This is a genomic window from Pedobacter sp. KBS0701, from assembly GCF_005938645.2.
In the GTDB taxonomy this organism is placed as follows: domain Bacteria; phylum Bacteroidota; class Bacteroidia; order Sphingobacteriales; family Sphingobacteriaceae; genus Pedobacter.
This window is the reverse complement of record NZ_CP042171.1, coordinates 865071-922741: the sequence shown is the minus strand read 5'-3', so window position 1 is coordinate 922741 and position 57671 is coordinate 865071. Positions and strand designations below refer to the sequence as shown.

The following is a 57671-nucleotide window of genomic DNA, read 5'->3' as shown; positions in this document are numbered from 1 at the left end:
GTTTTATCAAGATCTAAAACATAATAAATAGGCTGTTTAGCCAGTTCTTCCGCCCTGCCTGAAGTAAGTGGAGAAAGTCCTTTATTTTGACTCCAGTCGGCACTCTTTACATGAAAGTAAGCCCGCTGAAAATCGTGCAGCCCCTGCTTGCAGTTCAGCATATCATCATTGGCATTGCGTGTTGAAAAGTAGGTAATGCTGTCTTTGCGTGGTTGTGGTAATGTTGTAAGGGGATCTTTTACAGTACCTGCTGGTTGCAGGGCCGGTGCAGGTTGTGATGCAACGTTGAAAGGTAAAGCTGGTACTCCGCCGAACGGACAACTTAAAATAACAATTGACCTGAAAAAGTCTGGCCTGACGAGTGCGCAATAGGCCGCTACTGTGGCACCCACGTCATGGCCTACGATACTGTAAACAGAATCATGTCCCATAGCCATTACCAAACCCATGGCATCGCGGGAAAGCTCATGTGTTCTGAAAGAAGCAAAATTTCCATCATAATTGCCGTCCCATCCTGTTGTGCGGCCATAGCCACGCATATCCGGTGCAATTACATGGTAACCAGCAGCAGCCATTGGCAACATTACTTTTCGCCAGCTATAAGCAAGTTCAGGAAATCCGTGCAGCAGCAGCACAGCAGGGCGTTTTGTCGTCTCAAATCCGGCTTCCAGTACATGCACTGTCAGGCCATTTATTCCGGGCACATAGCGTTCACGTATGCCTGCGGGTAATTCTAAGTCATTTAACTGATCTTTTGTTTTCATAGGATTTGTTGTTTCTTCTGTAAATAACGCTAAAGGGCGGATCAAAACTGCTCCCAAAGCAGTTAGCGTTGTGTTTTTTATGAAATTTCTGCGTTCCATAAAACAAAATTGATCATTATTTAAAGGCTGATCATTAGCTTTATTATGCGTTTTCTTGACTTAATTATGCCTGGACCGATAAGCAAGGGGAGTTTCTTTTGTAAAAGTTTTAAAAAAACGATTGAAAGAAGCCGGGTCAGAAAAATCTAAACGATAAGCAATTTCGGCTACTGAATTTCCCGTATAGCGCAGCAATGATTTAGCCTCCTGTAATATCATTTCTTTTATTACTTCCGAAGCAGTTTTTCCTGTGTTTTCTTTTACTATTCTGTTTAAATGATTGGGACTAACACCTAACATTTGCGCATAGTCATTGACTTGCTTTTTATTAAGATAATATTGGGTAACAAGTTTCTTGAAACGGTTAATTAATTTAGAACTGTCCCGAAGGAAGGATTTAGTGTTACCTATATTCTGTCGTTCATAACTTCTTTTAGCCTCCAGCAGTAACAGATACACATACATTTTGATCGCTTTATCGCGCCCGGACTTTTTATACTGTAATTCTGTATTTATTTTCATCACCAGCACAAGTATATTTTCCATTTCTTCACTTTCAATTTGAAATACAGGTACACCGGAAATATCATAGAAAGGAAACTCATCTGCAATTTTGATTGACGGAATGATATCATTTAAAAATTCAGGAATAAAGAACATATAGTATCCAAATGCATCTTTAGAAACATTACTCGTTGAAAAAGTCTGGTTGGGGAATGTAAATGTCAAGGTCCCGGGCCGATGGGTATATTCGTCAAGGCCTACCTGCATATTCAACGAACCGTTAACAGTAATGCCGATCCTGTAAAAAATAGATTTTAAGGGCCCTTTTGATGAAACCATTCCATCACTGGAATAAATTTCAAACCCTTCAATTCTTTCAGTATCATCAGGTATATTATTTCCGAAATGTGCGCCTGGATTACTATGCCTGTGGAGATGCCTGAAGTTTTCCAGTTTATATTTGGGAATATCTGTTAAACCATTCTTCATTACTGATAAGTGAGTATTTAAGGCATTTGATACCTAAAACCGAACACCTAAATATAAGGTTAAATTCTTCAAAAACGTATTTCCATTTTTTTTGTACAATACTGATGATAAATTTTGGGATTAATTCCAGCCACTAAAATTCCGCTATATGATCTGCACCTTAAACAAAGGCTAAACGTATACTTGCCTGGTAATTTTAGCACAATTTTATTGAACGCTATATAAATGCTCCCCTAACTTTTGTTAAAGGGAGCATTTTAATATTCAGTCGAAGCGCCATTTTCTCATTACCCAATAAGCCAGGCCAACTGTTATTACCAGCCCTATGCAAAGCACCACCCAACGCGGCTTTTTGCTTTTATCAATGTGCTGCGCCTTCGTTTTTAACTGTGTGCTTTCCAGGTTATGCTTTTGGTGCTGAAGCTGATGCCCGGTTTGCACTTGCTGGTGAAGGATCTGCTTTCTATCCGCTTTTCCTCGCACCACAACTTTTTCGGCCATGCCTTCGAAACCCTTTTCAGTACTGTAGAGAAATTTCCCCAATGGGGTAATTTGCACCACGTATTCGCTGTTACCGGTATCAAGCAAAAGGGTGTTACCATTTTCCCAGCTTTGCTGATTGGTATTTTCCTGGTAGTGGCTCTTCGATTGAAGTTCCTGCGTATGCAACGTCTTTTTGCTTTGTAAAGCGCCGCATGCAGAAAATAACATACCACCAGCCATCAACAGGTTCAACTCATTTTTCATCGTCCCCTCCTTTCTTATTGGCCCAATCGGCAAAGTATCTGATGGCTTTTAAAGGCCGCCGTTTCCGGTAAACCCCATCTCCTTCCCTGCTGCCTTCCATATTGGTATTCCCTTCGATGGTAATGAGCCAGTCGCCTTCCTTCCGTTCCACCAACCCGCAATGGGCTATGCGTTTCAGATGGCTAAAGTAGATACCGAATACTACTGCGGGGCTTACCTGTTTGGTACGTTTACTTAATGGAAATAAGGCCGGGCTCCAGGGGGTACGTGGTGCAGGGTACCCGGCCTGGCCAAAAACCCAGCTTACGAAAGCCGCACACCAGGCACTGCCCTCTTTTACGTTTACATAGCGCAGGTATGTTGCTACCCGCGGCCCATCGTTGTGTCCGGAGAGTTCGCGTACACCTACTTCGTTTTTTGCAATGCACAACAGCTTTGCCCTATCGGGCATGGCCGTGTCCGGCGCCGGGTTTATACTATCGCGGCCAGGCAGGCTATACCCGCTAAAAAGAGCAAAGCAAACGATGCCCAAAAAAATCTTAACTGTTGCCATGATGTGAGTTGTTTAAAACGTAAAACCATATCTGTTAAATTAAGCAGGCCCAGGCCGAGCCAAAAGCGGTACAACAGCCACCAGGAGATTTGCAACAGGGCTACATAACACAACAGGCCGAGCAAAAGCAACTGCCAAATGCCTGCATCGAGCAGGGCAGCGGTGGGTTCGAAGGTTCGTAATAAATTAGGAAGCGTAAGCCAGCCCAGAATTAAGATGGTGGCCAGCATCAGTTTTTCGAGTAGTTGCCTTTTTGGCGTTAGCGCCATTAAAGCCAGTTTTAATGTTTTCATATCTTTCTGTAAAATAGCCCAAACCTGCAACACTGCATGGCTTGGGCGGGTGATTAATTAAACTAAGGGATGGTATAGGTACCCAGGTACTGGCTGTTTGCCACGGCAGTGGCATCGCGTTTTACTGCAAAAGCCCATCCGTGAAAAACATCGCCACTAAAGCCGGCGCCAATTGCCGCGGTGTAAGTTGCTGCGGCGCGCTGCGCGTCTTCGTACACCAGGTACATGCTTTTGGTAGCGTTAAAAAGCACTACGGTAAGCGAGTCATCAGTAAAAGAATTGTAGCGGTTTAAAATGCTCTGCCAGTTCAGGATCAGATCTGCCCCTTGCAGGCTTGCATTAAGGCCATGAAAAACCGAGAGTGAACCTTTGCTCATCACCACCTGCGAAAAATCGATTACAAAATCCGGGTAGCTGCCACCGATCGCCTGGTTTAAGAAGATTTTTACCGCTGCATTGTAACCTGTAATCTTGTTCAGCTGTTTGTCTTTAAAGCCAATGTTTAAAATGTCTTTAATAGGGCTCAGGTAGAGCGGGGCTAGGGCAAATTTGCTGCGTTGCGCCAACTGGGGTTGAGTACTGGGTTTAGTGCTTTTTTTCGGTAAACCCCTCAGGTAATCGATACTGCGCCAGTTGCTGCCAATTACACTGCCTACCTTGCCCGAGAATGCGCCATTTGCGCCTTTTGAATACGTTGCCATAATTTTTGTTTTTTTAAGTGAAAAAATGTTTGTTTAAAAGGATTTCTGTTTATACCGGTATCTTTAAATCCATGCTCCAAACGTAGCACCCTGGCAGTATTAGTGCCTCATTTTGAGCTAAAATGAGCTAAATTGAGCCAATTTGTGGGGGTAGTGAGCTAAAATGGGCCGCCACAATTAGCCCATAGTGTACTAACCGGGGGAGCTTGTGGCGGCCAGCTTAAGGGCAGCATCACCATAACGAGTGTAGCTGATCGGCTGAAACAGTCTCTGGCTTTACCTTTTAGGTAACCAAAAGGTAAAGCCAGGGTAACCAAAGGGTAAACCAGGGGTAACCATGGGGTTAACCTGGTAGCAAGAAAGGGTAAACAACAGGTAAAGAAAGGGTAATCAGATACGGCCTTTTCGCTGGCTTTCCAGGTAGGCGGCCAACAGATCTTTCACGTAAAAACGATCGCCACCAGGTAGTTTTATAGGCTTTAACGAGCCATCTTTTACCTTACGTTTGTAGGTGCTTTCGCTAATGTTCAGGTAATCTTTAACCTGCTGGCGGGTAAGCTGCTCATTAGGGTCGCCAAAGAGGTCGATAAAGGTAAAGGTGAGTTGTTCTTTGTTGAGTACGAGGTAAATATTGTACATTACCTGTACCAGTGCGTCAAGGTTATTCATAAGGCGTAAAATTTAAGACACGAAACCATTTTGCGAAAGGGTGATGAAGCTTTCCGCAACCAGATCCGGAAGCGGTTTCTGTGCTGTTATTCAGGTGGTTAAACCCATGGTACTGAAGCGGCTGAAATTGGTTAGAAAATGTGGTTTTTACCTGTAAATTTTAGCGCCAAACAACACCAAAAGCTGTTTAACATTCCCAATAATATTAAAGTTAATGGTAGATATGTAAATTCAAAATTCACTGCGGGGCAAGTTGCCCCAAAGTTATGGGTAGCCCCGGCTGAGGAAGATGAGCCCGAGGTTGAAAATGATACAGGCCACCCGCTGGGGGCGCCTTGGCCGTGCATAAACGAGAAATTTATGCACTTTGGTAAATAACTCAATTGATAGGGATGAAAAAGCAACTGGTGTTAGTTTTTCCATCATTTGTATATTTAATCAGTAAATAAAGACATCATAATATTACGTCTTTTGCCATGTATAACGATAACTTATATCGAATCGTATATTAAAAACTGCGATCCTTTACAGCCAGGCGGGTTTAATGTCAAAAGAAACGGAACATTAAAAATTTGAGCATGGCAAAAAAACAGCTTATTCAGGCAAATAAAACAATTTAGCCAACGCCTGTTAAGTTAACTGAAGGTTGCCCGGGTAGCAAGCCCGGCACATTAAAAAAAAATTCACCCATCAACCCCACCAGCCGGCATAACATTCAATCTTGTTAACACATAGCTGCCTAAATATCCATTTCCCTGTATCTGTTTCAACCAGCCAAATTCCCGTTACTGCTAACCCCTCTCGTTTAATTGCCACAAAGAATATTTTCAGCATAAAAAACAGAAACAAGGTCCATTAAATTTACTTAGCAATTTTATCAAAAACAATTACTTCCCAGGTTTGGTCAGGGTTGCCCGGGGTTGCTAAGCCAGCAACTTGACGACTGCACGAAAGCTTCTTTCTTTGCCCTAAAAATATATTATGGAAAATGAAAGCTATTTTAAAAAAATTGAATGTTACTTAAAACCCTCTTATGGGCTAAAATGTTATCTGAACTATTCTCTCCATGAGCGCACGTTCAATAAGAAACAAGCCGTTAAGGTGTCTGAGTTATTCAGCTCTTCCCTAATCTTCATCAGTAAAGGTACATTAAGGCTATACGCTGTTAAAGAAGAAGAGGAAACGACCATCCTGTTCTGGCAAAAAGACCGGCTTCTTACCTCACTATTAACGCTGGGTGAATATACGGGAAAAGAAATTTACGCAGAATTTCTGGAAGATTCTGCCATTATCGCATATAGAGAAATACATACCGGCAACCTTTACAATATATTCCCTCAATACCGGGAGCTCATCAACAAACTATACCAGGAGCAGATCTCAGATTTGATCCTGCACGCAGAATCCCTGGCACATTTAACTGCCAACGCCCGTTTCAATAACCTGATGAAATTGAAACCAGAACTGTTTAACCTCTGCGAACTCAAAGTAATTGCAAATTATTTAGGCATCCATCCAAAAGTTTTGAGCCGATTAAGGGCAAAAGCGGTAAAAAGGTAACATTTATTGCCTCAATTCCATTATGAATTTGTCAATCGGTAACTTATATGGCCTTCACTTAGCCTAAACTGAACCGAACTTTATACAGGATTTAAAGGATAGTAAATATCTCCGTTATAAATGATCAGGTCATGAAAGTAAGTTTAAATAAAAGCGCATATTATACAGGTTACCTCCTGTTGGTTATTTTATGGGGCACTACCGCTGCAAGTAAACTTGGTAACCTTAACGAATTTAAAACCGAACTGGCCAAACAGGTTTTCCCAGCACCATTTTCTGCATTTCTGCTTATTGCGGTACCAGGCTCAGAAGTTGTTGCAGCGGCCTTACTCGCCTTTAACAAAACCAGGTTATATGGCCTTATTGCATCGCTCCTGTTAATCACTGCTTTTACCGTCTACATCGCTCTCATCCTGGCAGGCTATTTCAGCAAAGTGCCCTGTAGCTGTGGCGGTGTACTAAAAACGCTTGGCTGGAGAACTCACCTCATTTTTAACCTCGTATTTACCGCAATAACGATAACTACCTTAATTATTCACCTAAAGCGGGAGGCATGTGACAAAGAGTAATCACCACAATGGATACCGGTCATATCCGACATGAAAATCAACCGATCGCCAGACCACAGCACCAGATCAATTCTTTAACCCTCCCTATAAAAACAAGGGAGAACATTAAACTAAATACCATGTTAAAAAAAATCAACTTAGGCCTTGTAGCCCTCGTATTGGGGTTCGGTCTTATCTTTACAACCAGTGCGTTTACAGGTAAAAGAACACAGACCTGGAGGTTTAACGGATCATCAACCGCAGATGTAACCGATTATACCAAATACGTGCTTAATGGTACACCTTCCGAAAACTGTCAGACCGTTGAGGCTGCTTTACCCTGCGAAATCATAGTAGACCAGGACATTGATCAGCCCGCCGAACTTCAAAGTTTTATGGCAGGCAAAACCTATTCGGAAATCCAGGATGATTATGCACATAATTATCAACCTCTACCTTAACTAAAAAAGAAGCTGTCTCCAAATATAAGAGACAGCTTTTTTGTGTTTAAATAAATCCCTTAGTCCGATAAATAATGACGAATCTAGTTGACTGGAAGTCTTTTTCTTTGAGTGCGGTGGAGGCCTTTACAACGTTTGGATTTTCTGCACGGCAGGAAATGCGCCAACCCGCCCGGAAATCTATCAACAGCTATCTACCTTTAATAATGAAAGCCTAATGGTTTTCCATTGATATCCTTTCTGTGTAAAACCGGTTATTTTGGAGCCGGTTTGACATCTTTTCCCGATTTGAGGAGTCCATAAGAAATTATTGAATATCCGGCCTTAAACGTACATCAAAATCTAACATTCAATTTGTAGTTTTACGACCACAATACTTAATTATAAGTATTTTAATATTTTGTAGTATTAAGCATTTTAAAATATTCTTAAAATTTGTAAATTTACCTTATTAGTAACGTTTTCAACACAGTTTATGTTTCGGTCAGGATCCGGATCGCAGACAACTGACTTTTATGCCAGTTATCAGAGCAAAAGCTTTAGTTGATATCGTGCTGTGTCAATTGTTCAAAAATTTCAATCTATCAATTCCATTAAACTTATGGGAAACCCATCTCTTGATGCTTATCAGCAGGTATTTGGCCTTGCATGCATCGCTAACCGGGCGGGCGGTTACAACGGCACCGGTAGTGAGTTACAGCTGCAACTGCAGTATGACTTATCTTTTTATTTAAATAATGTTCCCCCCGTTAAAGTGATGGGGCAAACAGCCCCTTCAGTCGCCGATTCATCGGTTACCCCGATACTGGGTGACTGGAACCTGGTATGGGGCCCGGCACTCATCGAAGAGACTGATCAGAAAGAAAAGCCAACCGGAGTTGCCGATAATGCGCTGTTTGTCGCGCAGTGCGACGCTGTAGCTTACCCGGGCGGCCCGACTTTACCAACTTACGTTGTAGCTGTGGCAGCAACTAATCCCGCCTCACTTTATGATTGGGAAACCGAAGATTTTTCGGTGGCAGAAGTAGTGAACTGGACAAATTACAACCCCGTTCTTTTCAAGCCATCGGCTTATAACGGAACCGACCCCTATATCTCTAATGGAACTGCAACCGGTATCAAAATCTTGCTTTCACTCACCAGTCCCCCTACAGCCGCATCACCAGGCACCACACTCGAAGAGTTTATTGCCAGTTTACAACCCGGGCCGCAGAGCGCGATCGTATTCTGCGGACATAGCCTGGCGGGTGCGCTCTCACCAACGCTGGCCCTCTATTTAAAACAACATAACCAACTGGATGCCTTTGGAGTGTCATTAGTTTATCCCACAGCAGGGCCTACACCCGGAGAAAGCGCATTTGCCAATCTATTTAACAATACATTTCCCCCGCTTCCGGAAGGGTGGACAGCACAGAGCGGCGATTACCAGAGCTGGAATACGATGCACTGGAATACACTCGATGTTGTGCCGCATGCCTGGCACCAAACCGACCTGCAGCAAATTGCACAGATCTACGGGCAATCGCCTAATTTACTGACCAGAAGTACGTTGAATACCCTTCAGCGACTGGTGCTTAAAAGAGCTGCAACATCAGGCGCAAACTATACCAGGATACAGAACCAATCGTTGCCAGGCACACTTCAGCATGCAGATCAATCTTCACCTACCATTAACACGCCGCCAAAAACAATGAAAGATTATATTACTCAACTCTTCCTTCAGCATGTTAGTCTGTATTCAGGTATCCCTGCACAGCCGGGCAGCCCGGCCGTACAGGGACTTATTCTGCCACAACCACTGCCTCAGCCGGTGTACCCCCCAGGTAAAGCGTTACTTCCCGGGGTCAAAAAAGTTACAAGTCTGGAGTTAATCATCAGGATTATGGAGCAGATCCTGGCCTGGATTGCATCTTATGCTACTTCGCTAGATGGCACACTACCAAAAGAAAACTCAAAAAACAGTTCCAATAAAAGCAAAATAGATTAAAAAACAGATAACTCTTCCTGGCAATGATAAAAACAGATCATCACCATCCGCATGCGTGCACCTGCGGCTGCAAAAACCCAATAGTCGAAATCTTAAAGCATAAGCTTTTCAGTAAGGAACATATTGAAAAGCTGACCGCTCATCTGTCAAAAAGCAAGCCGCCTGCAGCAACGCCGGAAGCGATTCTCTATTCCGGAGGAACGATCAGGCCCATGGCTAACGGAGATGCCGGCGTTGTGGAGTCAATCGGTATGGCTCAGGGCTTTATAGTAGCATGCGGTTCTTATGCGCAGGTAAAGGCTGCTATGGATGCCAAATACAAAGATGCTTACCAAAGTATCGTGCTGGATAAGGCCCAAACCCTAATCCCTGGAATGTTTGAACCGCATGTTCATACCGTATTTTCGGGCATGATGGCCTCATGGATAGACATAAGCCCCTTTGAAGGACAGGACTTGCGGAAAGTATATACTAAAAAGTGGATAGCAGATACCCTGTCTGCCGCTCACGAAGCCTCCTCCGATGTGGTATTACTGGCCACAGGACTCGACCCGGCGCTTATTCAGCCCCAAAGCGGAAAAAACTTTTCGGAGATTGACAACGTGTTCCTGGATAACGTGAGCAAAGATACACCGATACTTATCATGAGCGCATCAGGCCATACGCTATATGCCAATTCTGCGGCCCTTCGCGCCATCTACAATGCCCAGAAAGGGCAGCCTGCAATGCACGACTATACCAGTGCTGATGATTATATCGCCAAAACGCATGGATGGTTGGAGGAGGAGCCCATGATGATGCCTGCGATAAATACCTATCAGGATGCAATAGCACATAAATCGCTTGATATTGTCTCCAATATGGATGCATTTTTCCATCAGGCCAGTGCAAGAGGGGTAACCTCGATGTACGATGCACTGATTAACCAGATGTATGTGCCTTATCTTGAAGAATACCTGGAGGCCAGACGGCTACCTGTACGCCTGGGCGGGGCCCTATACTGCGAAACACTGAAGGCTGCGCAGGCTTTACCACCTTACCGGCAGCCCGATTATTATCTGGATCTTTACCTGGGCCATGTAAAAATTGTATCCGATGGATCTAATCAGGGACTAACCGGATATCAGTCCGAACCTTATTCGGTAATACTTGAAAAGGATCACGCATGTGGTATATTCAACTTTTCAGATCCGGTGGCTTATCAACAGGTGGTTGATGAGGTAATACTGGAAAAAGGCTGGCCCATTATGATCCATGCAAATGGAAATCTGGCTATAACAGATACCATCGCAGCCTTCCGCAGCGCATTAGAAAAATATAAGGGGCCTGAACTGCGCAACCGGATTGAGCACTGTTCGCTGCTGGAGCAAAGTGGCATCAATGAAATGGAAGCATTGAATATTTCGCCCAGTTTTTTGATTGGCCACGTGGGGTATTGGGGCGATGTATTTGAAAAAGTTATATTCGAAGGACAGCATTTGCCAGCGCACAATGCTCCTAAGGTATTTTCCCTGGACCGCTGTAAATCGGCAGCTGAAAAGCTGCGCATCTCCCTTCATAGCGACCACACCGTTACCCCGCTTGGTCCTTTAAGGATGATGGAACAAGCTATTACACGAGTGATGGAAGCGAGCGAAAATGCATGGCCGTTAAATGTGCTCAATACCGAAGAACAGCTTACCAATGAACAGGCACTGAAAGCAGTAACTTATGATGCTGCCTGGCAGTGTTATGCCGATAGCTGGGCAGGAAGTCTTGAGGCAGGAAAATTTGCCGATTTTGTAATCCTGGAAAAGGACCCTGTAACTATGCCCCGAAAAGATTGCAGCATGAACATGCGGAATATTAAAGTGCTGGAAACCTGGCTGGGCGGGGTAAAGGTTTATGCCGGCAATTGAGCATAAACTCCGCACGTTTTAGCATGCCCCTGCAGGCTTACGATAGACCTGCAAGGTATCGTAAGCCTGAATTTAACGGCGGGTTTTTAAACCGAAATTTTGGGTGAGGCTGTCTCATAAATTGTAATGCTATTGAATTTATTACGTTTAGCTTAGCCTGTGCTGAGCTTGACGAAGGATCGAAACTCCTCGTAAGACATTTAAAACGGGGCTTCGACAAGCTCAGGATTACAATTCTACATTATGAGACAGCCTCGTTTTTACCTCACATTTTGCGGTATCCGGCTAAGGGCAATAATATCTTCAGGAATTTCCAACGCGTATTTAGGATCATTTGGGGCAAGGCTGTAATTTTTGCCGTTCAACACCCTTGAAAGTGAAATGTTTTCGCCCTCCAGGTTCAACCGCTTTAAATCAATCCACCTCAAGCCCCTCATTACCAATTCTTTTCTTCTTTCCGTCAGTATAAGCTTTAAAACCGATGGAACGGATGTTACGGTATAGGGGGTAAAACTGTTCTTCACATATCTGTTAACCAACAGCGTATTCAAATCATCTATTGCGGCAGCCAGGTTGCCGGCCCTGGCCGAGCATTCTGACCTGATTAACAGTTGCTCATCAGTTGTAATCCCTGATGATATGGATGCTGCCCCGCTAAAACTGCCCTTCCAGCCAAAACTTCCATTATTGTTATTCCGGAAATAGATCTGTTTCCTCAGGTCATTTGGCTCGTACATATTGTACAGTTCGGGAACAATCCTGGCCCTGGTATTTCCCATGATCTGTAAAATCTTTGAGGTAGACTCATAAATCACTTCGCTTGAGAAGCGGTCTACAGGATAGGACTTTGAGGGAAACAGGTTGTTAAAATCAATCAATGCCGTTTTTACCTTCAAACACGAATCCGAATAATTAAACGCGCGGTCATATTCGCGCATAGACAAAAACACCCTGGCAAGGTAACCGAAAGCCGCCTGCTGGCAGGGCCTTGTCGGGTGGATTAACTTAGGGGAAAGCAGCCTGGCCGACCTCGTTAAATCATCTATTGCCTTCGCGTAGCTTTTTTGTACACTGCTCCTTTCAGAAGGCTCATTGAAATCTGTGGTTTCCCTCAATACAACCCCGTGGTCTGTACCAGCTGTGGCCACCTGGTAACCCAACGACCATATCTGGAGCGCATTAAAAACCGATTTCCCCCTGAAAAAATAGGCCTGCCCCATAATATCATCATAAACCGAAGCATTTTGAGAAGTTCGCTCAATCGACGCAATTTTCTCCAGAACGGTATTACTCAGGTAGATTAAACTGTAAATTACCGACCAGTCGTTAGCATCTGCCCCTTTTTCAAACAAGTGGTCTTTTTCCCAGGTATATTTCCGCTGTTCGGTCTGGTAAAGCAAACTGTTAAAATCAGCATCTGCCACATAGTAATCATCTGCACTGATTTCACCGGAAATCGGGTCGGCAGCTGCAGTGATGTTCACATTGTTAAGCAGAGCCTGCAGATCAGCTAAATTTTGCGGTACAGACAGCTTTTTATCCGGTTTCTCATCCAGGAATTTTTTACAGCCAACCAGGCAGCATACGGCCAACAGACCGATAATCATTATATTTTTCATGTTATTATTTTTTAGAGCCCCATCCTAAAGCCGGCCGAAAATGTTTTAGCCGGCGCTACCGTTGTTAAGTTATTTCCATAATCAGGATCAATACCCTCTTTATTTGCCTTCCATACAAGGCCCAGGTTTGAGGCAACACAAAATACGGTGCCCGATCTGATCAATCCCTTCGGCACCCTGAAGGTGTAATTCAAATTGATGTACTGAAACCGTACATGGTCGCCTTTTGAGATCAATACTTCAGCACCTTTATAAAAATTATCCCTCGCCACAGCATTTGGGTATACCAATGAAGGAACATTTGTAAAGTTTTCATCACCCGGGTTTTGCCATCTTTTAGAAAAATCGCTGTGGGCGGCCAGGCCGGCAAACATGGTATTGTAGGTTATTGAGTTCCGCCTGAAATAATAACCGGCCTTAAAACTCAGCTGGATATTCAGCTCAAAACGCCGGTAGGAAAAGGTATTCCTGAAAAGCCCAAATGCGGTAGGCAATGCCGAGCCGAAATATACCAGATCTGATAGTTGTGTAGAACTACCTGTTAAGGCGCTATAGTTCTTGGTAACCTGGTTATTTAAAATACCCTGCGGATCTCCGGTTGCCGGATCGAGCCCTGCCCATTTGTACCCGAACACCGAATATACCGGGCTGCCGATAATCCCCGATATGGGCGGGCTGCCCGGGTTACCCACCAGGGTGCTTCCCTGTACATTGGAAATAAAATAAGCGGTAATCTGATCATGGTAGAGACTCACACTCAGATCGGTGCCCCACTTAAAGCTCCTGTCGATATTTTTCGACTGCAATTGAATTTCATATCCGGTACCCTTCATACCGGCCACATTTTTCAGAATTGATGCACCAACGCCTCCAGAATAGTCTAAAAGCGCGTTGCCAAACAATTTTTTACCGTTTTTTCTGTAGTACTCAACCGTTCCCGAAATGCGGCCGTTAAAAAGCGTAAAATCCAACCCGGCATTAAACATGCCCAGGCTTTCCCACTGAAGCTCCGGATTGGCGTAATTACTGAACCTGGCCGAGGGGGTACCCTTTCCCAATATTGAGGTTCAGTCAAACCCCAAAATCGGATGGAAAAACAGCAACAAACTGCAGACCCGCTCCACTTGCAGCACAGTTCCGCACAATACCCAAAAACGACAGACAGGCGGAAGCAGAAAAAGCACCTTTCGGGCGGAGTCATTAAGGTGCAAGGGTGTGGTTCTATACTGCCTGACAAATAAGCCGGCAATCAGAAGACCATTAAATTTAACATTAACAGCTTTTATCAATAGCTGCGTTAGCGGGTGTAGCGGCATCCTCCCAAAGGGAAATACAGCGGAAGACGCGACTCTTCAGGGACACGCCCAAAAAAATACCATCGTCTTATATTTGCCCGGAATAAGGTTAGTTTTTTTGTAAATCCCCTCGCGCCTGTCTGCTCACTTGCAGCTATTGATCATACGAAAGATCTTTTTTAGATGACTCCTTAAGATCATTATACCAAACCAAATTTCCTATTTTTTCTAGTACAGCGTTAACCTGATCCGATACGTACCCGCAGAAAAATCAGGTTCAGATCGGCATGCACCGCCTCAGTTTCCCAAAGTGTAGCACCTTTAAACCTATCGCCCGCTAATGTTTTTCTCAATATCCTTCAACACCCAATCCAATTCTAAATCTCTAACTGACAAATAATCTTCCATCTGGTAAGTAACCGGAACATCCGGCATCAGACCTCTACCATCAATACTAGTAAGGTCACCAAAAAAAGCGGGAAGCGTTCCGTAACGGAGTAACAGTTGACTCGCAGGTAAGGTAAGGCTTTTCAGCGTCAACGCAGTCCATACATTTTTACTGCCGCCGGTCTCTTCACCAACAAACGTTACATTTTTCAAAGTTTTCAAATTCGCAGCGAGTAAGCTGCCAGCTGAAAAAGTACCTCCGTCAATCAATACGTAGACTTTACCCTTAAATGTAAATTGATGAGGCATGATCAACTCGAAGGCTGATCCGGATATTTTATCCACCCAAACCCTTATTTTCTGATTATTATACAGCTGTTTCTGCTTTTTTATTTCTTCAGGGAGCCTGTAGAAATATCTAGGCGAGTCGATCAGGTGACTATAAAACCTCGCCGGCCAAACTAAATTTCCGCCTGGATTACCCCTTAAATCGATGACCAGTGTCTTTAACTTACGCTTTTCTATGTCTGCAAAAATATCCTGATAACCTGCATACTCCGGTCCAATATTAAAATGGCGTAGTTTAATATAGGCGATATTGCTGTCAACAGTTAACCGTCTATACTCCGTACTCGGCAGCATCGCAACGCCAGTACTATCAAAGCCCTTCTTCTGCTGTGCCTCCAACTTAATTTCCCTGGGATTTCCTGATGATTTCAGTGAAATATCAAGACGCTTGTTGTCCGGAAACAAAAAGCGGTAACGCTCTGCAAATAATCCACTATGGTTCATCAGATATCTCTTGAAAGTGGTATTGTAACCATCTGCAGTGATGTAGCCGTTCAAGCTATCAATCAGCCTTGCAGCGGAAACACTATTGATGCTCAAAATCTCAGTACCCTTTAAAATGGCAGGATCGGCAGATATATTTTTGGCGATAAACAACCTGTTCCCCGTAACATAGTACTCGAACTGATAAATAGGATGCTGCAATAACGGTTTTTTCAAGATGGCAATATCCTGAGGCGTCAGTTTCGCATGATCCAACTCAATCTTCAGGTGACCATCACCTATACTGCTGATCACATGCAATAACTTTACATACAAGGCAATCGGCGTAAGTGGCTTAACAATTGTTTTTCTTAAACTATCAAACTTGTAATCAAGCTTTTTCTTACTGATGTACAAATATAAATTTGGATGTTCTCTTTTCAGTGTGGTTTGTACGAGATCAATATCTTTCTTAAAAGCAGATGGCTGATATAATTGCTTAGTCATCTGGTCCAGATGCTGCGCATTTAAAGGGCTTGTAGCACCAAAAAATAATATAAAAAAGGCAAGAGCTAAAAATTTCATATCGCTAATATAAACCAATCAGACATAATCTTAAAACTATATCAAGGGTTTAAAAGATCCTTTCCTACAACCGTTGCAGCCCATCCAGCTGAGTATCATCCTTACCACCTTGTCAAGTCCTGAATCGCCTTGCTACTATTGCCGAAACCGCTAATAGGTGACGGCGTAAATTTCGGCAAATGTGGTTCCTCCCCACTTTTGGTGATAAGTTCAATGGTCGCAAAATCGTCCAAAAAAATACATACGAAAGTTAGACCAGATGAACATTTTTCCAGCTAAAGTGATCTACAATTAGAAGAACTTGAAAATTCTAATAAACGAAAGAAAAGCATATCTATATCTCAATTTTATTTTTCATCACAGTACTCCTATTCTCTTGCTGGCAAAACGAAAATAAAAAAGCCCATTTTATAAAGGATAGTTTAATCAAAGCCACGGAAGGAATCGCGATAGGCAAAGCAAAATTTGGAATATCTGAAAAGAATTTAACCAATTGTATCCAGACTCACTTGTAGATTTAGACGGAAATCTATACGACGTTAACACACACTTTGACAGTTCAAAAGCATTGAATATGGTTTCTTAATAATTTTTTTATCCTAAAAGTCTATCTTTCCTTTTTCAACAAAGATCGTACGAAAATAATCGGTAGGAACGGAGAATACCTCATTAAAATATTAAAATTTTAATACATCCGCGCCAGGTATTTCTGAGGTTTTTCGTTTCAAATTAAAATTTAGCAATCTTTAAATCGGATTTTACTTAGCATTTGCGATTTTAATTGCATCTTTATTAAGACTAGTCACCAGTTCTCAAATCTAAATCAACTTATGAAAAAAAACACGCTCTTTCAAAGCATTATATATCAGCTCTGATATTATTGCTAACAACATCAGTTATCGTATATTCCTGTAAAAAGGACAACAGATCCATGCCGGAAGAAAAACAAGAGACCGAATTACTAAAACAGTGGTTCTTACAGAATAAAATAAGCTATAGCCGCTTTGAGGGGATGGAGCCCTTATGGGAAACCATTTTTGTAAACAATCAGGACAAAGACAAAACAGTTTATGAGCTCCAGCTTTCCAACCCAAAAAATATTTACCAAAAAATAGATGGCAAGGAAAAAAATCAGGCTAAACCTGATAAGAATTTCCGGTTGCTAATATTCAGGGAAAAGGTTACCGGGGAGATCGCCTATGCCTGTTATATGTCCATAATAGGCGATGCCTTGGGACAGGAGGACTTAAGTAGCATCCATTATAAACAGCCGGGTAGCCTGAGTGGTAAAATTATCTTTTTTGAATTGGATGGTACTCTCTCAAACGGTTGGGAGTATAGCAAAGGATCTGCTGTAAAAAGATTACGCAGCATCCATACGGTATCCAATGAGGATACTAAGTTGATGTCACTGCCCGGCTTCAAGAACAGCAGAAACATACAATCGGATATAAACATAAATAATCTAAAAGTGATGGTACCACCCCCATTGGCCTGCCCTATATATTCACCTGTTTACGGTAGTACATGCGTAGGTGTTGACGGCTATATGGAGTGTACTCCTTATATCGCCTATTATGTCTGTGCGGATCCCGATAACCCAGTAGTTGGCGAATATGATGGTTATGGAACAACACATGGTGGTGGTTCTGGAGGAGGATCTTCTCCAACAGCTACAAAATTAGATTTATCGTTATTTGATAGACTTCAGTACCCTGAACTTGGGAAAATTATCGATGGTTTATACAAGAAAGTTAAGGACGACCCAAAGCTTATGGCTTCTCTAAAAAAGTTCACTAACCTTAGCGAAGATAAAATTTTGGAAAACCTTAAATCAGGGCAAGGCCCAAAATTGTATGTCGAAGATAATCCAAATCGCGCAGGTGGATATGATCCTGCGACAAATAAAATGTATATATCTAAACATGTCATAACATCCACGGCCAATAATGTTTTTAGTGTTCAATCTTATTCTACAGCTCTTGAGCTTTATATGGCTGTTTCTATACTTCATGAATTTGTACACTTTGGAGAGCACACAACCCAAATTTTCTTGCCACACGAGGGCAGTTTCAATGACGCAGGCTTTCAATGGGAAAACAATATGTATGGTGGATCTTTGAACTTTAATTATCTTACAGGTGAAATTACATATAAAAAACTTTAAATTATTTGCACTAATCTTACCTCTATTGTTAGGTAGTTGCCGGAGCGGCTTCAAAAAAAAAGATCAGATAGCGACAACATTCCTTAATAGTTACATTAAAGAAAAAAACAAGGCCTTTTTGCCTGTTATATGGAGCGCAACTCCAAATATAGATTTCCAGCGTTGTCTATTAAATTTCACTGACAGTTTAGAGATATTTGGCTTTACAGATCAGGATATTGAAGATGCGAAAAAAATTGAAATAAGCCTTAAAACAAAAGCGCCTATATTACTTCATAACGAGATTCCTCATATTAAACAGCCAAACTCATGGAATCTGTTCATCAAAAAATATCCTAATGGGTTTTATGAAGTGAGCACTCCCGTTATCAACGAAACTTTAGATAGAATAATTATTTCAATCAATTACTATTGCAATGATCGTTGTGGGTGGGGCAAAACAGAAATCTACAAAAAGACAACTAATGGCTGGAAACTAGTCCGAGTAATTTGTACTGTGGTAAGCTAACAATTGGGATTAATTGATGGGGATGTAGGTAATTGGTCAATTTTAAATGGAAAGTTACTATTGTGGATAAGCCGCTATCAATTGACCCCGTCTCACAGAAAAAGCGAGATTTTTAATGGCTTCAGCACTTTGCAGATCAATGTGTTTAGCAATCAGGTTAATAACATTTGTACCTCTTACATGATGTACAATTTTATGTTTCACAAGCATTTACACGCGCTATTGTTGATTTTTCGATCTCCTTTTTGAATTTTGCATTTTCATCCAATAAAGCCTGGACAGAAGCCGACAAAGCTATGCAATATTTTGATCAACAGGTACCGCTACCTTAGCAGCTGGTTTCCGGAATTGAAATGGAACCGTACTGAAATATACCGCCGTTCGGCAGATTTTGAAAATAACAGTCCATACGTTCTTAATGAGCAAGACCTCACCATAGACCCGCTATGGCATGGTTACCTAGGCGGACATGCTGGCATTTTAAAGGCATTTTGTTACTGGCACCTGAGCCTTTACCTGCAGAAACATAATCCTAACGTTCCGGATATTGCGAATAAACTTATTAAACCCGCACGCAGAAACAGCCTGTAGAACCAGCGCAAATTCTGGAACAGGGTTATAGACCATACCGGGCCACTGGATTGTATATACACGAGAAGAAAACTTGCACATGGCAACTTTGCCGTTGAACATTTCAGCCGATATTAACCTTATCACGGGGTGATGAAAAAGCGACACTTGGTGTGGCACAAAATAAACGTACGCAGGTACGGGAGGAGGTGAACGAGAAAGCTAAAGATGCTTTTCATGTGGGCAGGAATTTTAAATAAAAATTGGACAAGGAACCGTAGAATAAATAGCGTAGCGCTTATACCGCGAATTCCTTTTACGCAGCCCTAAATCAGAACAGCTATTTGGTAAACAGGTATTTTTCATTTTTTATGGGCAGGAGAAAAACCAGACCATAAATTTTTGCGTATAATTGCAATGTAGGGGGTGAGAGTCCTACATCCGGCGAAAGCCTGAGAGCGTTAATTTAGATTGGGGTAACCATTAATTTGGTTATCCCTTTTTTTAAGAACCAGAACCAGCCTCTCTCCCACTATCCCAATGTCATTAAGTTAAGGTTTTTAACCACAGATGCATACAACCAATGCCCAGCTTATTTTTGGCAGTAAATAAAGACTTTGATTTGATGATTATCTTTTGAAAAAATCTTGTTTTTATATAACTTATACCAAATTTAGAAAGTGAACACCTACAAGCACGCTATAGACAACCTTTTCCCTGATGATGACGACCAGCGGGTTGCAGCATTGGGGCGATACCAGGTTTTTAACGATGAACCTGAACCGGTATTCGATAGAATTTGCGAACTGGCCTGTAATATGTTTAATGTTCCGATTGCTCACATATCATTCCTGGATGAGGAGAGTGAGTTGGTTAAATCCAGTATGGGGCTGGGTGAACAGGTTATCAGAGTTGACCGATCGATGAGCCTTTGTGCCATCACGGTATTAAATGGCAGTTCGACCGTTATTCCCAATGCCCTGATGGACGAAAGGCTTGCCGGGCACCCGTATGTTTACGGAGAATTTGGGCTTAGGGCTTATGCCGGCGCGCCTATTATAAGTAACGACGGCTATATCGTTGGGACGATGTGCCTGGTTAGCCGTGAGGTACGCGATTTTACAGGGCATGAAGTAAGTTTGCTGGAAGGATTGGCGAGAATTGTTGCCGAGCAGCTGGAACTTAGACTGGAAAACCTGGAACACAATAATCGGCAAAAGTCTATTCAGGATAGGCTCATGGCCAGCGAAGCCCGCCTGCGTTGTATTTTAGATACCATGGCCGACGGGGTATGCATTGTTGATGAAAACGGGACCACCACCTACATCAACCAGATGGCCGGGCAGATTTTCGGCGTAAATCTGTTGCAAATGCAAAACCGATCATATAACGACTCGCTTTGGATAAATCTTCGCCTTGATGGATCAGTGCTCCCCATTGATGAGCATCCCATGTACACTATGCTTAAAACAGCTGCACCGGTTTACGACCGGGAAATTGGCGTCGCCAGACCTGAAAAGGATACTTTTTACATTTCGGTTAACGCCGTACCTTTGTTCAGCGACCAGAATGAACTTTCAGGCGGGGTCTGCACCTTTATTGATGTGACCGCGAGGCGGAAACTCATGAAGGAAAAAGATGATTTCATCAGTATCGCCAGCCATGAACTAAAAACACCTATTACAAGCCTGGGCGCATCGCTGCAGTTAATAAAAAAAATGAAAGACAATCTTTCTTCGCCAATGGTCCCCAAGCTTATCGAGTTGGCAAATGAAAGTATGGAGCGGCTCAATAGTCTGGTCGGAAATCTGCTCGACGCGAACAATATCAATATTGGAGCCCTAAGACTGAACAGCAAGGCTTTCAGTATTTATGAAATGATTGATGCATGCTGCAGGCAATTGCGGATAGCTGGCGAGTACCGGCTGATGATAACTGGTGATTGCAGCCTGCGGATGTATGCCGACCAGGAAAGGATAAGCCAGGTGGTGATTAACCTCATCAACAATGCTGTTAAATATGCGCCAGAGTCTAAGGTTATCGAAATCAATATTTCTACGCAGGATGGAATGGCAAAGATTTCTGTGGCGGACCAGGGAGAGGGCATCGACATTGAAAAGATACCCTATCTTTTTGACCGGTATTACCGCGCAGATTACAAAAGCCTTCACTATTCCGGCCTGGGACTGGGCTTATACATCAGTGCAGACATTATACGAAGACATGGGGGCGAAATCGGTGTGGAATCGGTACCGGGCCAGGGCGCCTGCTTTTGGTTCACTGCTCCTTTATCCGATCAATAAAAAGATTCATTAGCCTTTAAGCAGCATTGCTATTTTTTCAGTGAGCTTGTAGATATCGAAGGGTTTTGCGATAAAATGCTTTTCGCCGGGCCAGTTTGAGACTTCAGCAACATTGGTATGGGCGCTCATGATCAGAACAGGAATGTGTGCGGTTATGGGGTCGTTAGTTAATGCAGCCCTAACTTCGAGGCCATTGCCATCGGGTAACATAATATCCAGCAAGTAAAGATCTGGTACCCCGCCTGCTTTCCCTGCATTAAATCTGCTCACATCGGCGAAGCAGCTTACCTGGTAACCTTCCATTTCGAGCACCATTTGAACAATTTCACTAATTTCTTTATCATCCTCCAGGACGTATATTCTTTTCGCCATACGGTCAATCACTATTTTGCTTTAGCCGGGCGGTTTTAAAAAGGCACCATTTCATGGTTATAAAAATATAATTATAATTCAAACTGACCAAACTTTTGAAATAAAGGAATATGAATACCTGCTATGATCTAATGTTGCTGTTTCAGAAAGCTGGAAGTTCATCGCCATTATCACAGGCAGCAGTAAATCAAACCGTCTTAAGCAGTATTTGGGCAGTCGGCTCACGAAAAAACCTCTCATCAGCAGTATTTATCTCCATACCCATTTTGGCTATTCTCCCGATTATGATACTTTTTTTAGCTGTTTATCTTCCAGATTTTCAGTCAGGTCTTTCGACTATTCCCAGCAGCACGGCACATACATTGGATATTATAATAGGGAGTTTGATTATAGGCATTCAGGTAACAGATACTGGCCCTTTCTATTTCAGCGATAGTGTTGATCAGCTCGCTCTGGATCTCATTTACAGGTTACAGCTACTGGTTTAACGGAAAGATTACTGTATTGACTTTTGGAACACCTCATGCGGTGTATGCTTTGAAAAATTCCCGTTGGTGCAGGCCAGTTATTTCAAACATGCAAACAATCCAAAAATAGGGATCTGATCAGTGAATATCCCGATAAATGGGATAAACCTGGTGAAGCAATAGAAGTATTCAAAGCGAAAGGATTAAAAATCACTGCTCTTTATGCAAAAAAATTAAGATGGAAAAACTGCTTAACCAGCCTCTCTGTAATAAACAACACTGCAATGGATTAAACCATTTTGATCCGTATAGGTCCCTTGATCCTGTCAATGTCAACAGGTTTCCCTTTTTGGGTGATGACAACCCTGCCCTGTTTATGCAGATCAATAGCCACATCGCGCACCGCTTTCATTTGGTTTCGCCATTCTTGCGGAAATAACAGGCGGGCGATTTCGGATGGGCAGGTGCTCTTACCGGGCCCGCGTTCTGTAGCGAGGGATAAAATGGTGTTTTGGATATCAGCCTGCTTTGTTTGATGAGATATGGGTATTTTCATTTTAGCATCTATAAGTGCAATAGGATATATTATGACATTTTGATTCCTTTTTATCCGCGAATGGCACTATCTCAAGTGATGCAATAAACCGCGCTTGCCATTTTAATCCTTTTCGCAATGCTGTCTCAGCTGTTTAGGCCCCTGGGGCCATATATACGCCGTAGTCTGCTTTTTCCACCCGAGGGTCTTGTAGAAACGATCGGCTCCAGGGGCAGCACTAAGGTTAACAAAATGATAATTTTCCAACTGGCTGTTCAGCGCCATAACCAGGTATCTGCCCAGTCCCTGGCCCTGATAGGCTGGGTCTACCACTACATCTGCCAGCATGGCATAATACCTTCCATCACCTATAACCCTGCCGAAAGCGATGATCATTTCCCCCTCATAGATAAAAAGCGTGGAGGTGCTCATTTTGAAAGCTTTTTCTATCTCTCCGGCTAAGCGGTGTTTCCAGTTAATCTCCTGAAAAAGTTGGAGTACACGTTGCCAATTGATGCTGGTTAAATCCGGATTTACCTGATAATTGTATGCAGGATGTTTTTCTGGTAATGTCATTTTTAGGTGCGGAATACTGTGGAAGGATAAAATGAACTCTTATGATTGCGTCTAAATAACGGGCTGTAAAAGTAATGGTAAAATTTATGGATTAAGGGCATTAACTAACGGCATAACGCAACTATGGGATAACGCTTTGGAACGGCCGCTGTGCGGTCATCACGTGATAAAGCAACCATTATCCCGGCAATAAATGTAGCCAGCATCAGGCAGATCAACAGCCACTCAAAAGCATCTAATTTTCTCATCACTATTAATAACCGTCCTTAGCGGGCTAAAGTTTTTAAAAACAGCTTATGCTGATCAGATTGAAGAAATACCAAAGCGGGATCATTCTCTCGAGATGATCAGCTTTCGAAGTTCAAGCCCCGCATTACGCAGGGCCGTTCTAAATGCCTCATCGTTTTCGAAACCAATTTCATTCAAAGTAAGCCGCTCGTAACATACTTCAAAAGTATCGACCTCAAAAGGCCATGGTGTAACAATAAGCTGTTGCCCCCGCTGAAAAAACCGGACAGATTTGCCGCTTGGACCTTTACTAATTTCAAGAAGGCGTTCCTCAGGCGGAATCTGGTCCTGGCAGATGAGCAGTGAAAAAGCATCACAGAATTCGAGTAAAGCATAAGCGCGGTCTACCTCGCCGGTGCTGCTCTGCGCTTCCCTGATCCATTTCTTTTCAAGCTTTTTAAGCTCCGTAAGGTAAGGCCTGGCCGAAGCTTCATCACCATGGGTAAAAGAAATATGCCTTGAAAAAAGCAGCGCAATGAAACGGCTCTTACTGATGGCATTATCCATCATTTCCCTGCAGGCCGATTCATCAAAACCTGTCATTTTGAAATCGAGGGGTCCGCCCCTATCTGATAACAGCGGCCCACGGACAAATTCGTTAAAAACATCGTCGTGCCCGGTGGTAGCGGTGAGGGTTTCTACCCAGCGCTGTGGCTGATCGGAGATTTTCCATCTGGCACAGATCTGCCCGGCCAAAAGGCCATGAGCCCTTTGGGTGATGATTTCCCATCCGCTGTTGCAATAATTAACAATCAAGATCTTTCCTCCCTGTAAACTTAAGGCCTGTCCTTTTCAGATCAGGCTTTTCGATAGCTGTTTCCATCAATCCCTGCTTTAGATTAAACTGCTGCGCGCATTGCTGCCCGCCTAGACATTATTTTCTCGATCAGGCTGTGCAAACGGCTCCGGTAGTCGCTGCCCAACCACTTGATATAGTTTTTGGTTACCGAGCCCAGGCATTTGCCGTATTGTTTTATCCTCCAGTCGATTTCTTTATCGAGTTCCTGTACCAATTCAAATGCATTGCTCACCGTATCAGCATTGTCAGTGCACATCATTGCATGTTGCCTGATGGAATCGCGGAGTACGGTCCTTGCTTTTTCCCCTTTCTCCATTGCTGTTTGATAGGCCGCGAGTACATCGAATGATATCCCCGTGCTGTTGGGGAACCTGTTCCTCATTTCGGCAGGCATCTGGTGGAGATCATCACTGGCCTTTGCCAGGATCTGGTGATAGATTTCGGGGTTTTCAAATACATGCTGCCAGTTTACCGGTGCATCCCATTCTCCAAACCTTTCTACATTATTGCCAAGGTCTATAATATTAAAAGTTTTTTTACCGGGCAAACGCCTGGCTCCCCTGCCGATCATCTGGTGATAAAGCGTAAGTGAGGTGGTGGCACGGTTCAGGATAACCGACTGCACAGACGGTTCATCAAAACCAGTAGTTAATATGGATACTGATGTTAATATCGCTCCCTTTGTTTTTTTAAACCATTTTAATATTTCAACCCGTTCTGCATTTTCTGTCTGGTTATCCAGGTGGCGTATGGGGTAACCGGCCTGCTGAAAAACTTCCAGTACCTTCCTTGAGGTAAATATACCGTTATTGAAAATCAATGTCTTTTTCCCGAGCGCATGTTCCCTGTAAGCATGAATCAGAAGATCGAGCATTACTTTGGAGGAATATAACTCATCGGAGCTGCTCACCGTAAAATCGCCGTGAATGCCCCTGTTGAGCGTGTTGAGTTCTACCTCATAGCCAAAACTTTTTGGCTTTGCCAAAAAGCCCTGTTCGATCAGTGAATTTATCTGCTCTCCAAGCACCAGTTCACTGTAAAAGCTTTTCATAGGCAATGCTGCATCTGCCGAAAAAGGGGTGGCCGTTACCCCGATTATCCTGGCACCCGGAAATTTTTTAAGCAGTTTATGGAATGAATTGTGATGGGCCTCATCTACAATCACAAGGCCTACCTCTCCGGTATCAATCAGACCATCATCGATCCTGTGTTTAAGGGTTTCGACCATGGCTACATAACAATAATAATAATCTTTTTTGGCTATCCTTTTAACTTTGCTGTCTACTACTTTATTAAAAACGCCTGTATTTTTCAGTGCCAGCGAAGTCTGTTTGCATAACTCCTGCCGGTGGGTCAGCACGATTACTTTCTTTCCGTATTGCTTTATAAAACGATCGGCAATTTCAGAAAAGATAACTGTTTTACCACCACCTGTAGGTAACTGGTAGAGCAAGCGCAGCTGATCAGCCCCGGTCTGCATTTTTTCAAACAGGGTTTCGATTGCATACTGCTGATAGGGATATAATTTTTTTGCTGGTCCATGCGCAGCCGTGGGAGATAAAATCTGCATGGTGTTACAACCACTGAAACTGGCTGAAAGTTTTAAGACAGGAAGGGATCATAAAAATCTTTATTTATAAACAGCATTGCCGGATAAGGGATAAACCCTGTAACCTGCAAAGGGAGTGAGACCGAAATGTTCGCGCTTCATTGTAAGAGGGTAAATTAGGCAGGCCATTAAACCACGGCATTAACGTGGTGAAATAACCAGAGCACCAAAATAAATACAACCAAATAAAATCTTAACCCAAGTGTAAGGAAACAGATTCGGTACTTTACCAGAAGAAAAAGATACGGTTGATGGCCCGACCTGCAGCGGCAGACAAATAAATCCAATAACCCCTATTACATTAACCTAACCTAAAACAGATACCAGCAGCGGTACCAATAGAACAGCCGGACTTAAATCAGCTTACCTAATTTTCGACAACTTTACTGAAATATATAAATTCGGAACATTAGTTTTTATATGGCCTAGCCCAAGGTAAAGCGCATCGTGTTACTTAAAAATGTCCGTTGAGGGTTTCTGGTAAGATCAGCCATATTTAATCCAAATGCATCGCACCTGGATTAAACCATTACTTATTTTATTGGCCCCAGTTTACCTGGATATTGTTTTGTTGGGCGTAGGCTTTACCTTTTTCCATTAAGGCATTAAAGTTTTGCTCAAAACGGGCGCCATATTTCTGGTCGATGTTTTTAATAATTTCGTCTTTGGCACTTTGGCTGCCTTTACTATCGCACAATTTAGCGTAAGCAAGATATTCGTTTTTATAAACAGGGATAACGAGCTCATATAATTGCTGGGAGAGCGCTTTAATTTCTTTTTCTTCTTCTCCTGAAGCTGAAAGTTTTTTCACTTTTTCGAGCGATTGTTCGAGGTATAGTATTTTGTTATTGAGGCTAACTGCAGCTTCGTCACCTTTCTTTTTACTGGATGGAATATCGGGATACTCTTTCGTTTCATCGTTAATATGGCGGGCCAGATCTGCGCTCGCAAAATCGTTGATCATATTGGTGTTAAGGATGGCGATGTCGAAGAAACGTTGAGGGGTTTCTGAGCAGGCAGAGAAAAAAAGAGTAATGAGGACTAAAATAGTGAGTCTTGATTTTTGGGATAGTGCTTGTAAATTGTTCATGATCTAAATGGGGTTTCCTTATTAATTTAAGCTTTGCTTGGAGCAAAGATTGAGCCGTTTTTGAGTTTGGAGTGGGTTAGCCGTCTTTAGCCGATTTGATACAATTAACAGATTAAACAATCCAGAGTCCTAATTCGATTAAACAATTCCAGTTAACCATATTAAACAATCCTATTCTTTAAACTAAACACCTCTCCCTGATGAATCCCCGCTAACTGCTGCACTGCCATTTTGCTCCGTTGACCGGTTTGGCAATAACAACCTTGCGTGCATGTCCGACTATCTGTTGGCGCAGAATCCCGAAAAGATAGTCGTTAAATTTGAGCACATGGGATAATTGGTCATTCAGTAGGATGGGTTTTTATTTCCAAAATAGGCGGTTGTATAACCAGCTACCTATTTAAACTTTCAGCGCCAACATTATTTAAATATAATGAATATTTGCTGCAGGCAAATGTGCAAATGAATACAAATTACTAAATAATATGATAACTATTCAATGAAACAGCTTTACGAAACAATTGATCCAGTCAACTGGAACTTTACGGTGCTACATGTTCATGCGAAAGGTGTTAAAAAAATCTTTTCGAGCGAAATTTGCTTAACGGTTCGCGGAACAAAAAGCCGTTGATTGCCGTTGATGAAATCAGCTTTGAACAGGAAATCTCACCATCACCCGAGTTTAATTAATCTTTTTTTTGATAACCCAAAGGTGTTGTACCTGTGAGGCTCTTAAAGGTTCTATGAAAACTAGTGAAAGATATGAAACCGCTCTCATAACAGATTTCCTTCACGCTCAGCCTGCCTTCAGTAAGAAGCTGGCATGCCTGCCCAATCCGGACTTCGTTTAAGAATTGTATGTAAGTTTTTCCGCTGGCTTTTTTAAAAAGCCTGCAAAAAGATTTAGGTCTCAAATTTGCAAAACCGGCGATTTTCCCTATGTCGATTTTTCTTTTATGATTTCTCATCGTATAATCATATATAGATTCTAATCTATTTATACTGGCCTGCGGTAAATGTGGCTGAAAGCCCATTGTGGTAAGCTTTCTAGCTTCTTTACAGGCCGAAATTTCAGAAAGACAATCTATTAGAAGAGAAATCCGCTTAGAACCTGATGAACTTACCAACTGAGAAATTAATAATCCTAAATTTGCTTTTTGCTTTCCCAGAACCTGAAGTCCATGCTTGCAAAATTCGAGCATTCTTCTAATTTCCTGGAATTCTGGTAGCCCCAGTAAAACATCGCCCCAAAAATTCTCATTGAAGTGGACAACATATATTTCAACAGCAGCACCACTATCGCTATCTAAGTATTTTTTTGAAAACTGCCAATAATGTGGCAAATTACTCCCCAGCAAAACGACATCGCCGTCTCTAAATTGTTTTACGCTGTCACCAACAAACTGTGTGCCATTGCCTCGTTTGAAATAAACCAATTCCAGCTCATTATGACAATGCCAATGGCTATTAACATTGGGCTGGGTATCTAATCTGGCACTAAATGAATGGAATAAACCATTTGACAAATTTAAAACCTTTGGCTTCATTAACTACAAACGTTTAAAATTATAACTGTAATAAATGGTGGTTAATGAGCAGGTCAGATAAAGTTAAACTTAAGCCTGTAAAGTACATTATCTTATTCGAGGTCTATTGAATGGATAACTATCCCATATTCTTTAAAAAACGCCATCCCCTTAGGAATGACGCTCATTAAACTAACCTAATTTCTGTCCTGCACAATAAATTGAATAAATATCGATATTACTCCACTTGCCGAGTATCTCAACAGAACGGCTTTGAACCACGGAATCGATTAATAGCCCGGATTCTGGGTCAGGTTTTTATTAAGATCCCTTTCTGATTGAGGAATTGGCCAGAGTTCATTCTTACCGATTACAAAACTGCGCTTTTTAAAGATATAGTACCCATTTGAGTTTACAGGATAATCTTTATAGTTAGCTGGATCATTGGTAAGTTTCATACCGGTAAACTGTTGATTGTTTTCTGAACCTATAATTCCCCATCTTAAACAATCAAAATATCTGATGCCTTCAAAGGCAAATTCTACCCTTCGTTCTCTTCGGATAATGGTTCTAAGTGCAGTTGGATCTGTTGTGGTAACGGGTGGCATCAATACCGCTGCCCTACCTCTCACTTTATTGATCGTTGCATCTAATAGAGACTGATCTACTCCCCCTCCCGACTCTAATTTTGCCTCTAAATAACCCAATAATACTTCTGCGTATCTGATTAAGGGAAAATTGTTTCCGGTATTGTTAGTCGTGGCTACTGCCGGATCATCTTCTAAGAATTTATAGATTACATATCCGCTCCAAACTCCAGGATACTGATTCAATCGATCAGGAAGTGTTGTACCGGGCTTTGCCGAATAAACTTTACCACGGAAACTTGTGCGGTCAGAGATCATGATATTGAAATCCATTCTTGGGTCACGGTTGTTGTAAGGATTATTTTTATCAAACAAAGGCGATTCTGCTATCGTTTTTCCATCCTTACACTCATAGGCTTCGACCAATTCATTAAATGGGGAATACTGATGCCATCCTCCCCAGGTTTCAGGAGTAAGATATTGTAATAGGGCGTGGTTATAAGTATCTCTGATGTACTGCATCGACATGATGATCTCACGACTGGTTTCCCCCGCATTTAAGAAAAGTTCACGATATCTTGGATCAATTGAATAGTAATTAAAATCGATAATGGTTTTGTAGGTAGTGGCCGCATCTGCCCACTTTTTCTGAGCAAGCTGTAAACGACCCAGAATTGCCAGTGCCGAAGCAGAGGTCATGTGACCAAGACGGTCTGCACTTACCGAAACAGGAAGTGCTGCCGCTGCTGCCTTAAGCTCACTTTCACAAAATGCCCATACCTCTGCTTTAGGTGTGCGGGATACAGAATTTGCTTCATCTACCGTCAACAGTTTTTGTACAAGTGGCACATCCCCGAAATACAAGGCCAGATTAAAGTAATTGTATGCCCTAATCGTTTTTACCTCACCTATCATTACTGCTTTTTGCGCAGCATCCATTGTAACAGCACCAATATTAGCTAAAAAATTGTTGCACCGGGTAATTTGTGAATAAGCCTGAGAATAATAGGATCCTACAAAGCTATAAGTAGAATTTAGCGTGCCATTGGTAAAATTATCAGGAATTGACTCCTTCTCCGATCCATTACCGGCCATCAGATCAAGGTTAACCATTGATGTTGCGGCCCAGAAATTGTAGCCGGTAAAACCTGCCCCACTGTCATAAACCCCATTCAAAGCAAGTGTTGCATCACCAGCTGTTTTCCAGAAAGTGGCATCCGAGATTGATGATAGCGGCTGGGTATCTAAAAGGTCTTTTTTACATCCTGCAATCATAGTCAGAAAGGTACATCCAACCACAACTGTTAATTTATATATATAATTTTTCATTTTGTTTTATTTAATGATCCTAACTACATCATATTACAATTTCACATTTATACCAAAGGTATAGATGGCAGAAAGCGGATAGAAGCTTGGATTGTCTCCAGACCCCTGACCATTTTCCGGATCCCATCCTTTATAAAAATCGTTTAATGTGAAAAGATTTTGCCCCCCCACAAAGACCCTAACTTTGTCTAAACTGATTTTTTTGGTCAGATTAGCAGGTATGGTATAGCCAATCTGCGCATTTTTCAATCTCAAGAAAGTCCCTGATCTGTTCCAATAGGAGTTTGTTTGTACATTGGCACTTCCCTGGCTCAAATTGGTAATACGTGGATAAGTGGCATTACGGTCGGGATTTTGCGTTGTCCAGGCATTTTCATATTGCCATTGCTGGACATTGCCACCGTTATATAAGGCATAAGCCTGATATGAACCCATCTGTACCGTGTATCCTCCAAGTCCAGAAAATAATGCAGCTAGATCGAAGCCTTTATATGCTGCAGTTAAATTTAAACCGTAGGAAGTTTTTGGATTGGTATTACCCAGAATGGCCCTGTCGTAGGTAGCATCAACCTTTCCATCGGGAACACCATTTGGTCCGCTAATGTCCTTAAATCTGATGTTACCCGGGGCACCACCGCTTGGCTGTGATGGATAACTGGCCACATCTGCAGCATCAACAAAAAGACCATCGGCTACAAATCCATAAATTGGGTTTAACGGCTGACCTACAAAGAAATTGGGGATAACACTTTGAATGTCACCGGCTATTTTGATTACTTTCTGATTGTTATAAGAAAAATTTGGTGATACTCCTATGTTTACCTGACCGATTTTTGTATTATAAGTTAAACTTAACTCAATACCCCTATTCTGAATGGAACCAGCATTTTGTATTGGCGGCGTCAGGCCTAATGTTGAGGATACCGGCACCAGATAAAGAATATCTTTCGCTGTCCTGTCGTAAATATCTACAGTACCGCTTAGGTGATTTTTAAACAATGTAAAATCAAGACCGAGATTGGTTGTAGTTGTTGTCTCCCATTTGATATCGGTATTTACAGCCGAAGTAACAGCAGCACCTGGTGCAATCACTCCTCCAAAAGTATATTTTGGCTCGGTGCTAAAGGTATATTGGTACGGATAATTTAATATATTACCATTTCTATCCGAAATATTCGCATTACCCAGAGAGCCATAAGATGCGCGGATTTTCAACTCATTAATCCAGCTGATATTATCCTTTATAAAAGATTCTTCTGAAAGTCTCCAACCAGCGGAAACGGCTGGAAAAACACCAAATCTATTGTCAGGTGCGAACCTGGAAGAACCGTCGTAGCGCACATTGGCTTCAAAAAGATATTTGCCTCCAAAATCGTAATTTAAACGGGCAAAATAAGACCTGAATGCATACTCATTTGCGTTACCTGATGTTTGCTGATTGGTTGTTGCGCCTGCATCAATCTGATACAGCAGATTGTTAGGAAATTTATCCCGAAACGCCCTTGAATAATTATCGCGGTGTGCTTCTTGCTGATAACCACCTAAAATAGATAAATTATGTTTACCAAAGCTTTTAGCATACTTTAATAGTAAATTTAGGGTTACTTCATTTCCATCTCTATTTTCGATGTTCAAGCTATTTGGCCCCACATAGGTATTATGGTCTATATTGATGTCAGCGACATAGGTTGTATTAACGCTGGTGTAATAATGGTATCCGGCAGTTCCGCTTAGGTTTAAACCTGGTATAATGTCCCAGGATAGTGTAGAATTTCCATAAAAGTTTTTAGCACGCAAATTGTTAAAACCTTCACTGGCCAGCCATGCTTCCGGGGCATAGAAATCCTGACGGCCATAAGTGCCATCTGATTTCAGTCCTGCAATGGTATTGGGCTCACGCACCGAAAATCCAATAATACCACCTATCCCTGCCGAATTGGACTGAGGTTGTGTCTGAAACTGAGAAAAACCGAGTATACTGGTTTTAAGATTCAGGTTTTCTTTTATACGGGTATCAATATTGGCCTGGATATCGTATCTTTTGTTATTGGTCTCTGCCGTTAATCCATTATGGTCACGATAGCTACCTGAAAGGTAATAAACGTTGTTACCTTCACCTCCAGATACATTAACATTGTGGTATTGCTGAAAACCTGAACCCGTATTTAATAAATTTTTCAAATGGAATACATTTGGAAAATTATCCGGATCTGTGCCGCTTTTATATTTGGCTACCACATCGGCACTTGCACCGGTTAGTTCTGCATAAGTCCAGGAATCAACAAATTGAGGCAAACTCGTTATTTTTTCCCAACCAAAATAGTTGTTATAACCAATTACTGTTTTCCCTTTTTGACCACGTTTAGTCGTTATCAATACTACGCCATTTGCCGCCCTGTTACCATAAATCGCAGCAGAGGCTGCATCTTTTAGTACCGTCATGCTGGCAATATTATCTGGCGCTACATCATCCAACGAACCTGCAATCCCATCAATCAATATTAAGGGGTTGCTGCCTGCATTGAATGTTCCTACTCCCCTGATAATTACCCTCGCGCCATCACTGCCCGGGCGGCCGCCATTTTGTTGTACCTGTACACCAGGTGATAAACCTGAAAGCGCCTGGGAGGCCTGTGTAATTGGTCGGTTATCAAGGTCCTTTGAAGAAACAGTACTTACCGATCCGGTCAGGTTGACTTTCTTTTGGGTACCGTAGCCTACTATAACAACCTCATCAAGCTTTTTGTTATCATCAACAAGCTGAACATTAATTTGTGTCTGCTCTCCAATAACAACTTCTTTCGAAGCGAAACCGATGAAACTAAAGACCAGCGTACCTTTACGATCAGGAATGCTCAGAGAATAATTACCCTCGGTATCTGTCTGGGTAGCTTTTCCGGATTCTTTATGTTTTACCACAACTCCTGGGATTGCTTTTCCATTTACATCGGTAACTTTACCATTTATATTAATTTCACTTTTTTTAGATCCCGGAAGGGAAATAACCCCTTCATTTGTATTGATGTAAGCATTTACATCTTTTGAAAGACTTAAACCTGTATTGGCAACCACTTTAGCAAAAGGGGCCGTAGAAAGTATTGAACTGATGGTCAATATTGTTAACAATATGCGCCAAGATTTTAGCGCTTTTGGAATTATTTCCATATTTGGTTAGTTTGTTTATTTATTAAATTTTAGGCAAAACATACTTAATAACCTGTTTATTCAGGTTTAATAAAACTGTCGGCCATTATAAAAAGCTAGTCAAGCGTTTATTTAGGTTCATTTTCTTCTCATAGGCATGTGATTATTTGGTGTTGGATACATAAACAGAAGTTTTTATATATTCAGATTCAGGGACAAAAGAAACCAGTTGATAAATAATTACAGACGTCCATTACGGTACTTTAAATACTTGGTTATACATTCTTTAACAGAAAAAGAATATAATCCAAATATAAAACGTAACAAAGAGGCAGGGTTTATTATAATCAGACATCTTTTTATATTTTTCCGACTTTTCGTATTAAATATCAGGTCATGACTTATCGTTAAATACCAGCAGTTATGTACTTGGGGAATATTTCGTTCTGCACGATTTCATGCAAATTAATTGAGTGCTAATAAAATAACATGTGTATATATCGGTTAATCCGGGATTGACTACACCCGAGATCTTTAGTTCATCACGCGGTGTATATAAAGCGATATTTTCTGTTAGATTTTTATATCAGTTTCTACTACCTTCATTATGAAATCCAACATCATTGCCTGATTCTTCAAAGTTATAAATCATTTTTCCTTTTATCGATTACCAGATTAATGTTAATGATTTTGCCACAGGGATTGGTGTATTTTGAAATGGATAAGGTTTTGCTTTTAATATTAAGCGTAAATCCATACTGGCTAAAAGCTGAAACATAACATATCACCATTATCGGGCCGGGAAATAGTTTCTCATATTGAATATTTATAAGGCTACCTTTATAAATGTTTTTAAAATTTTTAGCATTTTTAATAAACCTATCTAAATTCTCATTCGTCACAACCGTTATCGCAAAATAAAACCACTTTGCCAACTGCAGCAATTATGCCTTTTGAGAAGAAAAAAAACGTCTCGAACATCAAAACAGATACAAATGTGCACATACCATTCTTTTAACATGAAATTACCAATATACCCTCCTGATTTACAAACACTTACATATCAACATACATTATTCAAGCTGGTAACGCTGAATTGGTGAGTTGTTTGATAATGATGATTGCACCAAGGCTACACCAATCATAAGAAATCCAAGCCATGTAGAATGGCTTGGATTTATATTAACTTATATTATTGGATGCGGCATGATATTACCCGCACTTAAATCCTAATCTAATTAGTCTCTGTACAATCTCACTTTACTGAATCTTACACTGCTCTCATGTTTTACCACCATAGTCGAAACAAATCCCACCGTTATTTCCTGGGTTTGCGTCAGTGTGAAAGAAATGACAAAATCTTTTCCATTTTGCGAATTATCCAAAAATTTGAAACTTCCCAGTGCTTGTGAAATATTGGCGACATCGGGTAGTGTTTGCCCCAGGTTTACAACGGCATAAGTAGCCTCCAATGGATTGGCAATTTCAGACACAGTCACAACATAACGGTATTTTCCTGGTGGAAGTGTAGTGGTTTGATAGATTTTGCCATTTGTAATCTGTGGAGTATACCAATACTCAAATGCAATAAAGCCACCCCCATTATACGAATCCCATCCGCCCAAGGTGCCGTTAGACATATTTCTTGCGGCAGCATTCGTGGTCCAGTCTGCAAGTAAACCCCACCTTCCATCTCTTTGACTCTGGAGGAATGGCGCCCCCGGATTTTTCAAAAAGAATTCTGTTATTTTCCGGGATGTAGAAACACTGTAAAATGTATCGATAGCCAAGGAGTCAGGCAAAAAAAGTGTCCGGTATTGAAGATCTGTACCTGGATTTTGATCAGTAAGGACGGTTTGCGTGGCATCTTTAGCTACCCGTTTAGTCGTTACCTTGCCGTTTACATTAGTATAAGTAATATCCACTCCTACCGAACCAGCATCTGAAGCCCGCCAGTTCAGGAATGTTGTTCCGCTTGACGGCTGATAAACAACACTTTCTAAAATACGGTTCAACAGCGATTTCTCAAAGACCTCTCCATAAGTGGCCCCTTGTTTCAAAGCTGCAACCGATTTATTTCCGCTTTTATCATAAGTAAAAACTTCAAACGAGTAGTTGCCTTCTGGAAGTGGGGAAACCATTGCTTTTATTGTATCTATCCCTTTCCCTCTGGTAATGGATACATCCTGATGATTTGCCTTATTATTCCAGAATATGGAGGCTTTTACAATATTTGGATCGGAAATGAGCAGGAACCTCACCAATGCCCGGTTGCGCCCTGACTGAACCCTTAAGGAATCGGCTTTACCCGGATAAACAATCAGTTTTCCATCGGTAAACTTTTTATATTCATCCATTTTGCTGCAAGAAGCCATTAGTATGGCAATCGCAATGAAGGAGTAAGCAATAATAATATGTTTCATATCGTTATAATATTTAATAAAGATCATTTGTCGTTTCCATAAAAAGTCATTTCTGAAACGTGTGCGGCCTGTCCCCCCGGTCCTGCCCATGTTTCCAATACCCTGATGCGGATATATCTTACGGGAGCGGCATTCAAAGGAACATTGTTTTCCTCACCACGTGCAGCAGCCTCAACGTCCTCATTGGAATTGGAGCCAAGTGGTTGGGCAGAAGGTTTAACGGAGACACATGATGCCAGTCTGGTCCAATTGGTATAACTGCCATCACTTGCCGGATTATTAGATCCCCATATTTCATATCGCTTGGGATTTCCATGGTTATAAATCCATACCCCTTGTCTTTGCCAAAGCGTAAAACGACTGATTTTTGCAGTCACGCCAAGATCAAATGTTACATGAAGGGGCATGCCAACATCAGTTGTATGCCACATATTGCCCTCGGCGGATATTACTTTATCCCATAAATTGTTAATGGGTAAACCCCAACCTACAGGTGCATCAGTTGGCAGAGTAAGTACTTTAAATTTACTTTTATCCAATTCTTTTTCAAAAATCGGCGTTAGGGTAGCCTTCGCCGTATCGGTGCGGTTGTCCCACCTGTCTCTGATGTAAACACCGAAAATTGTTTCTTTAGAAGGAAATCCCCTGGACGAAAAAATGCCGCTTTTAGATTTGGTATAGATCGTTTCTTTGGTTGCAAAATTGCCCAAAGAATCTTTATAGGTTACCACAACTGCAATATTGGCCTCCGTAGGATTGGCAAAGCTTATATTGATCCCTCCGAAATCGGTAACCAAAACCAGGCTTCTCCTAATCGCAAAAATGGGTGGTTCCAGTGCTTTTACTTTTATAGTTACAGGTGCGGACTTATTTTCAGATTTATCAATGGCATACAAATTAAGATTGTAGGATGCGGTATCAGCAAAGCCATCAACAGTTAACGAGTTGGTATATGAAGATGCTTTTACACTGATCACTTTACCGTATTTATTTGTGTATTCAGCCATCACGTACATCAGATCCGCATCAGAGGGAAGGTTATATGAAACCTTGACCGCTCCGGCCATGCGTTCTGAAACCGGATTTGAAATCGGCTGTGGTGCTACTGAATCTTTTTCCAAAGGTGCCAGGATATCTTCTTTGCAGCCAAGTATTGTTACGCAGAACAGCGCAAGCAGTACAAACCATTTACTTTTTTTCATAATATTAAACTTTTATTTAATTAATTACCATCCTGGGTTTTGAACAAGATTTGGATTAACAATTGTATTGTACTCTTTAATCGGCCACAGATAATCACGGGGTGCAACAAATTTTTGATTGAAAAGCAATTTTGGTCTGTAATAACCAGTAGCATCAGTTTGTTCAATGTCCCAGCCATAAACCGGGGCATTTAATGTTGCTGAAGCTTCTTTCCAACGTCTTAAATCCCAGAACCTGCTGCCTTCGAATGCCATTTCAATTCCACGTTCCTGATGAATAATCTGTCTCAGGCCCGCCTGATCTTTATATTTACCTGGATTAATAGAATAAGTATCCCAGGAAACCTGAACGGTTTGCAGACCAGCTCTTTCTCTAACCAGGTTAAGGTATTGATAAACCGATTCTGAAGGGCCGTTTGCTTCATTCAACGCTTCAGCATACAGCAGATACAGATCGGCTAAACGCATCAAAGGCCATGGATATTCTTCCTGAGTATAACTCTGACCATCCTGTATCACAAACTTCCAGTTAACCAGCTTTTTGGTAAAGTAACCTGTAATGGAGTAGCCAAATGCGGCACGCCTTGATTGCCCCTGACCTGATTTTGCCTGCACCGGCCAGGTTTTATTCTGCATATACCACACAGAGCCGTCGAAGCCCAAATCTGCATAAAAGCGGGGTTCTCTATCGAAGTGTAATGCGGCAGTGGTATAGCCATTCTGTAAATAATCCTCGTCTGAGGAAGAAGCGGTCTTTAGATTGTACCTGTTAGAAAAGTCCCAACTTTTATCTTCGTTGATTGGCACTCCATTTCTGGTATAAAATAATTCAGCTATGCGTATTGTTGGTGCCAGTTGCCCCAATAAACTCTCATTGCCAGATCTTGCGACATCAAGCCTGGGTATAGACTGAAGTTGTATTCCTGAGCCTATACCATTTGTAAAACCCCAGATCAATTCCTGGTTCCATGGCTCGCAGACACTATTTCTAACGTCCATCTCCAATTTGAGCCTATCAGATATATTGGTTACAGCGGAATTAAATTTATATAAACGGATTCCTGCCCTATCGCAAAGGTCAATAGCTTGTTTACAGGCATCTGCAGCTTTTTTCCATTTCTCAACGCTGTAAAGGCTATTTACCAAAGCTGTTCCGTCTGCATTCTTTAATCCGTTATAATCTGAATTTCCGTTAAACTGTGGACTTGCAGCCAATGCCAGCACCCTTGCTTTGATGGATATCGCAATCGGACGGGTAATGTGTCCCAGTTCAGAAGAGCGGTTTTGAATGGTAATGGGCAATTTGGTTGCAGCAGTATCCATTAAATTTGCGATATAGTCGACTACTTTATCTACCGGCTCACGCTTTACCCTTACCTCTTCGGTCGTTGCCGTAATGGGTAGATTTTTATCAATGATCGGAATCGGCCCATACATCCTCAACAGGTAAAAATGATAGTAAGCTTTCAAAAACTGAACCTCGCCTGTCCATATTGTTTTTTGTGACGGATCCAGATCAGGCACTTTATCTACATTGTCGAGAAAAATATTGCAGTCTCGCAAAGCTTTGTATATGGCTTTACCATCCTGCTCCCCATCCCAATAATTGAGCAAAGGGGATGTAAGCGACTGATTTCCCCTTACAATCTGCTGAGGGTAAGATGGAAGCCGACTTAAAGACGTAATTGGCCAATATGTCCAAAATTCATCACTGGCCAGCATTGCCGGATTTTGGGAGATATTGCTTTCCTGGGGCAGGTAAGAGTAACAGGTAAACAGATACTTTTCTGCTTCATTCCGATTGGTAAATGCATTTTCTATTGTTGCGATATTATCCGGAACAATATCCAGGTAATCTTTTTTGCAGGAGGTTATAAGCGCTAAGATAACTGCTGCTAAAAATATGCTTGTCTTTTTCATAATTAAAATCCTATTTGTATACCCACATTGTAAACTCTCTGTACCGGGTAACCTAAACCGTTGCCCCCCATTTCAATATCCCATAACTTAAATCCACTAAAGCTCAGCAAATTAGTCCCGCTCACGTAAAACCGTGCATTGCTTAATTTAACCCTATTGATTATTTTCTTAGGAATGGAATAACCCACTTCAGCAGATTTCAACCGTAAAAATGAACCATTGCGCATAAACCAGGTGTTGGTCTGCACATTATTATTGTTCTGACTGTCGCTCAAACGAGGCCAAAGTGCATAGAGGTTCTGGTTGTCTTCAGACCAATGATCGTCGGCATAAGCCTTGATCAATGCATTTTGTGTACCGCCCAATGATTCCCCTGGGTAATTATAAGGCACAAATGGAGCTGTGGCTCTGGTATCGATCCAGAATGATGAACGGGCAGACCCCTGGAAAAAAACCGATAGATCAAAGTTTTTATATCCTGTAGAGAAACCAAATCCATAAATGATCTCCGGAACAGTAGGTAGGCCAATAGGCACTCTGTCAAGGTCTGTAATCTGGCCATCACCGTTTACATCCCTGTACTTGATATCGCCCGCAGCGTATTCTCCAAAGGTTTGTTTTGGAGAATTGGCCACATCATACTGATCAATAAATAACCGCTCTGCAATTAAGCCATAAGTCTGGTTAAGCGATTGCCCGATCCGGGAAAGATAGCTCTCTTTGTATTGAGGCTCCTCAAATTGTAAAAACTCACTGTGTGCATAGGTAAAGTTTCCGTGCAGACGGAGCCATAAAGAAGAATTAAAGTTTTTGCTATAATCGGCAGAAACATCCACCCCATTTGCTTTTGCCTTACCAGTATTTGCTTTGATGGAAGCAGCAAGCCCCATAGTACTGGGAATAGCAGCACGCTCCATCAGAATGTTATCTCTGGTTTCGGAGAAAAGATCAACCTGTAAATTGAAATCGTTAAATAAGGTTAACTCAGTGCCAAAATTGAATTTCTTTGCTCTTTCCCATGTGATAAAAGCATTATCATAACGGTTGACGGTTATGCCTGGTCTGAAATAGCCAAACTGCTCGCCAAAACTAGCCCCTTTACCTCCATCAGATAAATTAACTTCCGAGAGATAAAAGAAACGGTCTTCCGGCGATCCGATAGCATCATTTCCAACTATTCCATAGGTTGCTTTCAATCTTAATTTACTGATAACAGTACTTATCGGTTTCCAGAACTTTTCATTGGATACCTGCCATCCAAGCCCTAGCGCTGGAAAAAACCCATATCTTTCGGTTTTGAAAAAACGCTCAGATCCATTATATCCAAAGCTTAGTTCAGCCAGGTAACGGTTGTCATAACCGTAGGTAAAACGTCCGGATACTCCCTGATTGCGGTAAGGCAAAGATTTTTGTAAGGTACCACTGTTTGCAAAAAGCTGTTGTCTTCTTTGGTAAACCAGCAAAGCAGTTATATCATTAACTTTTGAAATCTGCTTTACGTAATTCACTGCAGCCTCCATATAGGTCGTAGTATTGATATCTTTCGCACCCTCACTATAATTCAGGTACTCAGTTGCCGTCCCCTCGTTCAACAACGTCAAACCGTATGTATCCCGCAAACTATTGTATCCGCTAGCTGTATAATAAAACGGGTTGTAGTTTCGGCTGACATCAAAATAAGAATAACGTGATGTATTGAACATCCCCCTTGCCGAAAGGCCCTGAGTGATAAATGCAAGATCCTGTTTCACCTCAAACTGTGCATTCATCAGCGATCTTGAGTAGTCTCGGTAACCTTTAACCAGGTCTGCATAGGGATTGATCAGCAGCCCGCTACCGGAATTACCAAACAGGATATGATTTGTTTTAGGCATTTGATTTGCCGGATAATAAGCCGGAAATAAAACAGGATTACTTCTCATAATTTTCGTATACAACCCGCTTCCGCCATCTATCGGCCCTGTATAATCGTCAAAACTTCCTGCCAAACGGACAATGACCTCGGTAGTTTTGGTCATGTTGATATTGATGTTCGATCGTAACTGATAAGATTTGAGACTGATATTACTGTTAAAGTTATTACGCTCATCAACTTTAAGGAGACCATTGTCATTATTATAGGTTCCTGCTATATAATAACGAGCGATTTTGCCACCACCATTGGTGCTAAAATTCATACGCTGATTATTGGTTCTGTCCTTCAACAACATTTTCCGCCAGTCATTTGCAGGGTATATATTGGGATTAGCACCCAATGCGGTCTGATCGATTTTGTTTTGAGCGTATGGTAGTATGCCCAATGGATTACGGGTAATAACCGCTTCGTTCGCCAGTTTCATATAGGTAACAGGATCTGCAAAATCCAGGTTTCTGGTATTTTCCGATGTTGAATTTTCAAACCGGACCTGTATTTTTGCTTTTCCTTCCTCACCTGTCTTGGTAACAATCAGGATTACACCATTTGCTCCTCTCGCTCCATAAAGCGAAGTGGCTGTAGCATCTTTCATGATGGAAAAACTGGCTATATCATCTGGTTGCATTCTGGCCAGATCTGTAGAGGTAACCTCAATTCCATCTATTAATATCAGCGGATCTTTTTTATACCCAAAAGTGGTCACGCCCCTGATAAAGAAAGATGCATTGTCCTGTCCAGGCTCTCCACTTCGCTGATATGCGATCACACCTGCCAGTTTACCTGCTAAGGCAGTGGTCAGGTTGCTGGATGGAACCTTTAGGTCTTTTGGGTTAATGGTGGTAATTGCACTGATCATGCTTGATTTCTTTTGCGTACCAAATGCAACTACGGCTACCTCATCCAGATCATTCAGCGACTCCAGTACTACATTGATACTGCTTTCCCCTTTTATTTCTATTTCTTTGGTCTTATAACCAACCATACTAAAGACCAGGGTACCATTGGCAGGGACCTTAAGGCTATATTTTCCGTCGTTATCTACCTGTACACCGATTTTGGCGAACTTTAGCGTAACCGTCGCACCTGGCAGTGGCCCCTGGGCATCTCTAACGGTTCCTTTAACCACAATTTCATCCCGAAAAGGATGAATACGGGATAAGGGGCTGTAAACTGTCGCCTTAGAGAAGGAACTCTGTGGTATGCAAAATCCTAAAATTAGAAAAGGGATGTAACACAGATTGATTCCTGCTCTGTTCTTTGAATCTAAAAAAGAGTCTGTCCGTCGCTTCATAGCAACATACTTAAGTAAAGTATTCACATTCATTTAGTTTATTATTTGGTTAATTGGTTAGTTACAATAGTTGGAATACTCCAATAGCATCATCATGATGGCCCACTATTAGGAATATTCAGTTAAGCTATAATACTCCTTTCTTAAGGTCTAATGAGTAATGGACAACACGGAATAAGCCTAATCTCCATATTGATCTTTTAGTCATTATCAACTCTTTTTTTGATACATCAGGTACCGTACAGTTTTTTTTCGAATCTGAACGGACTGAAACATATCTCTTCCATCTGTAAGCAGCAATTTCCTGTACCAAACATTCAGTGAATTATGATCTGTTTTCATTTTTAGCCTTTAATTATGAAAATAAAGTCAAGGCAATTCCATTACCCAGAGATTGTACAGGGCTGAAATAAGGAAAAGCAAACAGTTGTAATGGGCTACTTCAGGTAGCAGATAGAGCTAGTATAGTTTTCTCATAATTTTGTTTTCGTTAGTATTTTTATACCCATCAAGCTACAACATGATGTATATCATATTAAGCAATATTGCCATGGGTATTCAAAAAATTTTATTTTACCGGAAATACTGTTTCCCTTAAATATCTGGTTATACATACTTTAAAAGTCGACTAAAGAATGTAACCAAATATAAAATCAAAACCGATGACATGATTTATTATAAACAGACTTCTTTTTATACTTTTCCGACTTTTCAATATAAATCATCTTTATTTTGACATCATGCTTTACAGAACATTATGTGCCTTTATCCCAAGATATTAATCAATAAAATTCATTATCTTATTTTGGGCTCTGTAAGCCCCCGGCGTTAAGCCGGTAAGTTTCTTAAAAACCCTGGAGAAATAATGGACATTTTCAAATCCAGTCAGTTCGGCAATTTCCTCCTGCTGCTTTTTAGTAGTAATAATAAGATACTGGGCCCGTTCTATTCTTTTTTGCAGGATATAGTTTACCGGGCTTTGACCTGTGTAACGGTGAAAGAGCCTTGAAAAATAATCTGTATTTAAATTTGCCCTATCAGCCAGATGACTTACTTTAAGTGGTTCCCGAAGATTAATCTGTATATAACCGATAGTATCCATTACTACTGAAGGTTTGACAACAATTTTGTCTTTATGAAATATTTCCGGTTTTAAGAATCTGGAGATCAGCTGTAAAAGAATCCCCTGTGTTTCGTATTGTACAGCAATATTCTGAAGATTATTCAATTCGGTGTATTCTTTGTAATAAATATCTTTTTCATACACCATTGGATCATTGGACCGGTTGATGCCCCTCCCTGGATTAATAGAGATCAGTCTCTTAAAATTGGCGATATCATTAGCATTTGCTTCAACCTGCAAACTTTCCATGCAATTGGAAAACAACGATATCCCATCTGCAGAATCTTCAAAAAACTGAACGAAATACTGACTTAAAAAACATTCACAATAGAGGTTGCAAAGTGTAAAGCTGGGAATGAGGTAGAGATAACCAGGGCTTAAATTAATTGACCCGTTTGGACCTGATATCATACCTTCACCTTCATCAATATAGTACAACCTATAATAAGGGCTGATTACATTTTTAAAGTTCCATTTGCTTCCAAGCTTCACATAATCGACGTTCAGCAACTGGAAAGAATGCCTGATGAGCCGTTTATTCATTGTCATATTGCCTTTAATCTGTTATTGATAATTTGATAAGCGGTCTTGTAATGACATGCCTTTCCTTGTGTTTGTCTCCGGAGTACCTTTATCAGAAAGGATAATCAGACCATTGTTTACCAAGCGGGGATATCAGAATCAAACAGACCGCAAAATCCAAATGACCAGCATTTATAATTAATTACTAAAGTCGGCCAATTTCAAACCATGAATGGGGGGGTAACAGGTAAAATTGGAGGGGCAAAAGGGGTTATTGATCCTTTGACGTGCTAAAAGAAAGGCAATATGCACACTATTTGATCAGCCTTATCATTTTATACAAAAGGATAAAATCCAGAGAAAGCTACAATAAGTAAACCTACACTATGGTTTCCTGTGCTTGAGATCATGATTAACCTAAAGGTTTTTTGAAAAGATTTTTCTGTATTTTTTAATGTATTCCGAAGGATTCATCATAAATACTTTTTTAAATTGTTCCCTAAAATATTTAATATCGTTCATTCCAACTATGTACATGGTTTGCCTAATAGTATTATCGGTGGTAATAAAAATTTCAGCAGCCTTTCGCAAACGGATGAAACGGATGAAGCTACTGGATGAATGCCCGGAGATGGATTTGATCCTCTTGAAAAGATTCTCCCTGGACATTCCTAATTCTTCTGCTAATATTTTGATATTAAAATCAGGATCGTCAATATGTTTTTCGACAATATTTATACAGTTCTTTAAAAAGTCTTTGTACTCCACAGATATCTTTAGGCTGTTCGGGTTCAGCGTAATTTCACTATAGAAATATTTTTGCAGGCTGTTCTTGCTTTTGAGGATACCGGCAATCCTGGCCATCAACAGATCCTTATCAAACGGTTTACTGATGAAGTCATCGGCGCCACTTTCGATTCCCTTTAATTTAACCTCTTCTGAAGTACTTGCTGTGAGCAGCACTATGGGGATGTGGCGAATAGATTCGTCTTCTTTTACTACCTGGCAAAGTTCAATTCCTCCTATCCCACCCATCATCACATCACTGATTACTACATCAGGCAGGAGCTCACGAATAATAGATAAACCGCTCTCGCCATTCCAAGCTTGCAGAATGTGATATTGTTTAGCAAAAATTTCGCGAAGATAATGGGCAATTTCTTCATTATCATCAATGATAAGAATGGTTTTTCTCTCTTCTGAAACCGAGTCGATGAGTTGCAATTCTTTGCTGTCAGTAGCGGTAATTCCCAAATCATGCTGATCAATTTCATTTAAAAACCCGGGACTTTGCTCAGGATCAGTATCAATTGAAGAATTGATATTTGCATCACCTTTTAAGATCTGAATATGAAATGTTGTACCCGAATGCCCATCACTCAGGCAGTTTATCTTTCCGCCATGCAACTCTACAAAGTTTTTAACCAAATAAAGTCCGATTCCAAAACCACCTCCAAAAGATCGGTTTTTAGCATGTTCCTGATAGAATCTATTGAAAATCTTATCCTGTGACTCTGCGCTGATGCCACATCCTGAATCTTTAACTTCAATACTGACATCTGCATCATTTTCCTTTATATCCAGGGCTATTCTTCCACCCTCAGGTGTGAACTTAAATGCGTTTGAAAGCAGATTAAAAATAACAATTTCAAGTTTTTCCCTATCAGCATAGATCTGAATGACCTCCGATGAGGTATGGAAACCATAATTGATATTATTTGATTTTGCCTGATGGTCAAAACAAAGGAAAACCTCTTTAACCAGATCAACAATATTAAGCTTTGATATTTTCAATATATCCCCTTGAGCATCTGCCTTGCTGTAGCGCAACAATTGATCTACGAGGCTTAATAACCGCTTAGCATTCCGGTAAACGATATTCATACTACGTGTATCTAAGTATCGGCTATCTTGATGGAGAAGGTCCTTCACCGGATTAATGATCAAGGTGAGCGGTGTTCTGAATTCATGTGAAATGTTGGTAAAAAAGGCAGATCTCTTTTCATTGAGTTCCTTCTCCTTTTCACTTTCCATTTGGGCAATTTTTATCTCATATTTTAGTTTTTCCTGTTTTCGCCGATAAGAAATATAAAGACAGGTGACCAACAGGGTTAATGAAGCATACAGCAGATAAGCCCACCAGGTGAAGTACCATGGTGATCTGATCCTGATGATCAAAGTAGTTGCCTCCCTGTTCCATATCCGGTCACTATTTGAGGCCTTTACCTCAAAGCGATAGGTCCCCGGATTTAAATTGGTATAAGTCGCCTTACGCTGCGTGCCAACCTCATTCCATTTTTTATCAAAGCCAACCAATCGGTAAGCATATTCAATTTTTGAGGGATCGGCATAGTTAAGGGCAACAAAGTCAACAGAGAAAACACTCTGATCATGCTCAAGTACGATTTCTTTTGCGGCATTGATATTTTCTTTTAAAGGGCCTGTGGTACTAGGTAAAACAGATTTATTAAACAACATAAAATCTGTAATGTATACTTTAAGGCCATTCTGATTTAACTTAACTTGTCTTGGGTCAAAAGACATATAACCTTTGCTTCCGGCGATCATGATAGAGGATCCATCACGCTCCAGGATCGAATTAACTAAAAACCCATCCGCCTCGTCAAAATTTCTTACCTGATTAGTGAATGGAGCTAAACTTGATATTCCGTTTTCGGTAATCAACCACATCGTACCCTCATTATCTTCGGTGATATCCTTGAAAATATTGCTGGAGAAACCGTCTTTTTGAGAATAAATATACAACCGTCGACTGCTGGAATCATATTTATTTAATCCGTCTGGTGTACATATCCAGATATTTTTTTTCGAGTCTGTAAAGATTTCGTTGATTACATTGCTGCTCAATCCGTTTTGGGTTGTGATAGCCTGGAATTTCCCAACCTTTCTGTCAAAAATATTTATGCCCCCTCCATAAGTACCGATCCAAATCTTTCCATCAGGGGCCATAGACAAGTTATAGGTATGATTATTGTTTATCGACAAATGATTTTTGGGCTGGTTATAAAAATGCTGATATTGGTTTTTCTTACGGTCATAGATCTTGATACCTGCATCTGTTGCTAAAACATAGACTCCTTTATCAACTTCCAGAATATCCCTGAAAACATCCTCATTAAATAGGGTTCCGATAGAAGAATGATGATAATGGTGAGTGAACCGGTCTGTACGCTCCTCATAACTATCAAAACCATTTTCTGTTAATATCCATAGCATCCCCTCGCTGTCGAGATAAAGTTTACTGATATTATTGCTGTTTAAACTACTATTTGCCTGGTTTTTTGTAAATATTCTTGATCTTCCAGATTTCTTATCAAGTCTAAAAAGACCGCTATCGGTTCCAAACCAGATGACTGATTTGTGGATAAGCATGCTGTTCATTGTTTTACCTTTATAGGGTAAAGGTTTAAGGGCAAATTTATAGCGCTGATGATCTATCTTGTAAAGTCCATTGCGTGCATTAATCCACAAAATGCTATCCCGATCTTTATATATGTCGCCAGAAATGTAATTTTGAATGCCAGCAATCTTGCCCCATTGGTTCAGTGACGTATTATAAAAATAAAAACCATTGCCTACTCCAATGACAAGAGACTCCTTATCTGCAGCAATGATGCTAAGAATGGAGTTGTTATTGTTTCCAGGATGCTCGATTTTAGAGAATTTTCCACTTTTTGGATTGAAGTTGAAAAGTCCGTTCCAGTATGTCCCTACCCAGATACTTCCATTTGGTGCGTAACACAATGACCAGATATCGTTAGGGTTTTTTTTCGCTGCTGTATGATCCTGAGGGAAGTTGGTAAACAGCTTCCTTTTTTTTTCAAACCTATTCAATCCCCCACTCCAATTGCCCAACCACAGGTTATCTCTATCATCTTCAATAATGGCGTTTACGGATTTGCCAACCATCGCGCTCTTTTTAGAGGAATCTGGCCTATATATCTGAAATTCATTAGTATTAGGCAAATACTGATTAAATCCATCATCCGTTCCGATCCAAACCACTCCTTTTCTATCACATAAAACGGACCACACTTTATTGTTACTTAGGGAACCAGGCTTAATGTCATTGTGGACAAATCTTTGAAAAGTTTCGGAAAGCGGATCGAACAAATTGAGTCCTTCCATGGTGCCCACCCATATCCTCCCTTGATGATCCTCACATAATGCATTGATATAATTATTTGATATCGAACTGCGATCACCGGTTTTGCTGGAAAAAACTTTAAAATTGAAGCCATCAAAACGGCAGAGGCCATTCTGGGTTCCAACCCATATAAATCCCCTCCTATCCTTGATTGTAGCTGTAGTGCCCTTTGACGGGAGTCCGGTAGCTATCGTATAATTTTTGACAGCTCCCCATCTTTTGCTTGTGGCAAGATCATTTGCCGACTGAGCAACAACCCATTGGAAATTAACTGTTATCAGACAAAATGAAAAAAACATTCTGAAGACAATCATCATATGGAATACTTGGTTAGGGAGATAAACTTAATACACTAATGTCAATACAATATTAGCCAACAAAATTAATCCATTTGTAATTCCTTAATAATTTTGTTTTAGACTCTAGCGAATACAGATTGACAATAATGTGGCCAAGCGCATTATGTTCCTGCCATTTTTTTAAAATGATTTCTGATTAGCTTAGCTTTCTTAATAAAAATCAGCTCAGTTATCCGTAGAATGGTATTTATCATTGAATGGAGCAGAACTCAGCAGCCAGGAAAACGGGCTTAGCAATCAATACGCCGGCAGGCTTCTGATTGGCAGATATTACATAGAAACTTGTTACAAATATAAATTATGGCTTCTGGGTGGTTTCAATTGTTTGCTCAATAAATTATATTGTACTATTTTCGGCACTATCCAGCTCAAATATTTTTTCCATTAAAACCCACTTTTCTCCTTCACCTGCAAAGGGCAGAGGTTGTTGAAACTTCCACATCAATTCTTCCCAAAGCTGAACTTTTTCATTGTTTTGATCCATTTGTTGCTTGCGGGAAAAAGTAAAATCATCAGTCGTCTCCATCAACATAAAGAGTCGGTTTGAAATCCTAAAGATTTCCATTTTTAAAATTCCAGCATCAATAATACTATCTGTTATTTCTGGCCAGCTCTGCTTATGGTATGCTTCATACTCAGCAATAAGTTTAGCATCATCTATAAGATCAAGTGCAAGTGCATATTTTTTCATAGTTCAAAGCGTGTTAAAGGATATTTTCTAACAAAATGAATACTAAATGAGCCTGAAGGATTTCATTTTAACATTCTAATTTATTGTAATTGTTGTACCATCTTAAAATGAGAGATATAAAATGTGAAAAGATTGGTTTAAAACCTAAAAAACAGATAAAAATAAGCCTGCAATTTCACCTTTATAACCACCAATTGTACTGCTAATAGGAGCCATATTAAACAATTCTTAACGGATTTGCATAAGAAGCTGCAGGTGCTGCATCAGGAAAGTACACTCTAAGGCCCTCTGCATTTCTTTCAAACTTCAGCTCCTGCCCTGTTGCTACCAATTGTACACTATTTATTTTTCCAGGATAATATGAACTGTCTGCTTGCAGGCTGGTGATAAGAACCGATCCATTTGTTGGCCATGCCATTACTGTAGCAAAAATTGTTTTACCTTTTGCAGTAAAGCGTATGTCTTCCTGACTGAAAGGTTTGCCTTTACCCTCGTTAAATCCTTGTGCGCTTAATGCTGCAGCTTGCTTTTGCGCAGGCCCCTCTCCAAATATTTTCCATGGCCTGGTGCCGTAGATGCTATCTCCATTGGCATTCATCCAGACGCCGATTTCCTCAACGATTTGACGCTCCAACTCATCAATTGAACCATCACCACGAACAGGAATATTCAACATGAGGTTGCCATTCTTGCTCACCACATCAACCAATGTATGGATAATTGTCTTAGGCGTTTTATAAGCATTTCTATTGTAAATACCTCTATCATAATGCCAGTCACCTATGCAGGTATCAGTTTGCCAGGGGAGTGGTTCAATGCTATTGCTCTGCCCACGTTCAATATCCCATACCATGGCTTTACGCTGCTCTTCAGTAAGTATTTTACCCGTAATTACTGCGGTCAGTTTACCTTTATCTTTAATAATTTTATTATACATGTGTGCAGCAATTTTCAAACCTGCATCGCTAATGGGCCACATTGGAAATTGTGAATCATCAAAATAAATCATGTCTGGATTATATTTATTGATCAAATCAATTGTCCGGTTAAAAAATTTGTCGATATATGTCTTTGTAGGGGGTGTTACACCATTACCCCAATGCCATTGTTTATGGATCATCCCATCATCTTCGCTGTTTTTACTTAGTTCATGATTTTGGGCGTAAAGTTCCTGTGGATCAAGTCCATCCCACCATTTGCCCTTACCATCCTTTTTGGTTAATTTTCCGTCATAGGGTACACCAGCCAATGGCCCGGTTTTATCAGATCGCTGAGCGGTTTCAAACCAGCTCCAGCTATGCGCCGCATGAACACTTACTGCAAATGGAAGACCATGTTTTTTTGCCGCGGCAGCCCATCCACCAATGATATCTTTTTTAGGGCCCTGTTTTACCGAGTTCCAGTTTTTCTGGTATTTGCTATCGTAAAGATCTAAATTATCGTGATGATTGGCGAGCGCCATAAAATATTTGGCACCTACGCTTTTATATAAAGAAACCAATGCTTCCGGATCCCACTTTTCTGCCTTCCAAATATTGATAACGTCTTTAAAACCAAATTTAGAGGGATGTCCATATTTTTCAACATGGTATTTGTATTTCCAGTTTCCCTCCATGTACATGTCCCTTGCATACCAGTCACCTGCTTCCGGCTGACATTGCGGGCCCCAATGTGCCCACATTCCAAATTTTGCATCTCTAAACCAATCAGGGGTCTGATATTTAGCGAGCGATTCCCAGGTAGGAGAAAAAGGTCCGGCTAAAATTTTCTCCACAAATTGTTTTGCAGCTTCATTCTCACTTGAGAATGCAGAAAGTTTATTGGAAAGGAATAAAACTGGTAAACCAAGGGCAAGGCTTTGAATAAGTTTTCTACGGTTCATATACGTTGGTTAGCATGATCTAATAAAAACAAATTTATCAGTAGAGACATGTAGATCTTTATAATGAAAAGACTTTTTTTTATACTAATCCGACTTTAATAGTATTATTATAACATTTTCAAAAAATCATAACCGGGAAACTTTAAACGAAAAAACCTGACATTTTGAGGATTAGAAGTTTTAGACACAACCTGGAAAAATCAATTCATTTTACCCGCCAAACAATAATAGAAAGACACCTAATAATTTACAACAAATTTGTTTCTGCTGGAAAGGGCCCAATCTTTATTTGTTTATCCACCCAGACTTTTCATTTAGATAGCTACACCTGGCTAAACATGCCTATTGTGTCATTTTTGATCATCAAATACTGCAGGCTGCACCAATTAAGGCAGCAGATTCGCCTTGTGAGGAAATATATACCGGAGCTGAAACAGATCGAATGTCCAGGTAGTAAAGAAGCTGAGGCAAAAAGAGTGTCCAGGCATTTGAGATGTTCCCACCTAACACGATGCAGTCAAAATTCTCTTTTTTATAAATCTGGCTCAGAAAAATTCCAAAATTCATACTGAACTCGTCAAATAACTGCAGCAAGGCACCTCCGGTATCTGCTGCTTCGATCAAATGTTTTACGTTAGGCGTATCCAGTCCTGAATATACTGCATATTTAGCAGTGAACCACCTGGATGAAAAGAAATTTTCACAGATACCTCCCATAAAAGGATATTGCCAATAATCGGCATCGGTTGCTTTGCCACCTACACCTTTGGCAGAACCAAAGCCAGTACCTAATGTAAATCCCATAACTTTGTTGTATGCAGAGGCCTTTCCGTGTGTGAGTTCTCCTTGTAAAAAACATCCCGCGTCGTTGATGAAATGTATTTCAATGATGATTTGCCCCAATTCAGCAAGCATCAGCTCCCGGATATCCATGCCATAAAGCGCATCATACTTATCCATACCTTTCATGTAAGCGATGCCCTTTTCATAATCAAATGGGCCGGGCATGGCAATTGCAACCCGTCCTGAATGTGCAGCGCTGTTTAAACTTTTGGCGATGACCTTGCACCAGCTTTGTATAATATGTGACGGACTTGCTTTCGAATCAACTTTTGCCCGATTGGTAGATCCAGGAATTAAAATACCGGACTTTACATCGACCAAAGCGGCAGTGATGTGAGAACCGCCGATATCGGCTCCAAGAATGATATGTTCATGCATTGTATTTAATTATTTGATGTTCAACAATCCGAGCCGCCCGTAAAGTTCTGCGATACAGGCTTCATCAAGCAGCCATTTTGGCTTTTCTTTACTTTCTTTATCTGTGGCCCATTTTGCGGTTAAGAACCCATATTGATCTTTAGAAAGTTTCCAGGCGCGGTCTAGTTCTGAAGCTATTGCATTGAGATAGGTTGGATTATGGTCTACCTTATATAATGCCTCATATCCCCTGAATAAAACCGTAACAAACCAGGGAAGATCAATCCTGAATCGGAATTCCCCATTTTCCCGGGTTGAAAAAAAACCGAAAGCGTTTTTTGCGACGAGCCGGGCCTCAGAGAGATAAGTGCGATTGCCTGTAAAACGATACAAGAGTACGGCCCCCTCTAGCATAGCACCAGTATTGTAAGTATAGTAGGTAGCATTCTGAGCACCGTCCATCTTAATATCATTGTAATAAATGCCACCGGGATTTCTAAGCCTGGAATGCATCCAATGGTAAAATCGTTTTCCCCACCTTAAATAAACCTTTTCGTGAGTCGCCTGATAGAGCTTTAGCGCCGCCAGGGTGGCCATCCCATTACTGCAGGCTGGTTTCTGATCCTTGTGGCCTTCGAGCCAATAGACACCGCCCTGCAGATGCTCGTCCCAACCGCTTTCGATGAACCGGAATACTTCTTTGGCTTTTCTGATGTAAAGCATATCCTTTGTATTAAAGTAAGCTTCAAGGTAATCGATGCACACCAATGCATTATCATCATAGTACCGATCTGCCTTTTCTAGTGCTACCGGGTATGCCTGATAACCTGATGGGGTACGCAAGGTATCTCTATAGGCCAAAACGCCTGTCGTCAGTGAATCCAGATACTGCGTATATTTTGTCCTTAAATCGGGATATTTAACCAGCACATTGGCGGCAGAGAACATCCCGGAAAAAGGCCACAAAAAGCTAACTTTTTTTTCTTGTACCTTAGCTCCCTGAAAATAATCGAGATTAACCGTTGTATCTGATGGATAATGTTCACTAAAAAGCCCTGGAAAACCATCCACGCGATAGTGCGTCCAAATTTTGGTGAACATCTCCCCGGCCCGGGCTTTATATATATTTTTTAAGATGGGAGTTTGAGCATAAGCCCTGCCATAGAAAAGCAATAGCAGGATGTAGATGATTTTTCTCATATACTTTAGAATCTACCCCGATTTACTGAACTGATGGAGGCGGCACTTTTACACCCCAGTTTTTATTAGGCTTATTTCCCATCTTCAGGATAAGCGTTCCGCCCTGCATCAGTAGATCGCGATACAGCCAAGCCTGATTAAGTACCTTTCCGTTCCAGGAAGCTGATTGCACAAAAACATTTTCATTTGAATTGTTTTCGGCTTTTATGGTCAGCAATTTTCCATTGCCCAGTGTAATGACCGATTGGTCAAAAACAGGACTTCCAAGCTGGATCGTTGGCCTAAAATCCGTCAATCCTTTTACATCAAAGAGTCCAAGCGATGACATGACATACCAGGAACCCAGTTGGCCCTGATCTTCGTCCTGGCCATAGCCATAACCATGTATGCTCTCGGTTCCGTAAAACTCATCACATATCGCTCTCGTCCATTTTTGAGTAAGCCAAGGTGCTGAAGAATAATTAAATAGCCAGCTGATGTGCAAGTTTGGTTGATTACCATGATTGTAAAGAGACTGTATGCCTGCGAATGCATCTATGGTTTTGCCTCCGCCAAAAGCATTTTTTCTGGAGGTTTCGAAAATTTCATTTAACCTAACATTAAAGGTTTTTTCTCCGATCTCACTAATTAGGGATTTAGGATTCTGCGGCACATAAAAGGTATATTGTGTGGCATTTCCTTCCTGAAAGCCACGCCAGGCTTCTAAAGGGTCAAACTTGCTGATAAATGTACCATCCTCTTTTTTAGGGTGCACAAGCTTTAGCCCGCTGTCGAATATGTTTTTCCAACCGTCTGACAGTTGGATCATTTTCTGATAATCAGTTGTTTTGCCCAATCTTTTGGCAAATTGTGCTGCCGCAAATGCACTGTAACTGTATTCAAGTGTATGTGATCCTGAAAAATGAGATCCTGTAGAATCAGTTTTGTCGGCATCTAAAAAAGGCACATATCCCTTTGTGATAAAACTTTTGGTGTCCATTTTGCCAGAACCTACAAGACGATTTTGATAACCGAGTTCATTTCCCATTACGGCTTCATAGGCTAAATTCAAATCATAATCACGAATGCCTGCCTGATAAGCCCCTGAGATGGCTAAACCCACGAAATTGGTGCCCACGCCGGAAACGAAATTGCTATTGGCTATTCCATCACCAAACCAGCCACGTTCTTTATAAATTTCCAGCTGGGTGTGCACAAAATCACTATAATGGGTAGGATAAGAAAGTGCCCATAGTTGGGTAAGGTTCCAGAAACCACCCCATATCGCATCAGTATTCATAAAATTGTAGCTGAATTTCCCCTTTGCATCTTTAGGCAACTGACCTATGGTCCCATCGTGTCTTGGAAAATTACCATTCACATCGCTGGCGATTCCCCTTCCCAAAAGTGCGTGATAAAGGCCAGTGTAAAATTTTGTTTTAGCGGCAACATTGTTGGTTGATACCTTGAGTTTACCCAGCGCAGTACTCCATTCGTCTTGAGCAGCCGCTTTTGCAGTAGCAAAACCCAGGTGTCCGGCTTCAGTTTTAAGGTTGAGCTTTGCATTAGCAATGGAGGTATAAGAAAGGCCAACCTTAATTTCGATGCTTTCCTTTTCTACAGTTTTATAGCCTAAATATAAGCCTGCACCAATTCCTTTTGATGATTTTTGATTCGCTATCGAGGCTTCTCTAGCCAGGGCACCCACTGTCACTGGCTTTTTATTAAGCTCCCCAAAAAAGTACATCGCTACGCGTCCGCCCTCATCATAGGTTTTAACATATTTCGGATAAGTGATCACATAGCCCTGAAAATGGGTATCATCAATCATTTCTACCGATGCATCTGTTACCGGTCCGCTTTCGCCCTGGATATTTCCTATGGATAGCATAATCCTGGAACTGTCTGATTTCGGGAAGGTATATCTATGAAAGCCAACCCGCTTTGTAGCAGTAAGTTCTGCTTTAATTTTAAAATCGTCCAAAATTACTGAATAGTATCCGGGCTCTGCAATTTCATTTTTTCTTGAAAAACTTGAGCGGTAACCGCTTCCGGGCTTTTCGAGTGCTCCGGGAACAGTTTTGAGTACACCCGCAGTTGGCATAAAGCTGATCCCACCAACCTGCCACTCATGAAAATGCACAAAGCCTTCTATAGACGTATGTCGTGTATCATAGCCAACGGCCTCCCAGCCTTGCAGGTTTCCATAACTGCCATTTGTAGATGGTGCAAGTTTTGCCATTCCATAAGGTACGGCAGCCGGGGTGTAAAAAAACCACCTGCTGTGTGCGGTGCCGATGTTAGGATTCACAAATTTCAGCACATCTTGTGCGTAGGAAACAGCATTAAAAAAAAGTAAAACGAGGAGAACGGATATAGATTTGTGACCTGTTTTCATAAAATTGAGGATCTGTTGTTAAAATTTTGATAACATTGCTTGTAGTCTTTGCATCCAGGCCTGATCAACGGTTTCCATTTCTGCAGAACGGTTCTGACCATCGAAGCCGGCAAAGAAATAATAACCCAATGTAGTTGAATTTCGATTGGCAATATTCAGTCGGTTGATATTTTCTTTGGCGTATACCAGCCATGATTCATTTTTGTCAGCCTCATAAAGCCGGATCATGGCTTGTGAACCCCAGGCACACCATGCCGGATTGATCCTGGTTTCTGCGGTATTAAAAACATAACCCTTATATAGTGCATTCCAGAGTGTATTATTCATGGCTTTTCCCAAATTTTGAGCTTTGGTTAGATAAGAAGGGTCGTTGAAAGCCTTACTGTAAATCAGGAAAGCTTCTACCATTATGGCATTATCGTAGGTAAACTTTTCGTTGTGTTTTAAGCCTTCACCTGCTCCATCTATTTTCCAGATGTAAAGGCCGGTATTCGGATCGAACATCTTTGCACTCAACCAGGCATCAACCTGCCTTGCCCAGTCTCTGTAGATGGATTCTCCGGTCAAACCATACAGTTTAGAAAACAATTGCAGCGTTAATCCATTGGTTTGCGTTGGTTTTTCAGGTTTCTGCGTGTTCCAGTAAAAGCCTCCACCGTAAACGTTATCCCAGAGGCCACTGTTAATCAGCCAGTCGGCACAGGCTTTAGCTTTTGCCAGGTAGGCCTGTTTATCAGCACCCGTTGTTACTTCATAAGCTTCCAGGTACACCATTCCGCTTAAGGCATTATCATCTACATATTTGTCGCCGCCTGCCCCGCTACCGTCAAGGTTCACAGAGGCGAAATACCCACCTCGCAGGTCTTTCTTATCCCACATGTTATCCATGAATTTGAATGTATTGTTCATGTACACCAAATAACTACTTTCTCCTGCAGCAACCATTGCGGCATCGGCATAAATCTGGCTTACGTTATACCACTCAAAGCAATTCGAAGATTTGGATGTGGTGTTGGCCCGGTATCCATAGCTAGCGGTAAGTAGGTTATTCATCGTAAAATTATGGGTGTCCTTTGCTAGCTGAAGGTAATTAACCGGTGCGCCCGGAACTCCCGGGGGCACTACAGGCGGTGGAGGAACTGGTGCTGGCGCGGGTTCTTTTTTACATGAAACTGCAAAGAAGAAGGCGAGCATAAATACGGTATATCTGAGTATTGCTTTCATAAAACAGGTTTAAAAACCACCGGTAACTCACCGGTGGCAGCGCTTAATTTATTGGGTAATGATAGTATGTGTATAAGGACCAGCTGCACCCAGGCTAACGGTTGCCTTAACACTTTTGTTATCGGCAGAAGGATCGAACTTGTAGGTATTGTTCCATTGATCATTAGATACAGTATTCAGATAAAAATAGGATGCTGCCTGACCTGCCGGGCTTACATTGTTTACATTGCTGCTGCCCATATATTTTATACCTGCAGAGGTATGAAGCGCAAATTTGTAGCGCTCATCTCTGCCCCATGAAAACTGATAAAAAACAACTGGTATTACGCCAGATTGCCATGTGCCGTTAGCAGTGTAGTTTAACTGTCCAATTT

The 57671-nt window shown here is 41.2% G+C and carries 42 protein-coding genes (2 of these 42 cut by a window edge); 10 read left to right on the top strand and 32 right to left on the bottom strand.

The annotated features are described in order from the left end of the window. The 7 genes from FFJ24_RS03635 to FFJ24_RS03605 all read right to left on the bottom strand — a co-directional run. Window positions 1-764, bottom strand: the 5' portion of a protein-coding gene (locus FFJ24_RS03635; RefSeq protein WP_138822649.1) for an alpha/beta hydrolase. The gene continues 397 nt to the left of window position 1, outside the view; only the first 764 of its 1161 coding nucleotides appear in the window; it begins with the start codon at window positions 762-764; its stop codon lies beyond the left edge, outside the window. A 159-nt stretch (window positions 765-923) separates the two neighbouring features. Further along, window positions 924-1856: a helix-turn-helix domain-containing protein gene (locus FFJ24_RS03630; RefSeq protein ID WP_138822647.1), complete on the bottom strand. Its 933-nt coding sequence runs from the start codon at window positions 1854-1856 to the stop codon at window positions 924-926. 264 nt (window positions 1857-2120) lie between these two features. Continuing rightward, window positions 2121-2603: a hypothetical protein gene (locus tag FFJ24_RS03625; protein WP_138822645.1), complete on the bottom strand. Its 483-nt coding sequence runs from the start codon at window positions 2601-2603 to the stop codon at window positions 2121-2123. Next, window positions 2593-3156, bottom strand: a complete 564-nt coding sequence (locus FFJ24_RS03620; RefSeq protein WP_168202376.1) for a peptidoglycan-binding protein — start codon at window positions 3154-3156, stop codon at window positions 2593-2595. The genes FFJ24_RS03625 and FFJ24_RS03620 overlap by 11 nt, the downstream gene beginning before the upstream one ends. Continuing rightward, on the bottom strand, window positions 3075-3449 hold the full coding sequence (locus FFJ24_RS03615) for a hypothetical protein (RefSeq protein WP_138822643.1): 375 nt from the start codon (window positions 3447-3449) through the stop codon (window positions 3075-3077). Before FFJ24_RS03615 ends, FFJ24_RS03620 begins: the two co-directional genes overlap by 82 nt. A gap of 62 nt (window positions 3450-3511) precedes the next feature. Continuing rightward, window positions 3512-4150 carry a DUF6266 family protein gene (locus tag FFJ24_RS03610; RefSeq protein WP_138822641.1) on the bottom strand — a complete coding sequence of 213 codons (639 nt, stop codon included), beginning with the start codon at window positions 4148-4150 and terminating at the stop codon, window positions 3512-3514. 390 nt (window positions 4151-4540) lie between these two features. Then, a complete protein-coding gene (locus FFJ24_RS03605; RefSeq protein WP_138822639.1) occupies window positions 4541-4819 on the bottom strand; it encodes a helix-turn-helix domain-containing protein in 279 nt (92 codons plus the stop codon). Between the two features lie 981 nt (window positions 4820-5800). Between FFJ24_RS03605 and FFJ24_RS03600 the strand changes: the two genes are divergently transcribed. From FFJ24_RS03600 to FFJ24_RS03580, 5 genes are all read left to right on the top strand, one after another. Further along, window positions 5801-6379: a Crp/Fnr family transcriptional regulator gene (locus FFJ24_RS03600; protein WP_138822637.1), complete on the top strand. Its 579-nt coding sequence runs from the start codon at window positions 5801-5803 to the stop codon at window positions 6377-6379. 131 nt (window positions 6380-6510) lie between these two features. Then, window positions 6511-6948: a MauE/DoxX family redox-associated membrane protein gene (locus FFJ24_RS03595; RefSeq protein ID WP_138822635.1), complete on the top strand. Its 438-nt coding sequence runs from the start codon at window positions 6511-6513 to the stop codon at window positions 6946-6948. 119 nt (window positions 6949-7067) lie between these two features. Further along, entirely contained in the window at window positions 7068-7388 is a 321-nt protein-coding gene (locus tag FFJ24_RS03590) for a hypothetical protein (protein WP_138822633.1), read from the top strand. Window positions 7389-7989: 601 nt separating this feature from the next. Then, on the top strand, window positions 7990-9375 hold the full coding sequence (locus FFJ24_RS03585) for a lipase family protein (RefSeq protein ID WP_138822631.1): 1386 nt from the start codon (window positions 7990-7992) through the stop codon (window positions 9373-9375). Between the two features lie 23 nt (window positions 9376-9398). After that, window positions 9399-11273: an amidohydrolase gene (locus tag FFJ24_RS03580; protein WP_138822629.1), complete on the top strand. Its 1875-nt coding sequence runs from the start codon at window positions 9399-9401 to the stop codon at window positions 11271-11273. 260 nt (window positions 11274-11533) lie between these two features. On the opposite strand, the gene FFJ24_RS03575 is transcribed toward FFJ24_RS03580, so the two are convergent. The 3 genes from FFJ24_RS03575 to FFJ24_RS03565 all read right to left on the bottom strand — a co-directional run bounded on the left by FFJ24_RS03575 (window position 11534) and on the right by FFJ24_RS03565 (window position 15930). Further along, entirely contained in the window at window positions 11534-12892 is a 1359-nt protein-coding gene (locus FFJ24_RS03575; RefSeq protein WP_138822627.1) for a RagB/SusD family nutrient uptake outer membrane protein, read from the bottom strand. Window positions 12893-12903: 11 nt separating this feature from the next. Then, complete coding sequence (locus FFJ24_RS03570; protein WP_138822625.1) at window positions 12904-13950, bottom strand: hypothetical protein; 1047 nt, start codon at window positions 13948-13950, stop codon at window positions 12904-12906. A 564-nt stretch (window positions 13951-14514) separates the two neighbouring features. Further along, on the bottom strand, window positions 14515-15930 hold the full coding sequence (locus FFJ24_RS03565) for a S41 family peptidase (RefSeq protein WP_138822623.1): 1416 nt from the start codon (window positions 15928-15930) through the stop codon (window positions 14515-14517). 931 nt (window positions 15931-16861) lie between these two features. Here FFJ24_RS03565 and FFJ24_RS03560 point away from each other — a divergent pair. From FFJ24_RS03560 to FFJ24_RS03545, 4 genes are all read left to right on the top strand, one after another. Beyond that, a complete protein-coding gene (locus FFJ24_RS03560) occupies window positions 16862-18097 on the top strand; it encodes a hypothetical protein (RefSeq protein ID WP_138822621.1) in 1236 nt (411 codons plus the stop codon). After that, a complete protein-coding gene (locus FFJ24_RS03555) occupies window positions 18072-18605 on the top strand; it encodes a hypothetical protein (protein ID WP_138822619.1) in 534 nt (177 codons plus the stop codon). The genes FFJ24_RS03560 and FFJ24_RS03555 overlap by 26 nt, the downstream gene beginning before the upstream one ends. 306 nt (window positions 18606-18911) lie before the next feature. Then, window positions 18912-19196, top strand: coding sequence for a hypothetical protein (locus FFJ24_RS03550; RefSeq protein WP_138822617.1), 285 nt, complete (start codon window positions 18912-18914; stop codon window positions 19194-19196). 659 nt (window positions 19197-19855) lie between these two features. Continuing rightward, a complete protein-coding gene (locus tag FFJ24_RS03545; RefSeq protein ID WP_138822615.1) occupies window positions 19856-21478 on the top strand; it encodes an ATP-binding protein in 1623 nt (540 codons plus the stop codon). 9 nt (window positions 21479-21487) lie between these two features. Here the strand turns inward: FFJ24_RS03545 and FFJ24_RS03540 are convergent, their stop codons facing one another. Then, the gene (locus tag FFJ24_RS03540) at window positions 21488-21850 is read right to left on the bottom strand and encodes a response regulator transcription factor (RefSeq protein ID WP_138821362.1); all 363 of its coding nucleotides are present in this window, start codon (window positions 21848-21850) and stop codon (window positions 21488-21490) included. 110 nt (window positions 21851-21960) lie between these two features. Here FFJ24_RS03540 and FFJ24_RS03535 point away from each other — a divergent pair, with 110 nt between their 5' ends. After that, window positions 21961-22338: a hypothetical protein gene (locus FFJ24_RS03535; protein WP_138822613.1), complete on the top strand. Its 378-nt coding sequence runs from the start codon at window positions 21961-21963 to the stop codon at window positions 22336-22338. A 268-nt stretch (window positions 22339-22606) separates the two neighbouring features. On the opposite strand, the gene FFJ24_RS03530 is transcribed toward FFJ24_RS03535, so the two are convergent. From FFJ24_RS03530 to FFJ24_RS03430, 21 genes are all read right to left on the bottom strand, one after another. Then, the gene (locus FFJ24_RS03530; RefSeq protein WP_138822611.1) at window positions 22607-22873 is read right to left on the bottom strand and encodes a DUF3253 domain-containing protein; all 267 of its coding nucleotides are present in this window, start codon (window positions 22871-22873) and stop codon (window positions 22607-22609) included. Window positions 22874-22975: 102 nt separating this feature from the next. Then, a complete protein-coding gene (locus FFJ24_RS03525; RefSeq protein WP_138822609.1) occupies window positions 22976-23428 on the bottom strand; it encodes a GNAT family N-acetyltransferase in 453 nt (150 codons plus the stop codon). A gap of 330 nt (window positions 23429-23758) precedes the next feature. Further along, window positions 23759-24472, bottom strand: a complete 714-nt coding sequence (locus FFJ24_RS03520) for a DUF3891 family protein (protein ID WP_168202375.1) — start codon at window positions 24470-24472, stop codon at window positions 23759-23761. An 83-nt stretch (window positions 24473-24555) separates the two neighbouring features. Next, window positions 24556-26085: a DEAD/DEAH box helicase gene (locus FFJ24_RS03515; protein ID WP_138822605.1), complete on the bottom strand. Its 1530-nt coding sequence runs from the start codon at window positions 26083-26085 to the stop codon at window positions 24556-24558. Window positions 26086-26662: 577 nt separating this feature from the next. Then, a complete protein-coding gene (locus tag FFJ24_RS03510) occupies window positions 26663-27214 on the bottom strand; it encodes a hypothetical protein (RefSeq protein ID WP_138822603.1) in 552 nt (183 codons plus the stop codon). A gap of 686 nt (window positions 27215-27900) precedes the next feature. Next, window positions 27901-28740 carry an AraC family transcriptional regulator gene (locus FFJ24_RS03505; RefSeq protein ID WP_210419450.1) on the bottom strand — a complete coding sequence of 280 codons (840 nt, stop codon included), beginning with the start codon at window positions 28738-28740 and terminating at the stop codon, window positions 27901-27903. A gap of 290 nt (window positions 28741-29030) precedes the next feature. Then, entirely contained in the window at window positions 29031-30656 is a 1626-nt protein-coding gene (locus FFJ24_RS03500) for a RagB/SusD family nutrient uptake outer membrane protein (RefSeq protein WP_138822599.1), read from the bottom strand. Between the two features lie 33 nt (window positions 30657-30689). Further along, the gene (locus tag FFJ24_RS03495) at window positions 30690-33821 is read right to left on the bottom strand and encodes a TonB-dependent receptor (RefSeq protein WP_138822598.1); all 3132 of its coding nucleotides are present in this window, start codon (window positions 33819-33821) and stop codon (window positions 30690-30692) included. Window positions 33822-35038: 1217 nt separating this feature from the next. Continuing rightward, window positions 35039-36223: a DUF4998 domain-containing protein gene (locus tag FFJ24_RS03490; RefSeq protein ID WP_168202374.1), complete on the bottom strand. Its 1185-nt coding sequence runs from the start codon at window positions 36221-36223 to the stop codon at window positions 35039-35041. Window positions 36224-36246: 23 nt separating this feature from the next. Continuing rightward, window positions 36247-37425 carry a DUF5000 domain-containing lipoprotein gene (locus tag FFJ24_RS03485; RefSeq protein ID WP_138822594.1) on the bottom strand — a complete coding sequence of 393 codons (1179 nt, stop codon included), beginning with the start codon at window positions 37423-37425 and terminating at the stop codon, window positions 36247-36249. A gap of 24 nt (window positions 37426-37449) precedes the next feature. Continuing rightward, window positions 37450-39345, bottom strand: coding sequence for a RagB/SusD family nutrient uptake outer membrane protein (locus tag FFJ24_RS03480; RefSeq protein ID WP_138822592.1), 1896 nt, complete (start codon window positions 39343-39345; stop codon window positions 37450-37452). A 2-nt stretch (window positions 39346-39347) separates the two neighbouring features. Then, window positions 39348-42578 carry a TonB-dependent receptor gene (locus FFJ24_RS03475; RefSeq protein WP_246862731.1) on the bottom strand — a complete coding sequence of 1077 codons (3231 nt, stop codon included), beginning with the start codon at window positions 42576-42578 and terminating at the stop codon, window positions 39348-39350. Window positions 42579-43329: 751 nt separating this feature from the next. Continuing rightward, window positions 43330-44217 (bottom strand): helix-turn-helix domain-containing protein, encoded by an 888-nt coding sequence (locus FFJ24_RS03470; RefSeq protein ID WP_138822590.1) that lies wholly within the window; start codon window positions 44215-44217, stop codon window positions 43330-43332. 396 nt (window positions 44218-44613) lie between these two features. Beyond that, window positions 44614-48681 carry a two-component regulator propeller domain-containing protein gene (locus tag FFJ24_RS03465; RefSeq protein ID WP_138822588.1) on the bottom strand — a complete coding sequence of 1356 codons (4068 nt, stop codon included), beginning with the start codon at window positions 48679-48681 and terminating at the stop codon, window positions 44614-44616. A gap of 379 nt (window positions 48682-49060) precedes the next feature. Then, window positions 49061-49414, bottom strand: coding sequence for an L-rhamnose mutarotase (locus FFJ24_RS03460; protein ID WP_138822586.1), 354 nt, complete (start codon window positions 49412-49414; stop codon window positions 49061-49063). 217 nt (window positions 49415-49631) lie between these two features. Continuing rightward, entirely contained in the window at window positions 49632-51296 is a 1665-nt protein-coding gene (locus FFJ24_RS03455; RefSeq protein WP_138822584.1) for an alpha-L-fucosidase, read from the bottom strand. A gap of 363 nt (window positions 51297-51659) precedes the next feature. Beyond that, window positions 51660-52517, bottom strand: coding sequence for an ROK family protein (locus FFJ24_RS03450; RefSeq protein WP_138822582.1), 858 nt, complete (start codon window positions 52515-52517; stop codon window positions 51660-51662). Window positions 52518-52526: 9 nt separating this feature from the next. Next, window positions 52527-53696 (bottom strand): glycoside hydrolase family 76 protein, encoded by a 1170-nt coding sequence (locus tag FFJ24_RS03445; RefSeq protein WP_138822580.1) that lies wholly within the window; start codon window positions 53694-53696, stop codon window positions 52527-52529. A 22-nt stretch (window positions 53697-53718) separates the two neighbouring features. Then, the gene (locus FFJ24_RS03440) at window positions 53719-56073 is read right to left on the bottom strand and encodes a GH92 family glycosyl hydrolase (RefSeq protein WP_138822578.1); all 2355 of its coding nucleotides are present in this window, start codon (window positions 56071-56073) and stop codon (window positions 53719-53721) included. 18 nt (window positions 56074-56091) lie between these two features. Continuing rightward, window positions 56092-57297: a glycoside hydrolase family 76 protein gene (locus tag FFJ24_RS03435; RefSeq protein ID WP_138822576.1), complete on the bottom strand. Its 1206-nt coding sequence runs from the start codon at window positions 57295-57297 to the stop codon at window positions 56092-56094. 48 nt (window positions 57298-57345) lie between these two features. Then, on the bottom strand, window positions 57346-57671 hold the 3' portion of the coding sequence (locus tag FFJ24_RS03430; RefSeq protein ID WP_138822574.1) for a SusE domain-containing protein. It continues 802 nt past the right edge of the window; the window shows 326 of its 1128 coding nt (coding positions 803-1128); its start codon lies off the right edge, out of view; its stop codon occupies window positions 57346-57348.

What these genes read in the sequence shown, in the direction of transcription:
- FFJ24_RS03440 (WP_138822578.1), bottom strand. Translation starts at nt 56,073, where the DNA reads ATGAAAACAGGTCACAAATCTATATCCGTTCTCCTCGTTTTACTTTTT.
- FFJ24_RS03445 (WP_138822580.1), bottom strand. Translation starts at nt 53,696, where the DNA reads ATGAGAAAAATCATCTACATCCTGCTATTGCTTTTCTATGGCAGGGCT.
- FFJ24_RS03470 (WP_138822590.1), bottom strand. Translation starts at nt 44,217, where the DNA reads ATGAATAAACGGCTCATCAGGCATTCTTTCCAGTTGCTGAACGTCGAT.
- FFJ24_RS03605 (WP_138822639.1), bottom strand. Translation starts at nt 4,819, where the DNA reads ATGAATAACCTTGACGCACTGGTACAGGTAATGTACAATATTTACCTC.
- FFJ24_RS03510 (WP_138822603.1), bottom strand. Translation starts at nt 27,214, where the DNA reads ATGAACAATTTACAAGCACTATCCCAAAAATCAAGACTCACTATTTTA.
- FFJ24_RS03485 (WP_138822594.1), bottom strand. Translation starts at nt 37,425, where the DNA reads ATGAAAAAAAGTAAATGGTTTGTACTGCTTGCGCTGTTCTGCGTAACA.
- FFJ24_RS03435 (WP_138822576.1), bottom strand. Translation starts at nt 57,297, where the DNA reads ATGAAAGCAATACTCAGATATACCGTATTTATGCTCGCCTTCTTCTTT.
- FFJ24_RS03610 (WP_138822641.1), bottom strand. Translation starts at nt 4,150, where the DNA reads ATGGCAACGTATTCAAAAGGCGCAAATGGCGCATTCTCGGGCAAGGTA.
- FFJ24_RS03535 (WP_138822613.1), top strand. Translation starts at nt 21,961, where the DNA reads ATGAATACCTGCTATGATCTAATGTTGCTGTTTCAGAAAGCTGGAAGT.
- FFJ24_RS03540 (WP_138821362.1), bottom strand. Translation starts at nt 21,850, where the DNA reads ATGGCGAAAAGAATATACGTCCTGGAGGATGATAAAGAAATTAGTGAA.
- FFJ24_RS03595 (WP_138822635.1), top strand. Translation starts at nt 6,511, where the DNA reads ATGAAAGTAAGTTTAAATAAAAGCGCATATTATACAGGTTACCTCCTG.
- FFJ24_RS03585 (WP_138822631.1), top strand. Translation starts at nt 7,990, where the DNA reads ATGGGAAACCCATCTCTTGATGCTTATCAGCAGGTATTTGGCCTTGCA.
- FFJ24_RS03490 (WP_168202374.1), bottom strand. Translation starts at nt 36,223, where the DNA reads ATGAAACATATTATTATTGCTTACTCCTTCATTGCGATTGCCATACTA.
- FFJ24_RS03625 (WP_138822645.1), bottom strand. Translation starts at nt 2,603, where the DNA reads ATGAAAAATGAGTTGAACCTGTTGATGGCTGGTGGTATGTTATTTTCT.
- FFJ24_RS03480 (WP_138822592.1), bottom strand. Translation starts at nt 39,345, where the DNA reads ATGAAAAAGACAAGCATATTTTTAGCAGCAGTTATCTTAGCGCTTATA.
- FFJ24_RS03530 (WP_138822611.1), bottom strand. Translation starts at nt 22,873, where the DNA reads ATGAAAATACCCATATCTCATCAAACAAAGCAGGCTGATATCCAAAAC.
- FFJ24_RS03575 (WP_138822627.1), bottom strand. Translation starts at nt 12,892, where the DNA reads ATGAAAAATATAATGATTATCGGTCTGTTGGCCGTATGCTGCCTGGTT.
- FFJ24_RS03515 (WP_138822605.1), bottom strand. Translation starts at nt 26,085, where the DNA reads ATGCAGATTTTATCTCCCACGGCTGCGCATGGACCAGCAAAAAAATTA.
- FFJ24_RS03495 (WP_138822598.1), bottom strand. Translation starts at nt 33,821, where the DNA reads ATGGAAATAATTCCAAAAGCGCTAAAATCTTGGCGCATATTGTTAACA.
- FFJ24_RS03450 (WP_138822582.1), bottom strand. Translation starts at nt 52,517, where the DNA reads ATGCATGAACATATCATTCTTGGAGCCGATATCGGCGGTTCTCACATC.
- FFJ24_RS03500 (WP_138822599.1), bottom strand. Translation starts at nt 30,656, where the DNA reads ATGAAAAATTATATATATAAATTAACAGTTGTGGTTGGATGTACCTTT.
- FFJ24_RS03560 (WP_138822621.1), top strand. Translation starts at nt 16,862, where the DNA reads ATGCCGGAAGAAAAACAAGAGACCGAATTACTAAAACAGTGGTTCTTA.
- FFJ24_RS03525 (WP_138822609.1), bottom strand. Translation starts at nt 23,428, where the DNA reads ATGACATTACCAGAAAAACATCCTGCATACAATTATCAGGTAAATCCG.
- FFJ24_RS03620 (WP_168202376.1), bottom strand. Translation starts at nt 3,156, where the DNA reads ATGGCAACAGTTAAGATTTTTTTGGGCATCGTTTGCTTTGCTCTTTTT.
- FFJ24_RS03460 (WP_138822586.1), bottom strand. Translation starts at nt 49,414, where the DNA reads ATGAAAAAATATGCACTTGCACTTGATCTTATAGATGATGCTAAACTT.
- FFJ24_RS03600 (WP_138822637.1), top strand. Translation starts at nt 5,801, where the DNA reads ATGGAAAATGAAAGCTATTTTAAAAAAATTGAATGTTACTTAAAACCC.
- FFJ24_RS03455 (WP_138822584.1), bottom strand. Translation starts at nt 51,296, where the DNA reads ATGAACCGTAGAAAACTTATTCAAAGCCTTGCCCTTGGTTTACCAGTT.
- FFJ24_RS03590 (WP_138822633.1), top strand. Translation starts at nt 7,068, where the DNA reads ATGTTAAAAAAAATCAACTTAGGCCTTGTAGCCCTCGTATTGGGGTTC.
- FFJ24_RS03580 (WP_138822629.1), top strand. Translation starts at nt 9,399, where the DNA reads ATGATAAAAACAGATCATCACCATCCGCATGCGTGCACCTGCGGCTGC.
- FFJ24_RS03465 (WP_138822588.1), bottom strand. Translation starts at nt 48,681, where the DNA reads ATGATGATTGTCTTCAGAATGTTTTTTTCATTTTGTCTGATAACAGTT.
- FFJ24_RS03565 (WP_138822623.1), bottom strand. Translation starts at nt 15,930, where the DNA reads ATGAAATTTTTAGCTCTTGCCTTTTTTATATTATTTTTTGGTGCTACA.
- FFJ24_RS03615 (WP_138822643.1), bottom strand. Translation starts at nt 3,449, where the DNA reads ATGAAAACATTAAAACTGGCTTTAATGGCGCTAACGCCAAAAAGGCAA.
- FFJ24_RS03630 (WP_138822647.1), bottom strand. Translation starts at nt 1,856, where the DNA reads ATGAAGAATGGTTTAACAGATATTCCCAAATATAAACTGGAAAACTTC.